Consider the following 42,349-nt stretch of genomic DNA (forward strand, 5'->3'; position numbering starts at 1 on the left):
TTGAAACCATAATTTTTCACCTCTTTTTTTATAATAATTTTTAAATATTAGATTAAACTAAAGTTGTATTATGATTAATTACAACCTTTTTAATTCTAAAAATTTATTTTATTCAAAAATCATTAAGAATAATATGATTTAAAAAGTTTATAAATTTTTATAAAAAAATATATAAAATTTTTATTAATATGAAAATAGTGTGAAAAAATATTTATAGTTAATGTAAAACTTTATAGAGAAAAAATTTGTTAAAAGGTTTTTTTAATTAATAAAAAAATTAATTTTATTTATGTATTATAAAAGTAATTTATTTTAAATAATTAATATAGGAGAGAATGAAAAAAATGAAAGTTCTTGTTGCAGATGCAATTAATGAAGATGGAATAGCTATGTTAAAAAATGAGATGGATGTTGTTGTTAATACAACTATATCTCCTGAAGAATTAGTAGCTACTATTAAAGATTTTGATGGAATAGTTGTTAGAAGTAGAACTAAGATGACTAAAGAAGTTATTGAAGCTGCTGACAATTTAAAGATTATTGCAAGAGCCGGTGTTGGTGTAGATAATATAGACATCGATGCAGCTACAGAAAATGGTGTTATGGTTGTTAACTCCCCAGAATCAACTAGTATTACTGTTGCTGAACATACTATGGGATTATTATTAGCTATGGCTCGTAAAATTGCTATTGCTGATAAATCTGTTAAAGATAATAAATGGGAAAAGAAGAAATTTATGGGAGTTGAACTTAGAGGAAAAACTCTAGGTGTTATTGGAATGGGAAGAATTGGTTCTCAAGTTGTAAACCGTTGCAAAGCTTTTGAAATGGATGCAATAGTATATGATCCTTATTTACCTGATGATGTTGCAGAACAAATGGGTGTAAGATTAACCGATTTAAATACTGTTCTTAAAAATGCTGATTTCATAACTATTCATGTTCCTTTAACTGAAGAAACTAAACATTCTATTAGTGATGAACAATTTGATTTAATGAAAGAAAATGCATTCATTGTTAATTGTGCTCGTGGTGGAATTATTGATGAAGAAGCTTTATACACAGCTTTAAGTGAAAATAAAATTGGAGGCGCTGCTTTAGATGTTTATGAAAATGAACCTCCTAAAGATAATAAGTTAATAACTTTAGATAATATTGTTTTAACCCCACATATTGCAGCATCTACCAAAGAAGCTCAAAAAGGTGCAGCTATTATAGTAGCTGAAGAAATTATAGATTTAAATAATGGAAAAACTCCTAAAAATGTTATAAATTTACCAAGAATAGATAACAGACTTAAAAACGAACTCAAACCTTACATGGAAGTTTGTGAACGTTTAGGAAGTTTCATATCCCAATCATTAAAAGGAAAAGTTAAAGAAGTAGAAATAATCTACTGTGGTGAATTAGCAAGTCTTCAAAACCAAGACATACTCGGAAGATGTGTCTTAAAAGGTATTCTTGATTCTATTTTAAACAGTTCCGTAAATACAGTGAACTCTTTAAACATGGCAAAAACAAGAGGAATTAAAATTACCGAAGGAAAAACAGATAATGCTAAAGGTTACGATTCTTTAGTTAAAGTTCGAGCTAAAAGTACTAAAGACAGTTTTTCTGCAGAAGGAACATTTATACATGAACCTAAAATAGTTAAAGTTAACGAATATTGGGTAGATGTTAAACCTTCAGGAAACATGTTTATAGCAAAATATAAAGATGTTCCAGGAACTATTGGTTTAATTGGTACAAAATTAGGAGAATATAAAGTTAATGTTGGAATCATGCAAGTAGGAAGAGATGTTGCTGGTGGAGAAGCAATAATGATTTTAACATTAGATCATCCAGTACCAGATAAAGTAATTAAAGAATTAATAGATTTAGATTATGTATTTGATGCAACTAAATTAAAATTATAAATATAAATTTCTTGCAAAAAATTCATATCTTTAATTTTTTTTTAAAATTTTTTAAATATTTTTACTTATTTTTATAATTATCATTTTCTAATTTATTAACATCAATATAGATTACTCTTTGATTATTAGCTTTAGCTTCATTATATTTTTTCATAAAAGCATCATATTCTTTAGTACTGTCATCTTCAGAAAAATCATAATCTTCTGGATAACCATGCCCTATTTCATCTTGTAAATCCTGTAAATCATCTAACATTGCATCCTGATTTTTATCATCATAATCACCAAGAGTATATTTTACAGAATCCCCATAAGCATCATAAGCACAAAAACTAGGAATTTCATAAGGTAAACAAATAATCATATGAAATAATCCATGTTTACTAAATGTCATTAAATCAGCATTACTAGGTTGTGCACTTGGACCTGGATGAGAATGAACAGTACCCCAAATCCGTTGAGAAGGTGGCATTAAACCTTCATTAAAAGTTGCACCTGTATTTGAAGTTTCACCAGGTAAAAAAAGTAAACTATCTAAAATAAGTTTATTATCCTTAACATGACCATCAAAGAATGCTAAAAACTCATTTGGATAAGATTCCTTGGCATAATAAATTACAGAATCAATAACTTTATTATCCACACACACTTCATTAAAATTTCTTTTATCATTACTTAATACTTTTGAAATAAATTTATCAAATACCATAAATATGACACTTCCTTATTTATTATGTTTTTTATTTTTAATCATGTTTTAAATTAATTGTTTTAAAAAAATCATTTGAAAACATTTCAAGATTACAATCTATATAAAGGTAATTTCTATAAGAGATTGTATCTGAATTGGTTTTTGGATTAAAGCCCTTAATTTTTTTATTTTTTTTATAAAATCCGATTCCTCTTTTTTCCCATACTGGAAGATTATTTAAATTTATTCCTTTATCAAATAACAAGTTATGAATATCACTAGACTTTAATCCTTTAATTTTTTCATTAGCTATTTTAGAAGAATAATCTTTTTTTAATACCCAAATTCCATAAGCATTCTTACAGTTTCTCCAAGCTTCATCTTGTCTCCATTTAAAATATGTGTTTATATCATTAAAAGGGAGGGGTATTATTCTTGAATCAAAAGAAATTAATGGTAATTCATCTAAATCAAAAAAATCGTTTAAATGTTTAGTTATTGAACTAGATGCCAAACTTGAAAAAACAGAATCTATCTTTTCAACTCTATTAGAAAATGGTATCTCAGAAAGTAAAATATTTATTTCATCAGAAAAAGTATAAATAAATTTAGGTGAAAATTCAGTAAATAAATCTTTACATACTTCAATCATTAGTTTAGCAAAATTAGAATCATAAGGTTTTTCTAAATTTAATGTTTTTGCTAAAGTATGGAATTTTCTACCATCTAAACGTAAGACAATATTTGACCCTTTAGGTACTTTTAGATTGGAGTATATTTCATAATCTTTCAAAATTTTCACCTGAAAAAAAATAATTAAGTTTATTACTTTTTATGTACCACTAAGTAATGTTTCATTGAAATGTTTTAATAATTTTATTGCAGAGAAAGCTGCTAGCATACTGGTTTTAGGATTAGTAGCACATGGTAAATTTTCACATCGAGTAGTGAATTTTCCGAAATCACCTGTAACAACTACTTCATGAACATTCCTATCAACTTTTGGATCAACTATAACTTTAACATCAATATCCATTTTACATGCTAAACTTAATGTAGCAGCTACATTAATGTTAAATGGAAATTTTTTAACTGCTTGTGATGCTTTACCTTCGAATAATATTTCTTCTTTATTAACATCTTTTCCTAAAGATTTAGGTGATTTTCTTGTTGTTAGTTTAGCTTCTTTAATTTCACCAACAGATGCAGCTTTTATACCATCTAATCCGAGTATTGCTCCAGATGGAGTGTAAATTTTAGCATTATGTTTTTTTGCAGTTTCAACTACTTCATTCCTAAAATTTTCATCCATTAAAGCTCCAACACTCATTATAATCATGCTTTTTCCTTTATTTAAAACTTTTAAAGCATATTCATTAACTGAACTTGGGGATGCTGCTTCTAAAACTAAATCAACATTATCTATTAAATCTTCAATATTTATAACTGCTATACCATTAGCAATACTAGCTAAATTTTCAGCTTTTTCCATATCACGATCATAGAAATGTTTGATGCTTATATTTTTCTCAGTTGCTAAAATATTGTTCACTATAAGATTTGCTATAGCTCCACAACCTATAATTCCAACTTTCATAAATAATCACTTTTATTTTTTTTATATTTATTTGATTTTTCTATTTTCATAAATTAATTATTTTTCATAACTTTTATACTTTTAATAAATCTTATTTTTTTTAGAAAAAATATTAGATGAATTTTAAAAGTAAAAAATCGTTTAAATGTTTAAAGTATCATATTAATTAGTTTTTTTATACTTTAATCATGATTTATAGAGAAAAAATAAAAAAATTTAATAACTTAATAATTTTTAAAAAAAATTAATAAAAAGAAAAAAGAAAAAAACTTAAAATCTTATTCAACCTTTTCAGTAGGATCTTGGATTTTAGGTTCAGCTTCTTGTGTTTTTGGAGCTTTTGGTGTTGGTGCTTCTACATTAGGAGTAGGTGTAGGTCTAACTCTTTGAGCTTGTGGTTTATGAATTAAATCTTGTGGATCTATTAACATTATATCCCCAATAGCTTTTACTTTATCATATCCAACATCAAGTAATCCTTCTTGATGATATGAATTTACATTTTCTTCTTCAGGGACCATTCTTAACCCACTAGTAAAAATATCTCTTATTCCTACATTTTTCTTTTCAGGTTCTAATGCTTTTACTCGTAGTTTGGAAATAGTTCCATATTTAATGTTAAGTACAACATCAGCTACTTGTCCTACATATTGCCCTGCTATAGTATATATATCTAAATCATAAAGACTGGAAACTTCTACCATTTTTTCACCATTGTAAATTATTTATATAATATTGATATTATTTAACTAAATTTCATATATTAGTTATTTTGTTTGATTAACTTGTTTTATTAGATTTTTACTATGATTTAAAGTTATTTTCATTAGAAAATTTAGTTAAACTTTAAGTAATATATTATTTTTTTTTATTAGTATAAAAAGTTTTTGTTAAAATTCTATTAAAATAAAAATTTTAAACTTATAATTAAAATTAAGGCTTAATAAGCGTTATTGGTTCTTAAATTAAAAGTATATTTTTCATAATAGTGTTTTAAATGAAATTTGATAAAATTGATTAATTTAAATTAAGTTTAAATTATACTAAATTTAATATAGTAATTAGTATAATTTTACTTTTAAAGAAATATTTATGATTATTTAATTTTGGAGAGATAAATGTGTGGGATACATCTAAAGATTATAGAATTTTAATTGCTGTTAAATCTAAAGAATTATTTATGAGAACTGTTCAAACTGGTGCGTTTAGAGGTCATTGGAATAAAAAAATGGCTCTTGAATCTGCAGATAATATGGATGCTCATTTTCAATCATTACTTTATTCATATCTTGAAGGTGATGAGTTAAGTAATTCTCCAGATGTTAATAAATTAGAGGAAGAGGCTAATTATGTTATACATTATTTAGGGGGAGAAGAATGGAATCATATTTTTCTTAATAAAGCACCTAAAGAAGAAAGAGAGAAAACTGAAGAGAATGTTGCCAAGGTTCAATTCTTTTTAAATACAATTTTAGGTTTACGTCATAGATTATCTTTAGGTCCAATTAATGATCCAATTATTGGGATAGATATTTTAGTTGGAGAAATCATGAGTGTTAGTAAACATCCTAATGCTGATTCTTTAATGATTTGTAATGTTAACCTTAAAAAAAGAGCAATTACTGTTGTTACTAATAATTTAGATGTTAAAGAGGGTAATCATGTTGCTGTTGCGATGTTACCTCCACAAAGTTTTATGGACATTGCAAGTGAAGGGATGTTTCTTGGTGTGAATGGTGTTGTTTTAAAAGATGTTAAAGGTGAATTAGGAGAGTTACCTAATGGTATTCCTATGGAATCTTTAAATGATACTAGAAATCTTATTGAAGGATTTCTTCAAAAGAAATAAAAAATGAGTTGAAAAGGAATAATTTTAAGTATTAAATTTAACGTAAGTTAAATCCAATTAATTTTGGTTTAGTCATATCATGTACGGCATATTTTATTCCTTCTTTTCCTACTCCACTGGATTTAACTCCTCCAAATGGCATGTTGTCTGTTCTGAATGTTGATTGTTTATTTATCCACACAGTTCCTGCTTCAATTTCATTGGCACATTTTAAACCATTATGCATGTTTTCTGTGAATACACCGGCTTGTAAACCATATTGTGTATTATTAGCTGTTTTTATAGCTTCTTCAACACCATCAACATGAATGATTGGGGCTATTGGCCCAAATGTTTCATTAGATACTACATCCATATTCATATTAACATTGTCTAAAACGGTAGGTTGATAAAATGTGTTTTTACGTTTTCCACCTGTTAAGAGTTCAGCCCCATCAGATATTGCATTATCAACTGTTTTTTCAACATTGATTGCAGCATTTTCATCAATTAATGGTCCCATATCCATATTTTCATCCATAGGATTCCCAATTTTTAATTTTTGTGTTTCTTTAACTAATAAATCTGTGAATTCTTCTGCGATAAGATTATCTACAATTATACGTTTAACACCCATGCATACTTGTCCAGAATATAGGTAAGCTCCATTTACTGCTCCTTTTACAGCTTTTTTTATATCTGCATCATCAAGTACTATTAAGGGATCGTTTCCCCCTAATTCTAATGTGATCTTTTTCATTCCAGCACGTGATGCTATAAATAATCCTGTTGCAACACTACCTGTAAAAGATATTTTATTTATATTTTCATTAGTTATTAATGCATCACCAATTTCACCACCCATACCAGTAATTGTGTTAATTACTCCTTTAGGAAATTCTTGTGCAATAATTTCAGCCATTTTAAGTCCTGCAAGAGGTGCTTGCATACTAGGTTTAAAAACAGTGGTGTTTTTTGCTGCTATTGCTGGGGCTATTTTATGAATTGCTAAATTTACAGGATAATTAAATGGTGTTATTGCTGCTACAACACCTAATGGGATTCTTTCAGTAAATGCAAAAAAACCTTTACCTCCTAAACCTGCATCTAATGGTACTGTTTCACCATAAATTCTTTTAGATTCTTCTGCAGATAATTTTAAAGTATCTATTGATCTCTCCATTTCACCTAAAGATTGTTTTATTGGTTTTCCTGTTTCTTGTGTTATGATTTTTGCAAATTCTTCTTTTTCATTTTTTAGATTTTCAAAAGCATCATATAATTTTTCAGAAACTTTACGTGCACTCATTTCAGTTAATGAATTTTTAGCTTGATTTGCTGCATTAACTGCTTTTTTAACTTCATTTCTATTAGCAATAGGTACAGTGTCAACTATTTTTCCATTGTAGGGGTTTAAAATTTCTTTATGTTCATCTTTATCATAATTTTCCCCATTTATTAACATTTTCATTAATAGTCCTCCATTAATAATTTTTTTTATAATCTTTGAGGTAAATTTCCAATTATTTTACCTTTATTATTTATTAATATGGTATCTTCTATTCTAACTCCAAAATTTCCTTCTAAGTAAATTCCAGGTTCAACTGTTACAATCATATTATTTTCTAGTATAGTGTGGTCTCTTGTAGATAATGTTGGGGCTTCATGAATATCTAAGCCTAAGCTATGTCCGGTAGTATGAATGAATTTATCTCCATATCCATAATCAGTTATAATATCTCTTGCAACAGCATCAATTTTTGAACCATCAATTCCAGGTTTAATTGCTTTTATAGCTTTATCATGAGCTTCAAGCACAATATCGAATATTTCTTCTTGTTTTTCAGTGCTAGGATAAGTTCTTGTTGTGTCTGAACAATAACCTTGATATTTACATCCGTAATCAATTAATATATGAGGATCTAAAGGTTTAGGGCTTACAACTGCATGAGGTAAACTACTATTTGCTCCTGATGCTACTATGGTGTCAAATGATTCTACTTCAGCACCATTTTTACGCATTAAATAACCTAATTTGTATGCTGTTTCCCATTCACTTATACCTTTTTCAATTAAAGATCTTGGATTTAATTCTAATAATGATTTATGTGCAATATTCATTGCTGTATCTATTTTCTTTATCTCATCTGAAGATTTAATCATTCTTTCTTCGGCCATGAATGGTTCAATGTTTAATTTTAAATCATTATTGAGTTTTGTAAAACTATTTACAGTTAAATTATTTTCTATTGCGAAATTAGTTAAATTTTCTTTTTTTAATATTCTTTTGAGTTCATCATATGATGTAAATTGTTGAATTTCTATAGAACTAGTTTTATTAGCTATTTCCATATCCATTTCTGCAACGTATATTATTGGGTTTTCTTTTAATATAGCGAAAGCAAAACTTTGGGGTAAGTATCCTGAAATGTACCTAATATTATTAAAATCTGCTAGTAACATTCCATCATAATTATTTTCTTCTAATTTTTTCACTATATTGTTTAAGTGAATATTTTTACTCTCATTTGCCATAATATAATTTTCCTTCTTATTTATTTTTATTAATTTTTAATTAATGATTTGATTATAATATTATAATAAATTTTATTAACTTTATATAACAATTATTATATTATATCAAAAATTATAAATAAATTTTAATAAAAGGAGTCAATATGTTTTCAGATATTCCAATCAAATATTTTAATGGTACTCATAGGGTTAAAGAACCTAAAGAAACTATTAAAAATTATGAAGATAAATTAAGAGTTGCAGGTATTACACGTTTAACTGAAATTACTGATCTTGATCGTGTGGGAATTCCTGTTTTTTCTGCAATAAGACCAACTGCTCAAGAAGGAAGTGTAAGTGTTTATGCAGGTAAAGGAATTGGTAAACCTCAAGCTAAAGCTTCTGCTATGATGGAAGGTTTTGAAAGATATTCTGCTGAAAAACAAAAAATTGATAATGAAAATATAATTATTGGTACTTTTGATGATATGGTTAATCCTGTTGATTTTGAAAGTTTAGTTTTACCTCAATCTGTTGATATTGAAAGTCTAAAGGGTTTAGAGTTAGAATGGGGTAAAATGACAGATATTGTGTCCGAAGAAGAATTTGATGTTCCTATTAATTTAATTTATCATCCATATATTCCAAGTAATGAAAATGTTAATAGTTTTGTTAAGGGAAATACTAATGGTTTGGCTTCAGGTAATGTTTTAGAGGAAGCAGTGCTTCATGGGATTTTTGAAGTTGTTGAAAGAGATGCTTGGAGTATTTTTGAAGAAACTAAAAAAAATCGAAAAGAAATTGATTTGGATACTATTAAAAGTGAAGATATTAATAATATTTTAAATAAGTTTGAAAATGAATCTGTGAATATAAATTTATTAGATATTACAGCTGATGTGGAAATTCCAACTATAGCTGCATCAAGTGATGATACTTTATTAAAAGATGCAGCTTTATTAACCTTAGGTGTTGGAACCCATTTAAATCCTGAAATTGCTGTTTTACGTGCTTTAACCGAGGTTGCTCAAAGCCGAGCCACTCAAATTCATGGTACTCGTGAGGATACTGCTCGTGCAGATTTTATGAGAAAAGCCGGTTATGGTCGAATGAAAAAAATCAATAGTCATTACTTCAAATCAGAAGGAGATAAGATTAATTTAAGTAGTATTGATAATAATAGTAATATTTCTATTAAAAAAGATATTGATACTTGTATTGAAAAATTAAGTAATGTTGGTTTAAATAAAATATTATTTAAAGATTTAACACGATCTGAAATTGGAGTTAATGTTGTTCGAGTTATTATTCCTGGTGCGGAACTTTTTGCACTTGATCCTTCTAGAAGAGGAGAACGTGCTGTTGAATATGATTTAAATCATTGAAATAAATTTATGGAAACCTTTTATTATGTTAAATAAGAAGATTATAATTTTTACAGGTTTATCTATTTCTTTTGAAGATGCTGAAAAAATTTTGCATGCTGATTATCGATTCCCAGTTAAAAGAGGGGATGTTCTTAATGCTTTAAATGATAAACCTGATATTATTGGGATTATTGATGGTGTTTTTCACCAACATCCTGCAGTTAGTCATAAAGAAATTATGAAAGCAATGAATGAAGGTGTAACTGTTGTTGGTGGAGGCAGTATGGGTGCTTTAAGAGCTTCTGAATTAGATGATTTAGGTATGATTGGTATTGGTAATATTTATAAACAATACAGAGAGGGTATTTTAAATTCAGATGATGATGTTGCTGTAACATTTGATCCTGAAAGTCAAACTGTTTTATCTGAAGCTTTAGTTAATGTGAATTATAAATTAGATTTAAGTGTTGAAGAGGGAATAATTGATAATGAATTGGAGAATCATATATTAAATGTTGCTAAATCAATTTATTATCCTAAAAGAACTTATTATAATATTTTTAAAAAATCTGAGTTAAGTGATGAGATTAAGGATGAATTAATTGATTTTATTACCAAGGTTCCTGATATTAAAACTTTAGATGCTATAGAAGTATTAAATTATATTAAATCATTAGTATGATTTTATGCTTGAGGAGTTTTTATGAGTATTGAAGATAAAATTAATGGGGTTAAAGAGGAACTTAGAGGTAAACATGTTGCTATTGCATTTTCTGGAGGGGCTGATAGTAGTTTACTTTCTAGTTTGATTGTTGAAGTTTGTAGAGATCCTATTGCTATTACTATTGATAATGGTTTAATGCCTACAGGTTTTATTGAAAATTCTAAAAAGATTGCTCATAAAATTGGTATTTCACAGAAAATTGTTAAAATTGACCTATTTAATGTAGATGAGTTTATAAAAAATAAAGGAAATCGGTGCTATCTTTGTCGTCAAATCATGTATGATAAAATTAAAGAGGTAGCACATGATGAATCTATTGATATTATTGTAGATGGAAATAATATAAGTGATCTTTTTGATGATCGTCCAGGGATTTTAATAACTTATAAAAATAATTTTTTAACACCTCTTATAAATGAAGGCATAAGCAGTGATGAAGTAAAAAAATATTTAAAAGAAAATAATATTGAATATAACAAATCAACAACATGCCTTGCAACACGAATAAAAACAAATATTCCCTTAAATCATGAAAATATTAAACGTATTGATTATGGTGAAGAGTTTATTAAAAACATAAATAAGGATGAAACAATTAAAATAAGAGATAATAACAATAATGCAGAAATAGAAATAGAAAAACCATATGAATTAGATGAAAATAAAATCAATTTAATAGGTAATAAGCTTAAAACATTAAAATTTAATAATATTTTACTTAATATCACTCCTAAGACTAATAAAAATAGGATGATAAATTTCAAATCAGAACAGAGTATATCAGAAATTAAATTACCTTACACAATAAATATTTCAAATAGTATTGAAAAATTAAAAGAAATAGGGAAAATTAAAACTTTAAATAATAATACACTTATTTTAAGTTTTAATAATAAAAATGTTATAATCTCTGAGAAAGGCAAAATCATAATAGAAAATGTTAAAGACTTCGCTGAGAGTAAAGAAACATTAATTAATATATTACCTTTTATTAGAAGGAATATTTAAAATAAAATTTAATTTTATTTTATTAACTATTTTTTTTGTTGAAGTTTTACAAAATCCTTAAAGGACATTTTTTCTTGACTAACTAATTTTTTTTCAACATGTTTTTCATGTATATTTGAAACTAGTTCTTCTTTATCTTCAGCAGAATAAGTTTCTTCAGATAAAATTCCTTTTAATGTTATAATTTTACCGTCTAATTTAAATTCAGTACCATCAGCTTTAACTTCAATTAATTTAATTTCTAATTTTGTTGCTTTTTCTAAAACATCATCTGTAAGAATATCATATTTTAGAAATAAATTTTGATGAGGGTATACTTCATTTACAGTTCTTTTTATAACATTTTCAAATAATTCTATGAGATTTTTTATAACTGGTAAATTGTTTTCCCAGTAATAACCTAACATGACACTTAATTGAATATTGTTTTCTTTATAAACTTCTCCCACTCTAACTCTTATTCCTATTGTACTAGGAGTATCTTTAATTATTAAAATAGGTTGTGATTCCATATGTTTTCCACCATAAATTTAGATAAAAAAAATTTTAAAAGGAATTTATCATAATTCTTTTTAAAGATTTATAGAAAAAATTTTTTAGATAAAAAAAATGATTTAAAAAAAAAGGAAAGTGAAAAAAATGGTTTTTTCTCACTTTTTTATAATTTTTCGTTTTATATTAAAGCTTTAATCAAGTCACTTGCTCTAACAAGACCTATAAGGTCTCCTTCAATTCCAATTACTGGTAATTGTTCAACATTTAATGACTTCATTTTTTCTGCACATGCAGATACTTTAGTTTTAGAATTAGCTGTAGTTACTTTATCAGAAGCTACATCACGAACAACTTTATCTGTGAATTTAAGTTTATTTTTTTCAATGTATAATACACTTGTACTGTCCCAAGACCATTTGTCTCCTTCAGTACCTACAGTAGAGTCATGTTGTGTTGTTTCACTTCTAACTTCACTTTCTGCTATGAAATCTGTTTCAGTAAGTATTCCGCTCATTTTTCCTTCATTATTTAATCCGATTAATGATTTTAATCCGAATAATGCCATGTTTTCAAAAGCAACGTTTAAAGGTGTTTGATCCCATGCAGTTGGAACTGTTTTTATCATATAATTTTCCACAGGATCTTTAATATCCATTTCAGTTAGTGCTAATGATACAATATCAAATGCTGTTACAATTCCAGCTAAATCTTCACCCTCAACAACTGGAACTCTTCTTACATTATTTTTTACCATTTTTTTAGCTACTTCTTCAATAGGTTCATCTAATTCAGCAGTAACTAAATCTCTTGTCATTAACATTGCTACTTGTTCTTCATCAGGATTAGTTATTAAGTCAGAACGGGTTAATATTCCTACTAATTTTTTAGAACCTTCTTTAACTACAGGAACAACTGATACATTTTTTTTAACAATTATTTCTAAAGCTTTTTCACGTGTTCCAGGAACACTAACATAAACAACATCTTCAGACAATATGTCTTTTACTAACATTAATATCACCATATACTATTTTTTTTGTATAATATTATTCTATTTATTCTTAATCTGATTTAATTTAAAATAGGTAAAATATCTCCTGTTTTTTCTTTATTTATCTTTTTATTCTTTTATGATTCTTTAAAATATTATATATTTTATACTCTTTACACTAAAATCAGCAAGAATAAAGAAAAAAATTTTATTATAATAATTTTTTTTTAAATTAGTTTATAAAATTTTATTAATTTTTTTAAAGATTTTTACATTAAATTAATAATATAATACTATTAGTTTATTATTTTATTTTTATTTTATATAACTTTTATGCAAAAATGTTTTAAATAGTGTTTAAAAAAAGAATAAAGGTTTTAGTAAAAAAAAATAAAAAAGTTTAAAATTTAAAAATAAATTTTTTTTAGTGGATTACTAAAACTTTACATTTAGCAGCTTTAACTACTCTTTCAGCAACACTACCCATAATGAAACGATCAAATCCAGTTTTACCAGAACTGCCCATTACAATTAAATCGATATTTTCATTTTCTGCTGTTTTTAGTATGACATCAGCTGGAGAACCTTCACCTATTTTAGTAGTTACTTTTACATTTTCCCCAATATCATTTTTAGCATTGCTTAAATTATTTTTAACATCTTCTTTAAGCATTTCAGTTATTCTGAAGGTAGTATCATCTGCAGGTAAACCTACTGAAAATGAGTTTTCCACTACACTTAAAATGATTAATTCTGCATCACAAGTTTCTGCAAGGAATAATGCGTCCTTTTCAGCTTTTTGTGCATATTTAGAACCATCAGTTGGGAATAAGATTTTTTTATATAATTGTTCTTCCACCATGTTATCACCTTTTTTTTATTTTATATAATTTGAATGAATAAAATCTTTTTCAATTAAAATATTATTTTATTAGTTATTAAATTTATGTATTAAAATTTTATAATATTCTTATTGAATAAATATTTAATATGTTCTGTTTCTGTTCTGTTTATTAAACTTAAGTAGTTATTTTTTGATAATTTTTTAACTACCATTAATTGTGCTGTATTACCTTCTGTAATAATAGTTTTATTAATTATTGAATTTAATAATTGATTATTAACTTGGGCACATATATTAGTTGTTGCAAATTCAAGTATTGTTCGGGGTGGAACATAATGCTTATTTTGTGCTCTCATAATTTTAAGTGTATATTCTAATTCCCTAAAAATATTTGGTGTATTTACCATTAAATTGTCTGTTCCAATTAATGGTTTTAATCCTGTTTTTAAAATTTTTTTTATAGGAGGAGTACCAACAGCTAAAGTTGCATTTGCTCTAGGACACAAAGTTATAGATGAATTTGAATTTTTTAACAAATCAATATCATTTTTAACAGGAATAGTAACATGAACTATTTGTTTAAAACCTGAATCAACACTTAATTCAATTTCGCTCTTACCTTTTTTTTCTATTGACTTTCTTTGTGCATTTTCACTTTCTGCAGCATGAATTGATGAAATTTTCCCTTTTTTATCACATTCGTCAACAATTATATTAGCAACTTCTTGACTTATTTCACCAAATCCACTTGGCGCCAAACCATCTGCTATTTTTAATAATTTCCGTGCATTAATTTTTACTTTATGTAAATCCGGGTTATCCCCGTAAAAACTATTATCTCTTCCAAGTATTATTGGATTTATTGGAATATTTTCAGATGCTTTTTTTAATAATTTAACCCCTTTAATCCCACCTTCACGATAATCAATAAAGTGAGTTGTTCCACTTTTTAACATTGTCCACATTGCATCCTGCATAGATGAAATTAAACTATTTTCATCAGCACTTTCTAATGCTTTATGTTTAATACCATTTGGCGGTTTTACTATCTCACTTAATGATAAACCATCCCCTTCATCTTTAATTATAGAATCCCCAATATGAGTGTGAGCATTTAAAAATGATGGACAAATTATACAATTTGTAGCATCTAATATTTTTCCTTCTTTAATATCCGGTGATATTTCAAGAATACACCCATCATCTATTAAAATATTTTCTTTTGAGGGAACAAGATTTAAACCTTTTAAAACTATCCCATTACTTATAGTTATCATAAAAATCCTTTATTATTAGTTTATTAATATAAAATATGAGAATATTAATTTTTATTTATTTTTCATAGTAACTTATTGCTTCGTCTTGTTTCATATCATAGTAAAATTCCATTTTACCCTCTTTTATTTCCACTACATCAACCATTTCATATATTTCATCTCCTAATGTAGAATCTATATTTTTTAATTGATTTGGGAATTGATCTAACAAGTGTGTATCATAAACTAATCGAGTTTCATCTTCAAATAGTGCTCCATAAAATATATCTGCTTCAACAAGGTCTTGGAATAAATGACTTCCAAAGGATAATTCTGGAACATATCCTACTTCACTATATGATACTTCTAGTATTGCGAAGAAGTCACTAATATCTGCAAAAGTTACAGGTATTCCAAGTTCAGGTGAAGATGTGCCTATTCTTCCAGGGACTATTAACATTAAGTTTATATTTTCATGTTTATAGTAATCATTTATTTTTCCAATTATACGAGCTATGTTAGATTTTTTATTGTAAGGGAATTCATAATATTTATGTGGATCTACAGTTACAATTACATCTATGTTTTCTCTTCTAGATCTTCCCATACTTGCATCTTTAATATGGAATAGAATATTATCTTGTATTTGAGGGATTTCAATATTTTCATTTGATTTGGATATGGATAATGGTCTACATTGTACTAAGTTTACTACAAATGAGTGTTGTTTTCCTATATTTACTGTGAATTCTATATCTACTGGGAAGTTGTAGTTTTCTTCTAATGTTTTTAATATATTTTGCATCATATTTGTGAATTCTTTATTATTCACCATTCCTTGACATGAAACAAATACTACTTCACGAGGATTACCTTGTTCTTTGTATCTTTCTTCTATTTCAGTATCATGTTCTACTACTTCATTTTTTGCATATCTAGGTAAAACTTCTAATCCTTCAGATACTGGGTGTTCTTTTACTGAAACTTCTTTTAAATCTAGCACATCTAATGAATGTTGTGAATATCTGTGTCTGTCTGCCATACTTGTCATTGTAACGACTTTTGGTTTATCTAAATTGATTATTCTAGGGTAATCATTCTGTGTTCTGTCAACTGCTTTAGTTCCTAATCCCATTACAAGTCTTAACATTCCTGCTTTTTTATCCATATCTGGTAATGGGGAGTATGGACTATATGAGTATCCTACACCTGCTACTGTTGGGAAGTAATAATCTTCATAATATGATCCAGATACTCTTTGTACTAAAAGAGCCATTTGTTCATCTATATCTTCTAAGTGATTTCTATTACGGTATTCTAATGCAGATATGTCCATTGTACTTGCATATACTGTTTTTACAGCATTTTCAAAGTCTTGTAATCTTTCTTCGAATGTTCCTCGATTTACACAGAATACTGATTCATATTTTCCAGCGAATGCGTTTCCAAATCCGTCTTCTAAGAAACTACTGCTTCTTACTATTATTGGTGTTTGTCCAAAGTAATCTAATATTCTTTTAAAATTTTCTCGTATTTCTTCAGGGAATATTCCATTTTGAAGTTCTTTTTTAAGTTTTTTAGCTTCAACATAGTATCCTTCTTTAGTTCTTTGTTTTATTCGTAAGTCCCATAAATGATTAGCTACTATGTATGTGTAAAACATGTCTGAACCTATGTAAAATGAATCATGAGGTTCTAATCTTTTATATTCTTCAGGTAATTTGTTTTTTATTATTTTTCGTGCAATAAGCATTCCACATGCTTTTCCCCCTATCATTCCACTTCCTATTAATCTATTATATATTTCAAAGTAGTCTGAAGGTTCTAAGTTTTCTTTTACTAATTGGAACATGTGTGAATCTTTGCTTATCATCATTTTACACATTCTATCACATTTATCTGTGATGTCTTCTCCATTTCTGTATTGGAGGTGTGCTAATGTGAAGAATCTATCCCAATTATCTGTAGTTTGTTCGTTATGGTATGCTGATGATTTGTTTAGTACTTGGTAAAATCTACTTACACCTACACCATCTGTTAGTACTTCGATTGATTGGTCTTCTTTATTATATTTGTGTCCTAAAAACATGCTTTGTGAGTATCGGTTCCATATTTTTAGTGGATGTATGTAAATTTCATCATCTTCACTGTATATGTCTATTAATAATTGTGTTGTATCTCTAATTTTAGCTATTGTTTCAAAGGAATGGCTTCCCCTGTGTAGTGGGAAGTATGCTACTGTATCTAATTGGAATAAGTAAGGACATGTTACTCTGAAGAAGTTTCCCATCATTAAATCTGCTGACCATGCTACTTGAAGTTCAGATAGGGAATCAAACACATAGAATGAAAATCTTCCTTCTTTAGTAATGATGTTATGTACTGCTACTGTGAATGCTTCGAATTGTGTTGATGGATCTACTTGGTATATTTTTAAACCATTTTCTCTTTGAATCATTGTGTATAATTCATCACTATTTGGATCCCTTTTGTTTAACATTTCTTGTTCTTCTGGTGTGATGTCTACAAATGGTTCATGATAAGCAAATCTTATATATATTAAGTTTCTATGGTCTTTTAAAGCTTGGTTGATAAAAGGTTTTACAAATAATCTAAATTCATCTAATTCTGATACATGCCATACTACATTATCCCCTAAACGTATATTATCTAATGATTTATCTAAATCCGGAATTCCGGATTTTATTCTATCAAATGATCTCATAATAATGTTTCCCTCCCCTAAAATTTTTAGGTTTTTATAATAAAGATTTTTAATTTTTTAAATTCAATATTTTTAGTTAACAATTTTATTGTTAATATATTTTTTCAAAAAATTAATTAAATGTTTAAAAAAAGAATATTTAAAAGATGTAATTTTGAATAAAAAAAGAGTTAATAAATAATTTTTGAATAAAATTATAAAATATTTTTTAGTAATAGGAAAAGTAAATGAGAAAATATTAAAAATTAAAAGTTAATAAAAACTTAAATTGACTCGTCGAGATGTTCATTTAAGGATTTAACTTTAATTTCATTATTTTTAATAGCTTCGATTGCTTTTAATGCTGCTCTAGCTCCAGCTAATGTTGTTACATAAGGTATTCCAAGTTCGATAGCTAATCTTCTGATGATATATCCATCTTCAGATGCTTGTTTTCCTGCGGGTGTATTAATAATTAAATCGATTTCATCATTTAACATTTGTTCTTTAATGTTTGGAGATCCTTGTGAAACTTTTTTAATTTTATTAATTGGAACATTTTTTACACTATCTGCAGTTCCAGATGTAGCTACTAATTTGAATCTTAAATTATGTGCTTTTTCAGCTATTAATTGGATTTTCTTTTTATCTTGTTCTTTAACACTTATGAAGATTGTACCTTCTTTTGGTAAATCCATTCCAGCTGCTAGTTGAGATTTGTAGTATGCTAATCCAAATGTTTCATCAACACCTATACTTTCTCCAGTTGATTTCATTTCTGGACCTAGTATTGTGTCTGATTCTGGGAGTTTGATGAATGGGAATACAGATTCTTTTACAGCTACATGATTAATTTTTATTTCTTTAGTTAAACCAAAGTCCTCTAATTTAGCACCTACCATTAACCATGTTGCTATTTTTGCTAAAGGTATTCCTATTGCTTTACTTACAAATGGTACTGTTCTACTTGCTCTAGGATTAGCTTCAATAATGTAAACCATTTCTTCATCTAATTTTACAGCATACTGAATATTCATTAAACCTACAACATCAAGTTCTAATGCTAAATTTTTAGTGTTTTCTCTTATAATGTCTAATATGTGTTCAGGGATTGTTTGTGGAGGTATTACACAAGCTGAATCTCCTGAGTGCACTCCTGCTTCCTCAATATGTTCCATGATTCCTGCAATAAAGACATTTTCTCCATCACATAATACATCTACATCTAATTCTATTGCATCTTCTAAGAACTTATCTACTAATATTGGGTGTTCAGATGAGACTTTTACTGCTTCTTGCATATAGGTTTCAAGTTCAGTATCATCATAAACAATTTCCATTGCTCGTCCACCAATTACATAGGATGGTCTTACAAGTACAGGGAATCCTATTTTATGTGCTGCTTTTTTAGCATCTTCAAATGAATGTGCTAATCCGTATGGTGCTTGATGAATGTTTAATTTGTTTAGTACTTCAGTAAATCTTTCACGATCTTCAGCTTTATCAATACTTTCATAAGGTGTTCCTAATATTTTTATTCCAGCATTTGCTAATGGGACTGCTAGGTTTATACTTGTTTGTCCACCAAATTGTACAATGACTCCTTCTGGTTTTTCATTTTCGATTACTCCCATTACATCTTCAAATGTTAATGGTTCGAAGAATAGTTTATCAGATATATCATAATCAGTACTTACAGTTTCTGGATTGTTATTAATAAGTATTGTTTCTATTTCTTGTTCTTTTAATGCAAGTGAAGAATGTACACAACAGTAATCAAATTCTATTCCTTGACCTATTCTTATTGGTCCAGCTCCAATAATCATGATTTTTCTTTTATCATCAGTTTTTAATTCATTTCCATCATCATAACTACTGTAATAATAAGGTGTTTTTGCTTCAAATTCTGCAGCACAAGTATCAACCATTTTATAGTTTGGTTTAATGCCTGTTTTATTAGCTATTTCAACTATATCTTCTTCTTTTTGATTAGTTAATTCAGCTAATGTATAATTTGAGAATCCCATTGTTTTTGCTTTTTTAAATATTTCAGGATTTTTAATATTTTCTTTTGTTAAGGTTTCTTCAAAATCTATAATGTTTTTTATTTTATCTAAAAAGAAAGTGTCAATATTTGTTAATTCATATAATTTTTTTACAGACATTCCATCTTTTAAAGCAGTGTACATTTGGAATAATCTTTCATCAGTTGGATTAATAAGGTCATCTTCAGTGTATTTGCATTTTTCAAAACCATGAACTCCTATATCTAATGAACGTATAGCTTTTTGTAATGCTTCTTCCATTGTTCGACCGATTGCCATTACTTCTCCGGTTGCTTTCATTTGCACCCCAATTTTTCGATTTATTCCTTTAAATTTATCAAATGGCCATCTTGGAATTTTAACTACTACGTAATCTATGGAAGGTTCAAATGATGCAGGTGTTTCTTTGGTTATATCATTACGGATTTCATCTAAAGTTAAACCTAATGCTATTTTTGAGGATATTTTAGCTATTGGATAACCTGTTGCTTTTGAAGCTAATGCACTACTTCTACTTACTCTTGGATTAACTTCAATTACTTTGTATTCATTTGTTTCAGGGTTTAATGCAAATTGTATATTACATCCCCCTTGTATTCCTAAGGATCTAATAATTTTTATAGAAGCATCTCTTAATCTTTGGTATACTATATCATTTAAATTTTGTATTGGTGCTACTACGATACTTTCTCCAGTATGTATACCCATTGGATCCATGTTTTCCATTGTACAAACAATTATACAAGTATCATTCTTATCTCGCATTACTTCAAATTCTAATTCTTTCCATCCAAGAACGGATTCATCTATAAGAACTTGATTGATTAGACTCATGTCTAATCCATGTGTAGCTATTTCTTTTAGTTCTTCTTCATTGTGAGCTACACCCCCACCAGTTCCACCTAAAGTAAATGCAGGTCTTACAATTACAGGGTATCCTATATCATTAACTGCTTTTACTGCATCTTCAATTGATTCAACAGCATGACATCTTGGAATTGGTTCATTTAATCTGTTCATGAAATTTCCAAATAAATCTCGGTCTTCAACATCCTTAATTGTTTGAACATTAGAACCTAAAACTTTAATATTATCAAGTAATCCTAAATCTCCAAGTCCTGTTGCTATGTTTAATCCGGTTTGACCACCCATAGTTGGGAGTATTGCATCTATATTTTCTTTTTCAATAATTTTTGCAACTAATTCAGGTGTTAAAGGTTCTGTATAAACAGTATCCGCCATATCCATATCTGTTTGAATTGTTGCTGGATTACTATTTACTAAAACCGTTTCAATTCCTTCTTCTCTAATTGATTTACATGCTTGTGATCCAGAATAATCAAATTCTGCAGCTTGACCTATTTGTATAGGTCCTGAACCAATTATTAACACTTTTTTTATATCCTTATCAATAGGCATTATATAATCCTCAAAATAATTTTTTTATAAAGTTTAAATCCGTAAAAAAACTAATTAATCATTTTTAAAAATTTCAGTAATTCAAATAATATTTTCTTTTCATGATTTATTTAATATGTATTCATCATTTCCTTAAACTCATCATATATGAATCTAGTATCATTAGGTCCAGGACCTGCTTCAGGATGGTATTGTACACATCTTAAAACTAATTCATCATGAGAGAATCCTTCAGGTGTTCCATCATTTAAATTAACTTGAGTTAAATTTAATGGAGTATCTTTTAATGAATCTGCATCAACACTAAATCCATGATTTTGTGAAGTTATAAATACATTACCAGTTTCTAAATCTTTTACAGGTTGATTAGCTCCTCTATGACCAAATTTCATTTTGAAAATTTTAGCTCCAAAAGATTTTGCTATTACTTGTTGACCCATACAAATACCGAAAATAGGTAATTTATTTGATAATTTCTGAATAGTATCAATTGTTTTAAGGTTTCTTTCTGGATTTCCAGGTCCACATGAAACCATTAAACCATTTGGATCATAATCCATTATTTTATCACTTGGAGTGTCATAAGGGAATAATGTTACACCCATTCCTTTGTCTAAGAATCCTTGAATAATGTTTTTCTTAACCCCACAATCAATTAAAGCAACATTTAAATCCATGTCTTCCCCATATTCTTTTATTTCTTTAGTAGATACTTTTGGAACTAAATCAATATCTTGAATATTAGGTTGTTCTCTAGCTAGTTTAAGAAGTTCATCATCAACCATATTTTCAGTTGTTAAAGCTCCTTTCATGGACCCAAATTCTCGAATCTTAAGAGTTAATGCTCTAGTATCAATTCCACTAATTCCTGGAATTTCGAATTCTTTTAAAAATTCATCTAATGATTTATCCGCACCAAAACAACTTGGTTGTCTACATAATTCCCGAACTATGAATCCTTCAGTTTGAATTTTATCAGATTGATACCAATCTTCATCTACTCCATAATTTCCTTCTAAAGGATATGTGCTCATTAAGATTTCACCTTTAAATGAAGGATCAGTTAAAGATTCAGTATAACCTGTCATACCTGTTGAAAAAACAACTTCTCCCACATTCGTAGTCTCATATCCAAATGCTTCACCTTTTAAAATAGTTCCATCTTCTAAAGCTATCTTAGCCTCTTTTATCATTGAATCACCATTTATTTATAAAAATATTATATTAATATTATAAATTATAATTATATTTATAAAACTCCCTTAAAATAATTAGCTATTTTTAGTATATTAAAAAAAATTTTTTAAAAATTAATCTTCTATTTTTAAATAAAATTTTAAAATTAATAAATAAATTACCATTGAAATTAAGTATGCAAGAATATCATACCAATCAAAAACACTTCCAGGTTTTAAAAATAAAGAAAGATACTCCCAAAAAAATATTGCAATTAATGTTATTAAAATGATAATTACTGATTTTTTTAAGTATATTGGTGAAATTGTATTGATAAAACTAAAAAGTAGTAATGTAGCTAATAAATCATTAAAATAATTAGAAAAAAAAGAATTTAAAGATATTAAAATAAATTTATTAATTAAATATAAAGTGAAAGCTATAAGAAAAATTATTAAATTTTTCCCACGAAATGTTAACTTTTGATTTTTTATTAAGAAATTTTTTATCATGAACAACCTTAAAAAAATTGGAATAAAATTTATAAATTAATTAATGAAAAGTTAAGGCAATAATTGCAAATAAAATTATAAAAACAACCACTAATAATAGAATTAATGGGTTTTGAGTGGAAAACATAAAATCATTATTATAAGAATCATTAGAATTGTATGTTTTTTCATTATACTGAGTAGTGTTTTCAGTATTTTGATTTGAGGTGTTAACTTCATCATCAATTTCTTCTTTACTTACTACATCATAATCATTAACATCAATGATTTCATCATCACCGCTCATATTATCACCATTTTTTTAAAACATTAATATTAGAATATAATTTATTATATTCAACTTATTATAATTAATTGTTTATTTTTAAAATAATTTTGTATTACTCTTCAACACTTTGACTAAGGCCTAAGTTACTATAATCATTAGAATTTTCTGAATCAACAGATCCATCTGAATCTCCGGAATCAGAACTATAATCATTAGAATTTGAAATTGAAGATGAACTTTCACTATCTACTATATTTTGTTGAGTATCCTGTGATGAATCAAAAGGAAATGTGAACTCATCAGGGAAAATTAATCCAGTAGGAAATGATGATGAAACTTCTTTAACATTGCTTTGTGAACTATGAGTAGTAGTTGAAACTCCTGAATCTCCACTAACATTATTATAACTATTAGAATCAGTATTAATAATAGATGCACTTAATCCACTAATTACAAAAAATATGATTACTATGAGAGTAAAAATAATAATTTTTTCATGCTTTTCCTGTTTTTTACCTGTTTCTTGATTTTTAGTTATATTAATATTTTCCTTATTTATAAAGGGAGCTCCACATTTTCGACAGAATTTTGCCCTTAATTCATTATCTGTCCCACAATTCAAACATTTTTTATATTTCATAGAAAACCTTTATAATTTTATATAATCATTAAATATTATATAATAAATAATTTAAAAGTTTTACTAAATTATTAATATAAAAAATGAATTATAAATTATATATTAATAAATAAAGATATTCTTCAATCCCAAAAAAAATTGAATTAGGAAAAAAAGATAATTATGAAATCTATGGATGAAATTAATGAAAAATTAACTGAGTTAAAAGAAAAAGAAGAAGGAATTATAAACACTACAGAACCAATAACTAATGAAATTAGTGTTATATTAGTAGGTAGTCAGCTTCAACAAGCAGTGATAAAAGCTGTTATGAGTAAAGATGAAAGTGAAATTGAAAAAATGGTTGAAAAGGAAACCAAAAAACTTAAAAAATTAAATGAAGATTATGCAATAGCAAGTGAAAAAGGAGACATGGAAAATAAAAGAGCACTTCATGCTGCTGAGTGGACTTGTGATATTAAATTAAACACTTTACAATGGATACTTGGAAATACATTAGATTAAAAAAAAAAAATTTTTAAATAAAAAAATGAAAGGATTATAAGATTTTTATGAAGTGGAAAATTATTACGTTTATATTATTAATTCTTTTGATTATTGTTCCAGTTATGGCAGAAGATGTAAATGCTACAACAGTTTTTTTAACATGTGATAACATGCAAGGTAATGATCAAGACATTAACATGTTAAATGAAATAAAAAATTATATTGAACAGGAAAGTAATGGGCAAATAAATGTAATTATTGATAGTAGTGCATCTAACCCTGGTGAAGGTGATCGTGCAATTCAAGCTGATGCCGATGTTAGTGTAGCTATAGCTTATGCAGATGCTGCTAATCTACTTAACCTAGCTAAAGCATCATCCAGTCTTTCAAATAAAAAAATTGTTTATGTTAATGCAGGTACTTTAGATTTAACTAATATTAACTTTTTAAGAAGATCTTATGATGACAATTATTCTAATAGTTCATTTGCTAATATTCAAAAACCTGGGACCCTTTTAACTGAAGCAGGAATAAATTTAATACAACCTTGTCAAGCTTTACCTAATGAAGTTGATGAAAATGGAATTTCAGAAAGTAGTGATACTGTTAATAAATACTTAGCAGATTCTATTATAAAAGTTGTTGAAAGTGGAAATAGTGGTGGTACTCTTGATACTAATTTAATTTCTTATCATAAGATGGATCCTAAGTATATGGCTGAAGATAGTCAAAAAATAGTGGATGGATATCCTGCAAAAATGGAAACTAGTTATGGTAGTTATACCACACAACAAATCTTATATATGACTTCCTCTTACATTGCAGGTTACTCTTTAAACACTCCAGATGATTATTCCCCACCAAGTAATCCTGAGAAATATTCTTCCTTTAATCATAATCAATATTCACTACAAGATTATGTGAATATGTCTGATATTGTTGTTGATTATATGGATGAAAATGGGCGAGCTCCTAATTATATTAATTATGATGGCGCACGTATAGGTTACTATGACTTAGTTTATAATTTTGCTTTATTAACTGAAGATCAAACAAGTTCATCCAAAATGGTACTTCCTCAAGAGGCAGATTTCCATAAGTATTATGATAATACTAATGCAACTTTAGTCACTATTGGAATTGTTATACTTATAATAATAGTTGGTGTTATTCTTGTTCGAAATTCTGTATTAAAACGTAGACGTAAAAAACGATACTCAAGAAGAAGACCTAGGAATAGAAGACATAGATGAAATGTGATTATATGAATGAAAATACCCGAATTTTAACATTAAAAAATGAGGTTAATCTTTTAAGAGATAAACTAGCTGAAAAAATAGTTTTAATGGACCATTTACAATTACATGTTTGTCCTAATTTGGATACAGATTACATTCTAAAATTTGGTAGTTTAAAACAGAAAATAGAAACTAATAGAATAGAATGTGAGAAAATTAAGATGAAAATAGGTTTAATTGAGAAACAATTGAATAGAAAATCTAGGTTGAATCTTTTTGAAATTGATGAACAAATTGAAAATGAATTTGGGAAACAAAATGAATATTTAAAGGAAATATCAGCTAAATTGACTGTGACTAAAAATCATGGACTGAAAGAAGAGTTAAAGGGAGAAGATTTTAAAAAATTAAACCATGTTTATAAGGAAACTCTTCTTCTTTTACATCCTGATTTAGTGGATAATTTTGATTATACTATGGAAAATTATTTATTAAATGTTATAGAAGCTTATGAAAATTATGATTTTAATACTATTAAATCAATAAAAGTTATGACAATTAATAGTAATTTTCCTAAATCTAAAGAAAAAAATATTAAAGAATTATTAGAATTGATTAATTTATTAAAAATTAGAATAGAAATTATTAATAAAGATTTAATTAAAATTAAGGATTCTTACCCTTTTAATCAGATAGACTTCTTAAAGGATGAAGAAAAGGTTAAGGAGTATAAAAATCAATTAAATGAAGAGAAAAAAAATTATATAGCAGAATATAATCATTATGAAGATATTGAAGATAGAATTATAAATAATGTAGATATTTAATCATGAAAATTTTTTTTAATAAATGAATTGTGAGGAATTATATTTTTTATGACTAATGAAAAATTAATTAATGAAATGATAAAAATTTTTAAAGGTGATTGTAAACGGATCAATCATTTTTTAAAAGTTTATGCTTTCGGTAAAACTATTGGAGAATTAGAAAATGTTTCTAATGAGACTTTAAGAATTATTGAAGTAGCATGTATTCTTCATGATATTGGTATTAAAGAAAGTGAAATAAAGTATGGGGATTCTAATGGTAAACATCAAGAAGAGTTAGGTCCTGCTTTAGCTAAAAAATTACTTATTAAATATGATTTTTCTAATGATTTTATTGAAAGAGTAATTTTTCTTATAGGTAATCATCATAGTTATAATAAAATTGATGGTGTGGATTTTCAAATTTTAGTTGAAGCTGATTTTTTAGTGAATCTTTATGAAGAAAATTCTAGTAAATCTAGTATTTTTAGTGTTGAATCTAAAATTTTTAAAACTGAAACTGGGAAAGAATTTTTAGAAAATTTATTTTTATGATGGGCAGTCTAAGTGCATTTTAAATGCATTAGATCCATCTTCATAATAGTTTATTTCTTCACGGTCAACTACAAATCCTAATGATTTATAAAATGTTATAGCTTTATAGTTTTGTGTTTTAACTTCTAAATTAATTTTATATATCCCACTGTCTATGAATATATTTATTGCTGTTTGTAATAATCTTGTTCCGACTTTAGTTCCTCTATAATTTTTATCTACAGCTAAGGATATGATATGACCATTATCTATTTCTTTTATCCAAAATAGTATATATCCTACAATTTCACTATCTTCTTCTGCAACTAAAAACCCTACTCCTAATTCATATAATTTTAATAAAATATCTGTATTGTAAGGTTCTGAAAAGGACATTTCTTCTATTTCATACACTTTTTTTAAGTCGGAGTATTGAAATTTTCTTATAATCATTTTTTATATTAACCTTAAAATTTTATTATTAATTTATATAATGTTTTATTATTTAATTTTATTATTAATTTATTTATTTCTTTTAAAAAATTTTATTATACATGGTTTATATACTGATTCTTTAGATAAATATTTTTGAGAGAAATTATTTTTAGGGAGATGTACTAATTTGTGGGATGGTTTAGGAGAATATATTAAAAATTTAGGGGAAGATAGAGAAAATTTTAAAGTGGTTGAAATAGGTGTAGGGAAGTTTTTTGATATATCTAACTATTTAATTGCTTGTGAAAATATTGATTTAATTAAAGTTGATATTAATCCTGCAGATAGTAGTGTAGTTAAAGATGATATTATGGAACCTGATTTATCTATTTATGAAGGTGTGGATTTAATTTATTCTATACGTCCTCCTTATGAAATTCAACCTTATTTAATTGATTTATCTGAAAAGATTAATTCTTCTATTATTATTAAACCTTTAAGTGGTGAGGATTTAAATGTTAAAGGTAAGAATATGCATTTAAAGAATTTTAAAAAGGTTAGTTTTTATATTTACCCTTAATATTTGTTTAAAAAAAAAGTTTTTTTATTAAAGTTAGGATGGGGTTTTATTTGAATATTTTTTTACTTGGTGGAACAAAGGATGCAACTGATATTATTAAGTTAATTAAGGATAATTTTAATGATTCTTATATTTTAACTACAACTACTACTAAATATGGTGGTGAATTATCTTTGAGTAGGGGTAGTGATGATGTTATTTGTAAACCTTTAGTTAAAGATGAAATTTTAAAAATTATAAGTAATGGGGATTTTGATTTTTTAATTGATGCTACTCATCCCTTTGCTTCACATATAAGTCAAACTGCAATTGAAATTTCTAAGATTGTAGATATTGAATATATTCGTTTTGAGAGACCTCCTTTTAATTTAAAGTGTGTTAATACTAATTCTCTTTATCATGTTGATTCTTTTGTTGAAGCTGGAAGATTTATTGTAGAAGATTTAAATAGGGATAATGAAAATGTTTTGCATTTTGCTGGTGCTAACACTATGAGTGATGTTTTAAAGTATGTGAATAAAGACTTTTTTTATCCTCGTGTTTTAAATGTAAAGTCTTCTATTGTGAAGTGTGAAGAATTAAATATTGATCCTAGTCATGTTTTATTTATGGATGGTGTTTCAACTAAAGAAGAGAATATGTTTTTAATTAATAAATTTAATGCTAAAGTTATTATTACAAAGGAAAGTGGTGAAACTGGAGGTCTTTTTGAGAAGATTAGTGCTGCAAATGAATTTGGAATAGATATTGTATTAGTTGATAGGCCCCATATTAATGATTTAGATGAAGAATACATTATTAATAGTTTAAATGAATTACTTATTAAATTAAAACATTAAGTGTTCTCATTATTAGCTTAATACTTAAGGGTTATTTAAATTTAAAGAGTTTAAAAAATTGAGTAATATTTAAGCATTTTTAAAAATTAGAAAATAAAGAATAAAAATTTAAAAAAAGATATATGAAATAAACGCCAAGACTGGGATTTGAACCCAGGCGGAGAGAATCTCCACAGGATCTCAAGTCCTGCGCCTTACCTGGCTAGGCTATCTTGGCAATAGTATATTATTAAAATTATTGATAAATAAAAATGAATGGGGTATAAAATTGTGCTAAACACTTAATAAAAATAATTTTATTTTTAGCTACAAATTATATCTTTAGATTCATTTAATTAACTTTTTAATTCGATTTCGATACTTACATTATCTGGAACATTGACTTTCATTACTTGTCTCATTGCTCTTTCATCAGCACCAATACCGATTAATCGTTTATGAATACGTAATTCCCATTTTTCCCATGATGCTTTTCCTTCTCCATCAGGAGATTTACGGGTAGGCACAACTAATTTTTTAGTTGGTAATGGGATTGGGCCTGAAATATCTACACCTGTACGTTCTGCAATCTTTTTAAGTTGATCGCAAACATAATTGAGTTTTTCAGGGTCTGTTCCTGTAAGCTTGATTCTTGCTTGATTCATCTTATCCTCCAAAAAAAATAAAAAGGCTCAAAAATCTATTATAAAAGATAAAAAATTAATTACATCCTTCCATAATATTGGGAGGATGTAGGATTTTTATAATGTTCTTTTATACTGATTTTAATTGTTATCCAACTTATTTAGCTGGAGTTACTGCAATACATACTCCTGCAGCAACGGTTTGACCCATATCTCTGATTGCGAATCTTCCCATTTGAGGGATTTTTCTTGCATCTTCAATAACCATAGGTTTTGTAGGTCGTATTTTAACAAATGCAGAGTTACCAGTTTTTAAGAAGTCAGGGTTTTCTTCTTCAACTTGACCAGTAGCTGGGTTGATTTTCTTTGTTAATTCAATGAAAGTACAAGCTACTTGAGAAGTGTGGCAGTGGAATACTGGGGTGTATCCTACAGTGATAACTCCTGGGTGTTGTAATACAACAATTTGTGCATCAAATTCTTTTGCAACAGCAGGTGCATCGGAAACATGTCCAGCTACATCTCCTCTTCTAATATCGTTTTTACCTACTCCACGTACGTTAAATCCGACATTGTCTCCAGGTTCTGCTTGAGGTAATGCTTCGTGGTGTTCTTCTACAGATTTTACTTCTCCGGAAGCTCCTGCAGGTTCGAATATTACGTTATCTCCTTGTTTCATTACACCAGTTTCAACTCTTCCAACAGGTACAGTTCCAACTCCAGTAATGGAGTATACATCTTGTACAGGTACTCTTAAAGGTAAGGTTAAAGGTTTTTCAGGTGCATTAAGTTTGTCTAATGCAGGTATGAGTGCATCTCCTTTATACCAAGTCATGTTTGGACTTTTTTCTTTAATGTTGTCTCCTTCAAATGCAGATAATGGGATGAAAGGTACTTGATCAGGTTTGAATCCAATAGATTTAATTAAAGTAGAAACATCTTTCTTTACTTCATTATATTTGTCTTCACTGTAATCTACAACATCCATTTTGTTTACTGCTACGATTAATTGATTGATACCTAAAGTTTTAGATAAGAAAACATGTTCTTTTGTTTGTGGCATTACACCATCGTCTGCAGCTACTACTAATACAGCTGCATCTGCTTGGGATGCTCCAGTGATCATGTTTTTAACGAAATCTCTGTGTCCAGGACAATCTACTACAGTAAAATCATATTTGTTTGTGGAGAATTTTTGGTGAGCTAAATCAATAGTTACTCCTCTTTCTCTTTCTTCTCCTAATTTATCCATAACAAATCTGAATTTGTTTTCACCGTCATCTAATTGTTGTTCCGCGATTGCACCTGCTTCTAATAACATGTGTCCAACAAGAGTGGATTTACCGTGGTCAACGTGTCCAATAAATGCTAAGTTTATATGTTCTTTTGCTTTTGCCATTATAAAAACCTCATTTTAATAAATTAATTTTTTATTAGTATAATTTCTTTATTGGTTAAGTAAAGTTACTTAACAATATATACAATAATTGATATTATTTTTCATAATATATAACTTTAATGTTTATATATTTTTTTCATAATATAAATCTTGATTTAATAAATAAAAATCATTACTCTGAATCATAATAATTTTATTATTATTAATCATTTTCAGAGTTTATTTGATTTGAATTTTTTAATTTTAATTAATCTAATAATATTAATTTGAAATCGTAAAGTGATTTATCCTAAGTAATGTTCTGCTCCATAAGGTTCAGCAGATAATCCTTTTCTTTGTCTGATTTCTCTAATAATTTTAGATTGTAATTCTCCAGGTAATCTTTCGAATCCTGCCATTTCAGTAGACCATAAACATCTACCTTCTGCAGCGGATCTAATATCACCTGCAAATCCAAACATTTCAGCTACAGGTACTTTAGATTCAATACTGACCATGTCTCTGTCTTGAGTCATGTCAACAATTTGACCTCTTCTGTTTTGAATTTCTCTAGTACATGATCCCATGTATTCAGATGGAGTGTTGATGAATACTTTTTGCATAGGTTCAAGTAATGTAGGTTTTGCTAACATGATAGATCCATAAACAGCTTTTCTGATAGATGGTAATACTTGTGCTGGTCCTCTGTGAACTGCATCTTCGTGAAGTTTTGCATCTACTAATTTGAATTTTAATCCCATTGCAATTTCATTTGCAACTGGACCATCATCTAAAGCAGATTCGAATCCTTCAATAAGGAGTTCTTTTACTTCATCTAAGTATTGGATACCACGAGTTGCATTTATGAATACACTCTTATTGTAAACATCCCATACTTTTTTAGCTTCATCTTTTTCCATTCCATATTCTTGGAATTCTGCAGCAGATTCTTTACCTTTGACTTTACCTTCTTTTATTTTACCTTTTTGCATTGCTTTGAATAATTCATCATCTAAAGGTTCAACGGTAATATAGAATCTGTTATGTTTGTTTGGAGATTTACCTTCAACTGGGCCTGCTTTTGCAGATACAGTTTCTCTGTATACAACGATTGGTTCAGAAGTTTGTATATCTACACCTTTTTCGTTGATTCTGTAACTGATAACTTCTAAGTGAAGTTCTCCCATACCAGATACTAAGTGTTCTCCAGTTTCTTCATTAATTTCTACATGAATTGTTGGATCTTCTTTAGCTACTTGTCTTAATACTTCAATAAGTTTTGGTAAATCTTTTGTGTTTTTAGCTTCTACAGCAACGGTTACTACAGGTTCGGATATGTGTTCTAATCCTTCAAATTCTACAATTTTGTGTTCAGGATCACAAATGGTTTCCCCTGCTATTGCGCCTCTTGCACCAGCAACATATACAATGTTACCTGCTGGTACATTATCGGTATTAACTCTTTCTGGTCCGAAGTAGACACCTACTTGTTGAACTCTAGCTTTTGCATGTCCACCTACTAAGAATACTTCTGTACCTTTAGATATGGTACCTCCGTATACTCTTCCAGTAGCAACTTCTCCTGCATGTTTATCTACAGTTACATTGGTTACCATTACTGCTAATGGTCCATCAGGGTCAGTAGTTGTCATGGTTTGTCCTGCAGGACTTTCAATGTCTCCATCCCAGATGTGTGGTACACGATATGCTTGGGATTCTTTTGGACTAGGTAAGTGTTCTACTACCATACCAAGTAATACTTCTGTGATTGGTACTTTGTGAGCTAATTCTTTTTGTTTATCATCATTACAGTAGTCTATGATATCTTTGAAGTTGATTTTAGTTTTTTGCATGATTGGAACATTTATAGCCCAGTTATGGTAAGCTGATCCAAATGCTACACTTCCATCTGCTACATCAAATTTCCATGCATCTCTAAATTCTTCTGGAGCTACATTTTTTACGAGTTTGTTTGCTTCAGCTATGATTTTAAGGAATCTGTTTTGTAATTCATCAGGTTCTAATTTTAATTCATTAATTAATCTATCTACCTTGTTGATGAATAAAACAGGTTTAACATGTTCTTTTAATGCTTGTCTTAATACAGTTTCAGTTTGGGGCATGATACCTTCAACAGCACATACTACAACTACAGCTCCATCTACTGCTCTCATTGCACGAGTTACGTCTCCACCGAAATCAACGTGTCCTGGAGTATCAATTAAGTTGATTAAGTATTCTTTACCATCATAATGGTGAACCATGGATACGTTTGCTGCATCGATTGTGATACCACGTGCTTGTTCTTGTTCATCGAAATCTAAGAATCTTTGATCCCCTGCAAGTTCTTCAGAAATCATTCCTGCACCTGCAAGTAAGTTATCAGATAATGTTGTTTTACCATGATCAATGTGTGCTACAATACCAATGTTTCTAATAGATTCTGGTTTGTACATTAAATCCTTGATCTTTTCAATCATTTTATCTCGTCTACTCAAAATAATCACCTATAATAATAATTTTTTGTGTTATTTTAACACTTAATGTGCAGCTTTTGCTACTCTTTCTTTTTCTTCTTTCTTACGTAATGCAAAGCTTCTAGAATCTTCATTTGAAGCCATTAATAATTCATTAGCTAAACATTGTGCCATAGATTGTTTGTTTTTGAATGCTGATTGCATTGTTCCTAAACTTATGAAACCTAATGCTAAATCTACTCTTCTTTGTGGGGAAATATCTACAGCTACTTGGTATCCTATTCCACCGTATTTAATACGAGTAGTTTCTTCACGAGGTGCAGATTTTTCTACAGCTTTTACTAAGATTTGAACTGGATTTTGTTTGGTTTTCTTTTGAATAATTTCTAATGCATCTCTTACTGTAATGTATGCTTTATTTTTTTTACCAGAATTTCTTTCAGTTCTCATTAATTTGTTCATTAATCTTTCTACGATAGATACTTTAGATTTTGCAAATTGTCTTTTAACATGTCGACCTGATGTATGAGGAACAATGGTTTCATCTAAGCAGATGTATCCATTTAAACCTAAATCAGAAATTTTAACATCATCTAATTCATATTTTTCAAAAATTTGACTCATACGGATTACCTCACTTATCTTACTGGTTTTTCAATTTTTCCAGATACCATTTGTTCTAAAGCTACATTATTAACTTTAGATACTTTCCAACGAACCCCAGGAATATCTCCCATGGATCTTCCGGATGGTCCTCCGATTCCTTCAATCATTACTTCATCGTGCTCATCGATAAATCCTATAGCATTGTCCCCTGGAGCGAATGCTGTTAATTGTTTACCGTTCTTAATTAATTGAACACGTACACATTTACGAATTGCAGAGTTAGGTTGTTTTGCTTCTATTCCTACTTTTTCAATTACAATTCCTCGTGCTTGTGGAGCTCCTTCTAAAGGATCTGCTTTAACATCTAATCTTAAAGCTTTTCTTTTGTATTCCACATCTTTCCATTTAAAATGTTGTCTTTTACTTTTTAATTTTTTTGCAGCAAAAAGTCCTGGCATATTATATCCTCTTTTTCTTTTGTCTGTGAAAGATTATAATAATATAATTCATGATTATGAATTAGAAATCCACCGCTGCGATTTACTATAAAATTTTCTTTCTTCACAATATAATCTTTTTTATAGCAATCTAAATTTCTAATTTATAATAGATATTATAATTATAGAATCTATTTTTTTTGTAATAATACCTTATTTTAGTTTTAAAACTAATTTGAAGGTTTATAAATTGTATTTTTTAATATAATTAGCTAATTATATTTAGTAATATAATTTTTTTATATTTAGTTTTTGGATTATTTTTTCATTAAATAAATAACGTTAACACTGATTAATTATTAGTTGATTAATTTTAAGTGTTAAAACAAATTGATTTTAAAAAATTAGTATTATTTAATTTTTATACAATATGTTGATTTATGGATTTATTTAATTTTAATAGGTTTTTTGTTATAAAGGAAATTTCTATTGTAACTAAATTGCACACATTTAGCTTCATAGTATTTACTAAATACATTTTTTTTATAACATTAAAATTTGGTTTATGTAACCATACCTATAATATCAATAATTATGTTTTACTACATTTATATATGTTATGTTTTTTCAAGTTTATTTTTTGAAAAAAATCTATTTTAGAAATAAGTTTTTAGTTAATTTAATTATTAAATATTTTTAAAAAAAGAAAAAATAAGTAATATCATTATTTATTTTAAAATGATATTACTTATATTATGTTGTCTTTTAGCTAAAAGTTTAGCTCTTTCTATGTTAACACCGTTTTTACCAATGGCAATACGTTTGTTAACAGAGTCTGTTGCAACTGTAGCTATTTTTTCACCTGTTTCTTTTTGGAGAACTTTAATGTTTTTAAGTTCTGCTGGAGCTAAAATATTTTTTATGAAAGTTGTTGGATCTTCTGAAAATTCGATGATTTCAACACCTTTATCTACAGCTTTTTGAACTTTGTTGACTGTGCTTCCACCTTTACCGATAGCTAAGCCCATGTCTCCATTTTTAACAACAAAGGTTACTTTACTATTATCTTCATCAATGATACAATCTTTTACCATTGCACCAGTTAAACTCTCAAAGAGAGCTATGTATCTGATTTCATTTGCATTAAATTTAATAGACAATTAAATCTACCCCAATATTTCTAATATAGTAGAATCTCCTGGATCGTTAATGATTAAAGTTGCTACTGTGAATGGTTTTCCACAAACAGAACCTAATTCTACACTGGTACCTTCATATGTTATGAATGGTATTTCAGAAAGTTTTGAATAGTATTCAACATCTTCTTTAATTTCTTTAGGACTGTTTGCTGCTACTACAGCTAATAAACCTCTTCCTAATTTTAAAGATTGAATTGCTTTTTCTGAGCCTAATGTGACATCTCCTGTGTCTACTGCGACTCTTATTCCTCTATCTACGTCCATCATCTGCCTCCTTTATTTATTTGGTTTCATTATGACACTAGCTGAGCCAGTACCAAGGGGTATTGGTTGTCCAATAATAATATTTTCTATTACACCGGTTAAATGATCAACTTCTCCTCTTATACTTGCATGAAGTAAATGTTTACTGGTTTCTTCGAATGCAGCACGAGCAAGAACACTTGATTTTTCTCCACTAATTCCATGTCTTCCTATAGAGTTAACTACTCCTTGGTGAGTCATCATATCTGCAACTAACATTATGTGTCTTATATCAACACTTAACCCTTGTTCTCCGAGAGTTCTAGAGGTTTCATGTATGATTGCGTTACGAGCTGCTTCTATACCAAGAACGTTTTCTATTTCGTATATATCATTAGTGGAAGTTCTAAATTTGTCAATACCTTCTATTTTTAAAACTTGACCTAAATTTGATCCTTCTGTATGTATTGTGAATTCATCTTCTTTACGTATAATTACTTTTCCGATATTTTTAATACCACTTACTTGTAAATCACGTACTTTATCTGAGAGAAGTCTTAGTTCACGAATTGATTGTTTTGAAGGTTCAAATGTAAGCATGTTGTCTTTTATATTTACTTTCTTAAAAGCTTTTTCTATACTTGCAATTATATCATCATAGTCAAGTCTTTTTTCTTGAATTTTTTCAACATCTAATTCTGCTTGAACATTCATTTCAGCATAATTTAAATTGAAATCTTTAATGACATCATTGATTGTACTTTTACCGATTCGGTTTGCTAATTTTTTAACAAATTCTTCATCGTTATTGTATTCTTCTTCAAAGTAAATATCCATTGTTGGAGTTGAAATTTTCTTTCTTGCATCAACAATTTCTATAAGTCTTGGTAGACCTAAGGTAACGTTTAATTCTGCTACCCCTGCGTAGTGAAAAGTACGCATGGTCATCTGAGTACCAGGTTCTCCTACAGATTGTGCAGCTACAGTTCCAACAGCCTCCCCAGCTTCAACATGAGCTCGTTCATAGGCTTCTTCGACTTTAACTATTAATTTATCTAATTCTTTATCAGTTAAATCTCTTCTTACATAAGCATCTGCAAGACTGAGAACATATTTTTCAGGAAAATCGATTTTTCTCTTTTTAAGAACTTTTTCTACTTTAGTTATTGCTTTATCCATTTCTTCTGCCATACTAACCTTACTCCTGAATTTATTTTTTAACTCTCATTTCATCAATTAGTTTATCAAGGTCTGCTGCATGTCCATAATCACTTTTTGCTGGATCTACTCCATCTTCTCCGAACATGGTTTGAACAACTTTTCCTCTATTATCTGTTACTAACCCATTTTCTTTAACTTTTAAATCTTGTAAAGCATTTACAAGTCTTCTTTGCATATAACCAGATTGTGCTGTACGAATAGCTGTATCAACAAGCCCTTCTCTTCCTCCCATAGCGTGGAAAAAGAATTCTATTGGATCTAATCCTTCTTTATAACTTGAATGAACAAATCCTTTAGCTTTAGCACCTAATTCGTTTCTTCTGAAGTGAGGTAAAGTTCTTTCAATATAACCTCTGTGGATACGACCCCCACGAACAGATTGTTGTCCTACACAAGCAGTTATCTGAGTTAAGTTAAGCATAGATGCTCTTGCACCAGTACGTGCCATTACTACACTGTGGTTATCCATTCCAAAGTATGCTTCAGCAATTTCCCCAGATTTATCCCGAGCTTCACCAAGAACTTGCATGATTTTCATTTCTAAAGTTTCTTCTAAACTTCTACCAGGTAATGCTTCTAATTCACCAGCATCAAAAGCTTTAACTAATTTATCTACGTTTTCTTCAGCTTGATCTAAACGTGCTTCAATTCTGTCACTAGCTTCTTCTGGAATTTCTTCATCATTAGTACTTGTTGTGATTCCTGTTTTCATGATTCCACAAATAGCTAAATCAGTTGAACGATCTAAGAATTCTCTAGCTCGATCAGGACCATATTCCTTAACAATTTTATCTAAGATTTTACCACTGAATGAACCATATGCTTTTTCATCTATAGCTCCGTATTCGAGAACCCCATTTTCAATAACAACATATGCATCATTTTCACATGAAGTTCCTAAACATTCATCACAATGTCTACAGATTTCTGCTTTATAATGCATATTAAGATCATCTGGTAGGAGTAAACTGAATAATTCTTTTCCAGTCCAATCTTCATATTTACGTTTAGGTATTGCTAAATGGGATTTTCTGATTATTTGGAAAGCTTGTTCTTCAGTAAATGTTGATCCATCACGGGTTAATAAGTATGCTCCACTAATATGATCGTGGATAGCACCAATAATTGGACCACCAAAACGAGGAGAGAGAATATGTTCTTGTACTCTCATTAATGATTTTGCTTCTGCACGAGATTCATCTGTTTGGAATACGTGCATGTTCATTTCATCCCCATCGAAATCTGCATTGTATGGAGGACATACACAAAGGTTGAGTCTGAATGTTTTATATGGTAAAACTTTTACTTCATGTGCCATCATACTCATTCTGTGAAGTGATGGTTGACGATTGAATAGAACAACATCTCCGTCTTTTAAATGTCTTTCTATAATCCATCCCGGTTCTAAGCTTTCTGCTATGTTTTCTTTGTTTTCATCATAGACTCTCATTTTTCGACCGTCTAATCTGATTACATAGTTAGCTCCAGGATGTTTATTTGGTCCATTAAGAACATGTTCTTTCATTTTGTTAATATTCCATTCATTAACATAAGTTGGAACAGTTACTTCTTTTGCAATCATTTCAGGTACTCCAACTTCATTAATACTAATGTTTGGATCTGGACTAATTACAGTACGTGCTGAAAAGTTTACACGTTTACCTGAAAGGTTACTTCTGAATCTTCCTTCTTTACCTTTTAATCTTTGAGCTAAGGTTTTTAATGGACGACCAGATCGATGTCTTGCTGGAGGTACTCCTGATGCTTCATTATCAAAGTAAGTTGTTACATGGTATTGTAATAATTCCCATAAATCTTCTACAATTAATTGTGGAGCTCCTGCTTCCATGTTTTCTATTAATCTTTGGTTGATTCTTAAAATATCAACTAATTTATGGGTTAAATCATCTTCAGATCTTTCACCAGTATCTAAAGTGATTGAAGGTCTTACAGTTACTGGAGGTACTGGTAATACTGTTAATACCATCCATTCTGGACGTGCTACTTCAGGGTTTACTCCTAAAATGTAAGCATCTTCATCTTTGATTCTTTCTAATTTTTCTCTTACTTCAGATGCAGTTAACTTGTAATCTCCTTGAATGATAGATATTGGTTTATCTATTTTAACAGCTTCTTGTTCTGCTCCACAATGTGGACATTCATCTTTACGTGCTACATTATAGATTTCTTTAATTAAGCCGTTTAGATTTTCCCCATTTTCTTTTAATTCATTCATTTTATTTGTGTAGGTTTCAATTTCAGAATCATCTAAAAGGATTCTTCCACATTCATTACAAGTTGAACGTAAGATTTTATGAATAATATCTCCAAAACCTACATGTATTACAGGTCTTGCTAAGTCGATACTTCCAAAGTGCCCTTGACATTCTCCTCCTCTAAAACCACAGGTTCTACATTTTAAACTTGGGTCTATAACACCTAAATGAGGATCCATTAATCCATTTTCAATTGGGTATCCATCTTCATCGTAGGTATCGGGAGTTTCAATTTTAACAACAGACATTTTCCGAATATCATCTGGTGACATTAATCCAAAATCTATTTCATTAATCTGTTTTATAATTCCTTTTTGCAAAATATTAGCTCCTTTTAATATATTTTATTAGTAATCATAAGTCCGTCTTTGTTAAGTTTCTTATGCTTTATCTCCTAATACTAATTTAGGGAAGATACATAAACTTTTGAGTTCATCGAGTAAAAGTTTAAATGCATATGAAATTTCTACTGGGTAAGATTCTGAATCGCCACATATTGGGCAGTATTTTTTATCTTTGTTTTTATCGTATACTGCTAGCATACCACAATTGTCACAAACGATTGCTTCATACTTATCTGATTCATCTAAGAGTCTTTCTTTTAATGATAATGCTGCTCCGTGAGCTATAAGACAATCTCTTTCCATTTCTCCAAATCTTAAACCACCTTCACGTGCTCTTCCTTCTGTTGGTTGGCGTGTGAGAACTTGTACTGGTCCTCTTGAACGAGCGTAAACTTTATCTGTTGTCATGTGGTGTAATTTTTGGTAGTATGCTACTCCTACAAATATTTCTGCTTCGACTCTTTCTCCAGTGGAACCATTGTATAATGATTCACAACCTGCAGATTCAAATCCATGGTCTTTTAAGGTTTGTTTGATTTCGCCTTCAATATCATCATTGAATGGTGTTCCATCAATACGTTCTCCTTCTAAACAAGCTGCTTTACCTGCTACCATTTCAAGTACTTGTCCTACAGACATTCTTGATGGTATCGCATGGGGGTTTACTATAATATCAGGTATTACTCCATCTTCTGTGAATGGTACATCTTCTTGGGATAATATTAATCCAACTACCCCTTTTTGCCCGTGTCTTGAAGCGAATTTATCTCCGAATTCAGGTTGTCTTGTTTCTCTTACTCGGATTTTTGTTAATTTACTTCCTTCAACAGTTTCGGTTAGTAATACTGCATCGACTATACCTTTTTCACCGTGTCTTACGGTTACACTTGTTTCTCGTCTTTTTTCAGCTACTGTACCGAATTCATCGATTTCTTCTAAGAATCTTGGAGGGCTTGTTTTTCCGATTAATACATCTCCAGATTCTACATGTGATTCTGGGTTGACTATTCCATCTTCATCTAAGTTTCTGTATGATTCTTCAGATCTGTATCCTTTTACTCCTTTTTCTGGGACTTCGAATTTATCTTCTTGTCCTCCAGGGTATCTTCTTTCTGATGCTTCATATGATCTGAAAAATGAACTTCTTCCCATTCCTCTTTCAAGAGAAGATTTGTTTAGGATCATTGCATCTTCCATGTTATACCCTTCATAACTCATTAATGCTACTACTAAGTTTTGACCTGATGGTCTTGCATCATAATTGGTTGCATCAATAATTCTTGTTTTTACTATAGGGGTTTGTGGATGATGTAATAAGTGTGCTCTTGTATCTGTACGTAATGCATAATTTGATACGTATAATCCAAGTGCTTGTTTGGTCATACCTGCTTCCATGGTATTTCTTGGAGAAGAATTGTGATCTGAAAATGGGATGATTCCTGCACATATACCTAACATAGTAGATGGGTCGATTTCTAAATGAGTTATATCTTCATTTAAATCATTTAATGTCATTGCTATGTATGCATTTTCTTCTTCTTCTGCATCTAAATATTCAATTAAACCCATGTTTATTAAATCATTCCAAGTGATTTTTCCTTTTTCAACTTGATCTAAATGTTCTTCTGTAAGTAATGGAAGTCCATTTTCTACTATGATTAAAGGTCTTCGAGCTCTTCCTGGATCATTGAATATGTAAATTTCATCAGTATCATTATAATAGGTTATGTTCATTTCATCAGATACTTCACCAGCTCGTCTTTTTTCTCTCATTTGTTTAGTGAAATCTATAGGGTCGTTTACTGAACCAATGAGTTCCCCATTAATATAAACTTTAGCTTTGTTAACTTGATTTGCTGTTTCTGTCACGGAATTCCTCCTGATTATTTGTTTAATACATTCATTGATTCAATGGTATCTACTATTTCTTGAGTGTCTGAACCTTCGGATATTTTACATAATAATGCTAAGTTTTTAACTAATCCACAATTAGGTCCTTCTGGAGTTTCATTTGGACATATTTTACCAAATTGTGTTGGGTGTAAATCTCTTGCTTCAAAGTGGGGTTGACTTCTTGTTAATGGGGATACTACACGTCTTAAATGTGAAAGTGTTCCCATGTAACTGGTTCTATCTAATAATTGACTTACTCCAGCTCTTCCACCTACCCAATTACCTGTTGCTATAGCATGTTTAATATTTTCTGTTAGTACATCTGAACGTACTGCTTGTTTAATAGATAATGTTTTTCCACGTGATAAGCTTCTTTCTAATTGGTAACTCATATCTCTAGTTAGACTTGTGAAAGCTACTCTAAATAAATCTTCCATTAAATCTCCAGATACTCTGAGTCTTTTGTTAGTGTAGTGATCCTTATCATGGGGATCTCTTTCTCCAGCTATTACTTGGAGTAACATTTCAGTCATTTCTGCAAGGTATATTGCTTTATCATGACGTCTTTCTGGTTCGGTTCCCATGTGTGGTAATAAGTATCTGTCAATAACATCTTCAGCTCTTTTGATTCTGTATTCTTCAGTCATACCTTTTGCTACACGATTTCCTATGAATTTTATTGCTGCTTGAGTTAAGTAATCTTCTTTTTCTTCAGCAGATAATTCTTCTAATTCTTCAG

The 42,349-nt window shown here is 28.6% G+C and carries 38 protein-coding genes and 1 tRNA gene; 11 read left to right on the forward strand and 28 right to left on the reverse strand.

Annotation, left to right across the window (positions count from 1 at the left end):
• Window positions 1–344: 344 nt before the first annotated feature.
• Window positions 345–1,916 carry a phosphoglycerate dehydrogenase gene (gene serA, locus BP769_RS05340; RefSeq protein WP_413825304.1) on the forward strand — a complete coding sequence of 524 codons (1,572 nt, stop codon included), beginning with the start codon at window positions 345–347 and terminating at the stop codon, window positions 1,914–1,916.
• Window positions 1,917–1,977: 61 nt separating this feature from the next.
• Here the strand turns inward: serA and BP769_RS05345 are convergent, their stop codons facing one another.
• The 4 genes from BP769_RS05345 to BP769_RS05360 form a co-directional block, all read right to left on the reverse strand.
• Window positions 1,978–2,625, reverse strand: a complete 648-nt coding sequence (locus tag BP769_RS05345) for a Mov34/MPN/PAD-1 family protein (RefSeq protein WP_413825225.1) — start codon at window positions 2,623–2,625, stop codon at window positions 1,978–1,980.
• 37 nt (window positions 2,626–2,662) lie between these two features.
• Window positions 2,663–3,400 (reverse strand): tRNA(His) guanylyltransferase Thg1 family protein, encoded by a 738-nt coding sequence (locus BP769_RS05350; RefSeq protein ID WP_413825228.1) that lies wholly within the window; start codon window positions 3,398–3,400, stop codon window positions 2,663–2,665.
• 39 nt (window positions 3,401–3,439) lie between these two features.
• A complete protein-coding gene (locus BP769_RS05355) occupies window positions 3,440–4,204 on the reverse strand; it encodes an aspartate dehydrogenase (RefSeq protein ID WP_413825231.1) in 765 nt (254 codons plus the stop codon).
• Between the two features lie 278 nt (window positions 4,205–4,482).
• Entirely contained in the window at window positions 4,483–4,908 is a 426-nt protein-coding gene (locus BP769_RS05360) for a PRC-barrel domain-containing protein (protein ID WP_413825235.1), read from the reverse strand.
• Window positions 4,909–5,324: 416 nt separating this feature from the next.
• On the opposite strand from BP769_RS05360, the gene BP769_RS05365 reads away from it, so the two are divergent.
• On the forward strand, window positions 5,325–6,053 hold the full coding sequence (locus BP769_RS05365) for a tRNA-binding protein (protein WP_413825237.1): 729 nt from the start codon (window positions 5,325–5,327) through the stop codon (window positions 6,051–6,053).
• A 37-nt stretch (window positions 6,054–6,090) separates the two neighbouring features.
• On the opposite strand, the gene BP769_RS05370 is transcribed toward BP769_RS05365, so the two are convergent.
• On the reverse strand, window positions 6,091–7,503 hold the full coding sequence (locus tag BP769_RS05370; protein ID WP_413825239.1) for a lactaldehyde dehydrogenase: 1,413 nt from the start codon (window positions 7,501–7,503) through the stop codon (window positions 6,091–6,093).
• Window positions 7,504–7,529: 26 nt separating this feature from the next.
• On the reverse strand, window positions 7,530–8,567 hold the full coding sequence (locus BP769_RS05375; RefSeq protein WP_413825242.1) for a M24 family metallopeptidase: 1,038 nt from the start codon (window positions 8,565–8,567) through the stop codon (window positions 7,530–7,532).
• A 143-nt stretch (window positions 8,568–8,710) separates the two neighbouring features.
• On the opposite strand from BP769_RS05375, the gene BP769_RS05380 reads away from it, so the two are divergent.
• Genes BP769_RS05380 through BP769_RS05390 form a run of 3 tightly spaced genes read left to right on the forward strand, consistent with a single transcriptional unit; the run spans window position 8,711 to window position 11,645 of the window.
• Complete coding sequence (locus tag BP769_RS05380; RefSeq protein ID WP_413825245.1) at window positions 8,711–9,931, forward strand: YcaO-related McrA-glycine thioamidation protein; 1,221 nt, start codon at window positions 8,711–8,713, stop codon at window positions 9,929–9,931.
• 25 nt (window positions 9,932–9,956) lie between these two features.
• A complete protein-coding gene (locus BP769_RS05385) occupies window positions 9,957–10,595 on the forward strand; it encodes a TfuA-related McrA-glycine thioamidation protein (RefSeq protein ID WP_413825248.1) in 639 nt (212 codons plus the stop codon).
• Between the two features lie 21 nt (window positions 10,596–10,616).
• A complete protein-coding gene (locus BP769_RS05390) occupies window positions 10,617–11,645 on the forward strand; it encodes a hypothetical protein (RefSeq protein WP_413825250.1) in 1,029 nt (342 codons plus the stop codon).
• Window positions 11,646–11,671: 26 nt separating this feature from the next.
• On the opposite strand, the gene BP769_RS05395 is transcribed toward BP769_RS05390, so the two are convergent.
• The 9 genes from BP769_RS05395 to BP769_RS05435 form a co-directional block, all read right to left on the reverse strand.
• Entirely contained in the window at window positions 11,672–12,157 is a 486-nt protein-coding gene (locus BP769_RS05395) for a hypothetical protein (RefSeq protein ID WP_409198598.1), read from the reverse strand.
• Window positions 12,158–12,318: 161 nt separating this feature from the next.
• A complete protein-coding gene (locus BP769_RS05400) occupies window positions 12,319–13,152 on the reverse strand; it encodes a CBS domain-containing protein (protein ID WP_413825253.1) in 834 nt (277 codons plus the stop codon).
• A 403-nt stretch (window positions 13,153–13,555) separates the two neighbouring features.
• Complete coding sequence (locus BP769_RS05405) at window positions 13,556–13,993, reverse strand: universal stress protein (protein WP_413825256.1); 438 nt, start codon at window positions 13,991–13,993, stop codon at window positions 13,556–13,558.
• A gap of 89 nt (window positions 13,994–14,082) precedes the next feature.
• Window positions 14,083–15,252: an amidohydrolase family protein gene (locus tag BP769_RS05410; RefSeq protein WP_413862205.1), complete on the reverse strand. Its 1,170-nt coding sequence runs from the start codon at window positions 15,250–15,252 to the stop codon at window positions 14,083–14,085.
• A 55-nt stretch (window positions 15,253–15,307) separates the two neighbouring features.
• Window positions 15,308–17,956, reverse strand: coding sequence for a PEP/pyruvate-binding domain-containing protein (locus BP769_RS05415; RefSeq protein WP_413825260.1), 2,649 nt, complete (start codon window positions 17,954–17,956; stop codon window positions 15,308–15,310).
• 263 nt (window positions 17,957–18,219) lie between these two features.
• The gene (gene carB / locus BP769_RS05420; protein WP_413862207.1) at window positions 18,220–21,399 is read right to left on the reverse strand and encodes a carbamoyl-phosphate synthase large subunit; all 3,180 of its coding nucleotides are present in this window, start codon (window positions 21,397–21,399) and stop codon (window positions 18,220–18,222) included.
• A gap of 110 nt (window positions 21,400–21,509) precedes the next feature.
• Window positions 21,510–22,592 carry a glutamine-hydrolyzing carbamoyl-phosphate synthase small subunit gene (gene carA / locus BP769_RS05425; protein WP_413827034.1) on the reverse strand — a complete coding sequence of 361 codons (1,083 nt, stop codon included), beginning with the start codon at window positions 22,590–22,592 and terminating at the stop codon, window positions 21,510–21,512.
• Between the two features lie 535 nt (window positions 22,593–23,127).
• Complete coding sequence (locus tag BP769_RS05430; protein ID WP_413825269.1) at window positions 23,128–23,373, reverse strand: hypothetical protein; 246 nt, start codon at window positions 23,371–23,373, stop codon at window positions 23,128–23,130.
• Window positions 23,374–23,467: 94 nt separating this feature from the next.
• Window positions 23,468–23,995 carry a zinc-ribbon domain-containing protein gene (locus BP769_RS05435; protein ID WP_413825271.1) on the reverse strand — a complete coding sequence of 176 codons (528 nt, stop codon included), beginning with the start codon at window positions 23,993–23,995 and terminating at the stop codon, window positions 23,468–23,470.
• 162 nt (window positions 23,996–24,157) lie between these two features.
• Here BP769_RS05435 and BP769_RS05440 point away from each other — a divergent pair, with 162 nt between their 5' ends.
• From BP769_RS05440 to BP769_RS05455, 4 genes are read left to right on the forward strand one after another with little or no spacing between them, the layout of a single operon-like run.
• On the forward strand, window positions 24,158–24,499 hold the full coding sequence (locus BP769_RS05440; protein ID WP_413825273.1) for a hypothetical protein: 342 nt from the start codon (window positions 24,158–24,160) through the stop codon (window positions 24,497–24,499).
• A gap of 47 nt (window positions 24,500–24,546) precedes the next feature.
• Entirely contained in the window at window positions 24,547–25,734 is a 1,188-nt protein-coding gene (locus tag BP769_RS05445; protein ID WP_413825276.1) for an adhesin, read from the forward strand.
• Window positions 25,731–26,546 (forward strand): hypothetical protein, encoded by an 816-nt coding sequence (locus BP769_RS05450; protein ID WP_413862209.1) that lies wholly within the window; start codon window positions 25,731–25,733, stop codon window positions 26,544–26,546. Before BP769_RS05445 ends, BP769_RS05450 begins: the two co-directional genes overlap by 4 nt.
• Window positions 26,547–26,594: 48 nt before the next feature.
• Window positions 26,595–27,080, forward strand: coding sequence for an HD domain-containing protein (locus BP769_RS05455; RefSeq protein WP_413825280.1), 486 nt, complete (start codon window positions 26,595–26,597; stop codon window positions 27,078–27,080).
• Here the strand turns inward: BP769_RS05455 and rimI are convergent.
• Window positions 27,075–27,512, reverse strand: coding sequence for a ribosomal protein S18-alanine N-acetyltransferase (rimI, locus tag BP769_RS05460; RefSeq protein ID WP_413825282.1), 438 nt, complete (start codon window positions 27,510–27,512; stop codon window positions 27,075–27,077). The two genes, BP769_RS05455 and rimI, sit on opposite strands and share 6 nt — an antisense overlap.
• Window positions 27,513–27,681: 169 nt before the next feature.
• Between rimI and BP769_RS05465 the strand changes: the two genes are divergently transcribed.
• Window positions 27,682–28,074: a UPF0146 family protein gene (locus BP769_RS05465; protein WP_413825284.1), complete on the forward strand. Its 393-nt coding sequence runs from the start codon at window positions 27,682–27,684 to the stop codon at window positions 28,072–28,074.
• Window positions 28,075–28,124: 50 nt separating this feature from the next.
• Window positions 28,125–28,913 (forward strand): precorrin-6A reductase, encoded by a 789-nt coding sequence (gene cobK, locus BP769_RS05470; protein ID WP_413825287.1) that lies wholly within the window; start codon window positions 28,125–28,127, stop codon window positions 28,911–28,913.
• Between the two features lie 132 nt (window positions 28,914–29,045).
• On the opposite strand, the gene BP769_RS05475 is transcribed toward cobK, so the two are convergent.
• From BP769_RS05475 to BP769_RS05530, 12 genes are all read right to left on the reverse strand, one after another.
• A tRNA-Ser gene (locus tag BP769_RS05475) sits at window positions 29,046–29,130 on the reverse strand.
• A 118-nt stretch (window positions 29,131–29,248) separates the two neighbouring features.
• The gene (gene rpsJ, locus BP769_RS05480) at window positions 29,249–29,557 is read right to left on the reverse strand and encodes a 30S ribosomal protein S10 (protein WP_409198582.1); all 309 of its coding nucleotides are present in this window, start codon (window positions 29,555–29,557) and stop codon (window positions 29,249–29,251) included.
• A gap of 136 nt (window positions 29,558–29,693) precedes the next feature.
• Complete coding sequence (gene tuf / locus BP769_RS05485) at window positions 29,694–30,935, reverse strand: translation elongation factor EF-1 subunit alpha (RefSeq protein ID WP_413825289.1); 1,242 nt, start codon at window positions 30,933–30,935, stop codon at window positions 29,694–29,696.
• Between the two features lie 284 nt (window positions 30,936–31,219).
• Window positions 31,220–33,412 (reverse strand): elongation factor EF-2, encoded by a 2,193-nt coding sequence (locus tag BP769_RS05490; RefSeq protein WP_413829036.1) that lies wholly within the window; start codon window positions 33,410–33,412, stop codon window positions 31,220–31,222.
• A gap of 42 nt (window positions 33,413–33,454) precedes the next feature.
• Entirely contained in the window at window positions 33,455–34,015 is a 561-nt protein-coding gene (locus BP769_RS05495) for a 30S ribosomal protein S7 (RefSeq protein ID WP_409198579.1), read from the reverse strand.
• A 14-nt stretch (window positions 34,016–34,029) separates the two neighbouring features.
• Window positions 34,030–34,455, reverse strand: coding sequence for a 30S ribosomal protein S12 (locus BP769_RS05500; RefSeq protein ID WP_409198578.1), 426 nt, complete (start codon window positions 34,453–34,455; stop codon window positions 34,030–34,032).
• Window positions 34,456–35,162: 707 nt separating this feature from the next.
• Window positions 35,163–35,594, reverse strand: coding sequence for a NusA-like transcription termination signal-binding factor (locus BP769_RS05505; protein WP_413823839.1), 432 nt, complete (start codon window positions 35,592–35,594; stop codon window positions 35,163–35,165).
• Window positions 35,595–35,600: 6 nt separating this feature from the next.
• A complete protein-coding gene (locus tag BP769_RS05510; protein WP_409198576.1) occupies window positions 35,601–35,900 on the reverse strand; it encodes a 50S ribosomal protein L30e in 300 nt (99 codons plus the stop codon).
• A gap of 9 nt (window positions 35,901–35,909) precedes the next feature.
• Window positions 35,910–37,067 (reverse strand): DNA-directed RNA polymerase subunit A'', encoded by a 1,158-nt coding sequence (gene rpoA2, locus BP769_RS05515; RefSeq protein ID WP_409198575.1) that lies wholly within the window; start codon window positions 37,065–37,067, stop codon window positions 35,910–35,912.
• Between the two features lie 19 nt (window positions 37,068–37,086).
• Complete coding sequence (locus BP769_RS05520) at window positions 37,087–39,696, reverse strand: DNA-directed RNA polymerase subunit A' (protein WP_409199065.1); 2,610 nt, start codon at window positions 39,694–39,696, stop codon at window positions 37,087–37,089.
• Between the two features lie 57 nt (window positions 39,697–39,753).
• Entirely contained in the window at window positions 39,754–41,586 is a 1,833-nt protein-coding gene (rpoB, locus tag BP769_RS05525; protein ID WP_409198574.1) for a DNA-directed RNA polymerase subunit B, read from the reverse strand.
• Between the two features lie 14 nt (window positions 41,587–41,600).
• Window positions 41,601–42,349: DNA-directed RNA polymerase subunit B'' (locus BP769_RS05530; RefSeq protein ID WP_413862211.1), on the reverse strand; the 749-nt coding region annotated here is incomplete at its 5' end.

The sequence above is a fragment of the Methanobrevibacter sp. UBA417 genome (assembly GCF_002508845.1).
GTDB classification, from domain to species: Archaea; Methanobacteriota; Methanobacteria; order Methanobacteriales; family Methanobacteriaceae; genus Methanobrevibacter_A; species Methanobrevibacter_A acididurans.

Bases quoted from the DNA above. Each gene is read 5' to 3' on its own strand.
- BP769_RS05390 (WP_413825250.1), top strand. From the start codon at position 10,617: ATGAGTATTGAAGATAAAATTAATGGGGTTAAAGAGGAACTTAGAGGT.
- BP769_RS05500 (WP_409198578.1), bottom strand. From the start codon at position 34,455: ATGCCAGGACTTTTTGCTGCAAAAAAATTAAAAAGTAAAAGACAACAT.
- BP769_RS05360 (WP_413825235.1), bottom strand. From the start codon at position 4,908: ATGGTAGAAGTTTCCAGTCTTTATGATTTAGATATATATACTATAGCA.
- BP769_RS05370 (WP_413825239.1), bottom strand. From the start codon at position 7,503: ATGAAAATGTTAATAAATGGGGAAAATTATGATAAAGATGAACATAAA.
- BP769_RS05400 (WP_413825253.1), bottom strand. From the start codon at position 13,152: ATGTTAGTAAAAGACATATTGTCTGAAGATGTTGTTTATGTTAGTGTT.
- BP769_RS05355 (WP_413825231.1), bottom strand. From the start codon at position 4,204: ATGAAAGTTGGAATTATAGGTTGTGGAGCTATAGCAAATCTTATAGTG.
- rimI (WP_413825282.1), bottom strand. From the start codon at position 27,512: ATGATTATAAGAAAATTTCAATACTCCGACTTAAAAAAAGTGTATGAA.
- rpoA2 (WP_409198575.1), bottom strand. From the start codon at position 37,067: ATGGCAGAAGAAATGGATAAAGCAATAACTAAAGTAGAAAAAGTTCTT.
- BP769_RS05445 (WP_413825276.1), top strand. From the start codon at position 24,547: ATGAAGTGGAAAATTATTACGTTTATATTATTAATTCTTTTGATTATT.
- serA (WP_413825304.1), top strand. From the start codon at position 345: ATGAAAGTTCTTGTTGCAGATGCAATTAATGAAGATGGAATAGCTATG.
- tuf (WP_413825289.1), bottom strand. From the start codon at position 30,935: ATGGCAAAAGCAAAAGAACATATAAACTTAGCATTTATTGGACACGTT.
- BP769_RS05440 (WP_413825273.1), top strand. From the start codon at position 24,158: ATGAAATCTATGGATGAAATTAATGAAAAATTAACTGAGTTAAAAGAA.
- BP769_RS05415 (WP_413825260.1), bottom strand. From the start codon at position 17,956: ATGAGATCATTTGATAGAATAAAATCCGGAATTCCGGATTTAGATAAA.
- BP769_RS05430 (WP_413825269.1), bottom strand. From the start codon at position 23,373: ATGAGCGGTGATGATGAAATCATTGATGTTAATGATTATGATGTAGTA.
- BP769_RS05435 (WP_413825271.1), bottom strand. From the start codon at position 23,995: ATGAAATATAAAAAATGTTTGAATTGTGGGACAGATAATGAATTAAGG.
- BP769_RS05385 (WP_413825248.1), top strand. From the start codon at position 9,957: ATGTTAAATAAGAAGATTATAATTTTTACAGGTTTATCTATTTCTTTT.
- BP769_RS05455 (WP_413825280.1), top strand. From the start codon at position 26,595: ATGACTAATGAAAAATTAATTAATGAAATGATAAAAATTTTTAAAGGT.
- BP769_RS05405 (WP_413825256.1), bottom strand. From the start codon at position 13,993: ATGGTGGAAGAACAATTATATAAAAAAATCTTATTCCCAACTGATGGT.
- BP769_RS05510 (WP_409198576.1), bottom strand. From the start codon at position 35,900: ATGATGGACGTAGATAGAGGAATAAGAGTCGCAGTAGACACAGGAGAT.
- BP769_RS05395 (WP_409198598.1), bottom strand. From the start codon at position 12,157: ATGGAATCACAACCTATTTTAATAATTAAAGATACTCCTAGTACAATA.
- BP769_RS05345 (WP_413825225.1), bottom strand. From the start codon at position 2,625: ATGGTATTTGATAAATTTATTTCAAAAGTATTAAGTAATGATAAAAGA.
- BP769_RS05450 (WP_413862209.1), top strand. From the start codon at position 25,731: ATGAAATGTGATTATATGAATGAAAATACCCGAATTTTAACATTAAAA.
- BP769_RS05380 (WP_413825245.1), top strand. From the start codon at position 8,711: ATGTTTTCAGATATTCCAATCAAATATTTTAATGGTACTCATAGGGTT.
- rpsJ (WP_409198582.1), bottom strand. From the start codon at position 29,557: ATGAATCAAGCAAGAATCAAGCTTACAGGAACAGACCCTGAAAAACTC.
- BP769_RS05495 (WP_409198579.1), bottom strand. From the start codon at position 34,015: ATGAGTCAAATTTTTGAAAAATATGAATTAGATGATGTTAAAATTTCT.
- carA (WP_413827034.1), bottom strand. From the start codon at position 22,592: ATGATAAAAGAGGCTAAGATAGCTTTAGAAGATGGAACTATTTTAAAA.
- BP769_RS05410 (WP_413862205.1), bottom strand. From the start codon at position 15,252: ATGATAACTATAAGTAATGGGATAGTTTTAAAAGGTTTAAATCTTGTT.
- carB (WP_413862207.1), bottom strand. From the start codon at position 21,399: ATGCCTATTGATAAGGATATAAAAAAAGTGTTAATAATTGGTTCAGGA.
- BP769_RS05375 (WP_413825242.1), bottom strand. From the start codon at position 8,567: ATGGCAAATGAGAGTAAAAATATTCACTTAAACAATATAGTGAAAAAA.